Here is a 54,627-nt window from a genome sequence, read left to right as displayed (position 1 = left end):
GACTTGAACCCGCGACCTCCGCCGTGACAGGGCGGCACGCTAACCAGCTGCGCTACAGGGCCATATTGAATTGCTGTGGTGTTGTTCAGTACTACTTGCTCGCTCACTCAAGGAGTGACCCCAACGGGATTCGAACCCGTGCTGCCGCCGTGAAAGGGCGGTGTCCTAGGCCACTAAACGATAGGGCCGCAAGCAGTGCATCGCGCTACCGATGGACAAGCATACGGATGCCCCCCGGGTTTCACAAATCCGACCCCGCCAACCGTGCATCCCCGGCGTGTCGCGCCGTCAGCGCACGGGTCTCCGATGCTGTCGGTGCGAGCATCGTCGGCGGCCGCACCCCTCGTCCGAGGGGCTGTCGAGCCTGCGACCCCTGTTGTTACTGTTGCACCTGTTAACAGTGTTACGTGCGTGAGCCTTGCCGCGCTGTTACGAAATCGAGATACATGTCGACCTCCACTCCCTTGTCCCTCCGCTCCCGCAGCCGCCTGATCGCCGCCGCGGTCGCCGTCGCGCTCACAGCCGGCACGCTCGCGGTCCTCGCCCCGGCGTCGTCCGCCAGCGCCGCGAGCTACCCGAGCTGGGACGAGGTGCAGCGGGCGAAGTCGTCGACCAGTGCCCAGCAGGCCAAGGTCAGCGAGATCAAGTCGCTCATCTCATCGCTGAAGAGCGAGGCCGCTGCCAAGCAGAAGGCCGCACAGGCCGCGGGCGAGGCGTACCAGGCCGCGCAGAACAAGTACGACGAGGCGACGCTCAAGCAGAAGAAGTTCCAGTCGCAGGCCGATGAGGCCAAGCAGACCGCCGCACGGTCCGAGGAGCAGGCCGGTCAGCTCGCCGCCCAGCTCGGTCGCACCAGCGGTGACGACGTGACGACGGACATCCTCACGCACCCGTCCGACTCCGGCGACCTGCTCTACGAGCTCGGCGCCATGTCGAAGCTCAGCGAGCAGTCCGAGGGCATCTACGCGCAGGCCTCGCAGGACCGCGGTGTGGCCCAGGGCCTCGCCGACAAGGCGGACCGCGCCAAGCAGGCCCTCGGGGACCTGGCCGACGCCGCACAGTCGAAGATGCAGCAGGCCCAGGGTGCCGCCGACGCCGCACAGACCGCGGTGGACGCCCAGAACGACAACGAGGCCCGGCTCGAGGCGCAGCTGACCGCGCTCACCTCGAAGCAGCGCGGCGTCGAGGCCGACTACCGCAAGGGCGTCGCTGCCGAGAAGGCCCGCCAGGCCCGCCTCGCAGCAGCCGCCGCGAAGGCAGCAGCCAAGGCCGCGGCGACCAGCCAGGGCGGCACCGGTGGCGGCAGCGCCAACCCGGCCGGGTGGGTCCGACCCGCCGGCGGGTTCCAGACCAGCCCGTACGGCTACCGCGTCGACCCCTACACGCACGTCAGCGCCCTGCACGCGGGCGTCGACCTGGCCCCGGCTTGCTACGCCCCGATCTACGCGGCGCACGACGGCACCGTCACCTTCGCCGGCAACGGTGGCGGGTACGGCAACGAGGTCATCCTCGACAACGGCGGCGGCATCTCCACCGCGTACGGCCACGTCGTCGACGGCGGGATCATGGTCACCGCCGGACAGCACGTCACCGCCGGACAGCAGATCGCCAAGATCGGCTCGACCGGCTGGTCGACCGGGTGCCACCTCCACTTCGAGACCCGGATCAACGGCGCTGCCGTCGACCCGGTCCCCTTCATGGCAGCGCGGGGGATCTCGGTATGAGCATCAGCGCCACCAGAAGGCGTCGACCCACGTCATGACCACCTCCGCTCGCTCGTTCTCCTGCGGGATCGCGACCATCGCCGTGCTCGGCATCGGCCTGTCGGTCGTCATCGCCGGACCGGCCCAGGCCGCACCCTCGGCTCCGTCCTGGGACGACGTCAAGGCCGCCAAGTCGGATGCCGCCGACGCCCAGCAGACGGTCGACGAGCTGAGCGACCGGCTCGGCACGCTGCAGGACGCCGCCGACCAGGCCGGTGTCGCCGAGCAGCAGGCCGGGCAGGCGTACGCCCTCGCGGCGTCGCAGCAGCAGGAGGCGAAGGACACCCTCGCCGACCTGTCCGCGCAGTCGAAGCGTGCGAAGGCCCGGGCGGACGACTCGGCCGGTCAGGTCGCCGGGCTCGTGGTCGAGCTGTCCCGCACGGGCGGCGGTGACCTGTCGACGACCATGCTCATGGACTCGTCGGACTCGAAGGACCTGCTCTACCGCGTCGGCACGATGTCGCACCTGTCCGAGCGCTCCGCGACCGTCCTGGCCGAGGCACGCGCCGACCAGAAGACCGTCGAGTCCCTGGCCGCCCAGCAGTCCGCGGCCGAGAAGGCCCTGAGCAAGGCGACCGAGGCGACGAAGACCACCTTCGCGACGGCCAACGACGTGGCCGCGGGCGCCCAGGCCCGGGTGCAGAAGGAACAGGACCAGCAGGCCGAGGTCCTGCGCCAGCTCGCGTACCTGAAGGGCACGAGCGTCGCGACGGAGACCGCGTACTGGAGTGCGCAGCAGGCGAAGGCCGCCGCGGCCGCCATCGCGAAGCAGACAAACGACGCCGGCACCGGGAACGGCTCCGGCACCGGGAACGCCACCGGCGGCGGCACGAGCCGTGGCAACACCGGCAACACGGGCGGCACCGGCAGCACCGGCGGCGGGACCTCCACCCCGGCCGTGCCGAGCACGCCGTCCAAGCCCAGCACCCCGTCGAACCCCGGCACCCCCGCGAAGCCGAGCACCCCGAGCAAGCCGAGCACTCCGAGCAAGCCGGCACCCGCCCCTGCACCGGCACCGGCGCCCGCTCCGGCACCCGCCCCCGCTCCGGCCCCGAGCAGCCCCTCGAAGGCCGCCGGCGCCATCGCGTTCGCCCGTGCCCAGCTCGGCGAGCCGTACGTCCTGACCGGCGCCGGCCCGAACACCTGGGACTGCTCCGGCCTCGTGATGATGGCCTACAGCTCGCAGGGCATCGCGACCGGCGGACACAACGTGGTCTGGCAGTACAACTACTTCAAGTCGATCGGCCGCCTCGTCCCGCTGTCCCAGCGCCAGCCCGGCGACATCCTGTTCTACTCGTCGAACGGCACGGCCTCGGGGGCGTACCACGACTCGATCGTGACGAGCTACGGCACCATGGTCGAGGCCGCGCGTCCCGGCGTCGGCGTCGTCGAGCGCGCGATCTGGCTGCCGAACCAGCTCATGCCGTACGTCGCCCGCCCGAGCGGTTCCCTGTAGCCCGCTCCCGGAGTGCCCGTTCTTTCCCAGAGCGGCTGCGGTACCAAGCGAGATCGGGCGTACCTGCACGGATCAACGCACCAGGTACGCCCGTTTCCACCCGGTACGCCCGTTTCCACCAGGCGCGCCCCCGCACGCCCCGCCCCGCGCGACAGCAGCACCACAGAACGGCGCCCGCCCTCCGGAAGGAGAGCGGGCGCCGTTCGTCGTCAGGGGATCGTCAGTGCGAGCCGGGCACGTACGCGGCCTGACCGGCCTGCACGATGCGCTCGGCCTCGGCGGCGTCGCCCCAGCCCTCGGCCTTGACCCACTTGTTCGGCTCGAGGTCCTTGTAGCGCTCGAAGAAGTGCGCGATCTCGGCCTTCGTCTGCTCCGGCACGTCCGAGATGTCCTGGATGTGCGCCCAGCGCGGGTCCTTGGCGGGGACGACGAGGACCTTCTCGTCGTTGCCGGCCTCGTCGCTCATCTTGAAGACGCCGACGGGGCGGACCTTGACGCCGACGCCGGGGAACGTCGGGAACTCGAGCAGCAGCAGCGCGTCCACGGGGTCACCGTCGTCGGCCAGGGTCTTCTCGAAGAACCCGTAGTCGGTGGGGTAGACGAACGAGGTGAACAGCACGCGGTCGAGGTAGACGCGACCGGTCTCGTGGTCCACCTCGTACTTGTTGCGGCTGCCCTTGGGGATCTCGACGACGACGTCGTACGCGGCCATGTTGCGCTCCTGTGTCTGCTTCGGGGACTGTCGTGTGTTGCGAAAGCGCGGCTAACGTTACCGGGTGAACTCTCCGCGTCCCCGGCTCGACCCCGCCGTCGCCGAGACCCGCCTGGCGGTCCGCGACCTGCTCGCCGCAGCCGTCGACGACGGCGTGGTCGCCGCAGGCGACCTGGTCCTCGTCGCACTGAGCGGCGGACCGGACTCCCTCGCCCTGGCGGCGGCCACCGCGTTCGAAGCGGGCAAGCAGGGTCTGCGGGCCGGGGCAGTGGTCGTCGACCACGCGCTCCAGGCGGGCTCCGAGGCGGTCGCGAGCCGCGCCTCCCGGCAGGCATCCGAGCTGGGACTGGACCCGGTGACGGTCCGCAGGGTCACGGTCGGCTCCGACGGTGGTCCGGAAGGCGCCGCCCGGGAGGCCCGCCACGCGTCGATCGCCGAGGTCGCCGCCGCCACCGGGTCACCCCTGGTGCTGCTGGGCCACACCCTGGACGACCAGGCCGAGACGGTGCTGCTCGGCCTGCTGCGCGGCAGCGGGCCGGACAGCCTGTCCGGCATGCAACCGCTCGCCCGACGCGACGGCGGTCCGGCGTACGGCCGGCCGCTCCTGTCGGTCCGGCGCCACGTGACCCGGCAGGCGTGCGCCGCAGCGGGGCTGGCGCCGTGGCGCGACCCGCAGAACGACGACCCCGCGTACGCACGGGTGCGGGTGCGGAACACCCTGCTGCCGGTGCTCGAACGGGAGCTCGGTGCCGGGGTGCCCGAGGCCCTGGCCCGCACGGCCGACCAGCTGCGCGAGGACTCCGCGGCGCTGGACCACTTCGCCGAGGAGATCGCGGAGGACATCGCCGAGCACTCCGAGGCGGGCATCTCGCTGTCGGTGCGGGCGCTCGGGGCGAACCCGCCGGCGCTCCGGCAGCGACTCGTGCGCCTGGCGGTGGAGAGCGAGTTCGGGGTGACGTTGTCGCGCGTCCAGACGCTCGAGGTCTGCCGGCTGGTCACGGACTGGAGCGGACAGGGCCCGATCGACCTGCCGGGCGTCCGTGCCACGCGGACCGGCGACCGCATCGAGTTCAGCGCCGGTTAGGCTGGCGTGGTGGAACTCTCCGACGTCCAGGCAGACCTGTCCGAAGTGCTCTTCACCCCCGAGCAGATCGACGAGAAGCTCGCCGAGCTCGCGGCGGTCGTCGACGCCGACTACGCGGGCCGCGACCCGCTGCTCGTCGGGGTGCTCAAGGGTGCCGTCATGGTGATGGCGGACTTCTCGCGCCACCTCAAGATGCAGGCGCGGATGGACTGGATGGCGGTGTCGTCGTACGGCTCCGGCACGAAGTCGTCCGGCGTGGTGCGGATCCTCAAGGACCTCGACACCGACCTGCACGGGCGCGACGTCCTGATCGTCGAGGACATCATCGACTCCGGTCTGACCCTGTCGTGGCTCAAGCAGAACCTGCAGTCCCGTGGTGCCGCGAGCGTCGAGATCGTCGCCCTGCTGCGCAAGCCCGAGGCCGCCAAGGTCGAGGTCGACGTGAAGTACGTGGGCTTCGACATCCCCGACGCCTTCGTGGTCGGGTACGGCCTGGACTACGACGAGCGCTACCGCAACCTGCGCGGCGTCGGCGTCCTCGCTCCGCACGTCTACTCCTGACGGGCGGCCCGCCGCGCTCGGGTCGCACTCGGCCGACTCTGGCCCGGGGGTGAGTTCGCCCGCAGAGGACACCCATTCTCGCCACAGAATCGCGGCCGTATGCTGACCTGCACGCAACTTCGGCAGAGAAAGGTGTCGGGCACTCGCGCCCGGATCACATGAACTTCAAGCGCATCTTCCGCGGCCCGTACCTCTACGTGCTGATCGCGCTGGCGGGCATCTTCATCGGCTGGAGCGTCATCAGCCAGGGCAGCACGCAAGAGATCGACACCCAGAAGGGTCTCGAGCAGCTCTCCGATGACAAGGTCTCGTCCGCGACCATCAACTCCACCGAGCAGCGGGTCGACCTCGTCCTGAAGGACGGCGACAAGCAGGAGCAGTTCTACTACTCCACGCCCCGCGGCGAAGAGGTCGTCCAGGCAGTCAACGACGCCAACCTGCCGGACGGCTACAACGACCGCGTCGCCCAGGGCAACTGGTTCCTGTCGCTGCTCGGCATCCTGCTGCCGTTCCTGATCATCGGTGCCCTGTTCTGGTTCCTGCTCTCGAGCGCCCAGGGTGGCGGCTCGAAGGTCATGCAGTTCGGCAAGTCGAAGGCCAAGATCAACAACAAGGAGAACCCGCAGGTGTCGTTCGCCGACGTCGCGGGTGCCGACGAGGCGATCGAAGAACTCCACGAGATCAAGGAGTTCCTCAAGGAGCCCGCGAAGTTCCAGGCCGTCGGGGCGAAGATCCCGAAGGGCGTGCTGCTGTACGGCCCTCCCGGAACCGGCAAGACCCTGCTCGCCCGCGCCGTCGCAGGTGAAGCCGGCGTGCCGTTCTACTCGATCTCCGGTTCGGACTTCGTCGAGATGTTCGTCGGTGTCGGTGCGAGCCGTGTCCGCGACCTCTTCGAGCAGGCCAAGGCGAACTCGCCGGCCATCGTCTTCATCGACGAGATCGACGCCGTCGGTCGTCACCGTGGTGCCGGCATCGGCGGTGGCAACGACGAGCGCGAGCAGACGCTGAACCAGCTCCTGGTCGAGATGGACGGCTTCGACGGCAAGACGAACGTCATCCTCATCGCCGCGACGAACCGTCCCGACGTGCTCGATCCCGCGCTCCTGCGCCCCGGTCGCTTCGACCGCCAGATCGGTGTCGACGCCCCGGGTCTCGCCGGCCGCAAGCAGATCCTCGAGGTGCACGCGAAGGGCAAGCCGCTCGCCGCGAGCGTCGACCTCGAGCTGCTCGCCCGCAAGACGCCGGGCTTCACCGGTGCCGACCTGGCGAACGTCCTGAACGAGGCAGCTCTGCTGACCGCGCGCTCGAACGCGCAGCTCATCGACAACCGGGCCCTCGACGAGGCCGTGGACCGCGTGATGGCCGGCCCGCAGCGCCGGACCCGGATCATGTCCGACCAGGAACGCCTGATCACCGCGTACCACGAGGGCGGCCACGCCCTGGCGGCAGCGGCGATGCGGCACACCGACCCGGTCACGAAGATCACGATCCTGCCCCGCGGCCGTGCCCTCGGCTACACGATGGTGCTCCCGCTCGAGGACAAGTACTCGGTCACCCGCAACGAGCTCCTCGACCAGCTCACCTACGCCATGGGTGGTCGCGTCGCCGAGGAGATCGTCTTCCACGACCCGACCACTGGCGCCTCGAACGACATCGAGAAGGCCACCGGCACCGCCCGCAAGATGGTGACCGAGTACGGCATGAGCCAGGCCGTCGGGTCCGTCAAGCTCGGGTCCGGCTCGAGCGAGCCGTTCGTCGGCCGTGACATGAGCGGTGGCACCGGTCGCGACTACTCGGAGACCATCGCCCAGACGGTCGACGCCGAAACCCGCGCCCTGCTCGAGGCAGCGCACGACGAGGCGTACCAGGTGCTCAACGACAACCGCGACATCCTCGACCGCCTGGCCGGCGAGCTCCTCGAGAAGGAGACGCTCGACGCCCCGGAGCTCGTGGAGATCTTCAAGGACGTCCGCAAGCTGCCGGAGCGCCCGCAGTGGCTCTCCAGCGACAAGCGCCCGGTCAGCAACCTGCCCGCGATCGACGTGCCCGGCAAGGCCGCCTCGACCGCAGCGGACCCGTCGGACTCCGAGTCGACCTCGAAGACCCGTCGTCGCCCGTTCGGCAACCCGGGTATCGCCCCCGCGTAGGCCGGCATGACCGAGCTGCCGACGCGACGAGAGCGTCGACTCGCCGAGGTGAGTCGTGCCCGCGCCGCCGCCGCCGAACCGGCGACGGTCGCGATCGACCTCCGTGCACCCCAGCCGGTGCCCGAGGTCGTGACCGGCCGTCGCCGTGACCGCGGTGGTCCGGCCGAGGAGCGCACCCGGGTGCTCGGCATCCTCAACGTCACCCCCGACTCGTTCAGCGACGGCGGGCTGCACCAGGCCTACGACGCCGCCGTGCAGCACGCACGGGACCTCGTCGCCGCCGGTGCGGACGTCATCGACGTCGGTGGGGAGTCCACCCGCCCCGGTTCCGAGCGCGTGCCCGTGCCGGTCGAGCAGGAACGGGTGCTGCCGGTCGTGCAGCAGCTCGTGGCCGAAGGCATCCCGGTCAGCGTCGACACGATGAACGCCGCAACGGCCGAGCGTGCCGTCGACCTCGGTGCCGCCATCGTCAACGACGTCTCCGGTGGGCTCGCCGACCCGGACATGGCCCGGGTCGTGGCGTCGACGGGCGTCGGCTTCGTCGTCATGCACTGGCGCGGCCACAGCGACCGGATGTACCGCAACGCCGAGTACACCCACGCGGTCGAGGAGGTCCGGCGCGAGGTCGAGCTCCGAGTCGCCGAACTCATCGTGCTCGGCGTCCGGCAGGAGCAGGTCGTCATCGACCCGGGCCTCGGCTTCGCCAAGCACGGCGTGCAGAACTGGGAGATCCTGGCCGGCTACGAGCGCTTCGCCTCGATCGGCCTGCCGGTGCTCGTCGCCGCCTCACGCAAGCGGTTCCTCGACGGTGTCGGGAGCCCCGAGGGTGCCCCGCCCAGGGAGCGCGACCTCGCCACCGCCGCCATCAGCCTGCTCGCCGCCGAACGCGGCGCGTGGGGTGTGCGCGTGCACGACCCGGCACCGACCCGTGCCGTGCTCGACGTCTGGGACGCCTGGAGGGCAGCTCGATCGTGAACGACACCATCCGACTCACCGGGGTCCGCGCCCGCGGACACCACGGCGTCTTCGACCACGAGCGCGAGGACGGCCAGGACTTCGTCGTCGACGTCGCCGTGGAGCTCGACGCCCGCGCCGCCTCGGGCAGCGACGACCTCGACGCCACCGTGCACTACGGCGTCCTCGCCGAGCAGGTCGTCGCCGAGATCGAACGCGACCCGGTCGACCTGATCGAGACCCTGGCCGAGCGCATCGCCGCGGCCGTGCTGACCCACCGAGCCGCACTCGCGACCGAGGTCACGGTGCACAAGCCGCAGGCCCCGATCACCGTGCCGTTCACCGACGTCTCGATCACCATCCGGCGTGCCCGCGGCGCCACGGTGCCGGACGAGGAAGAAGAATGACCCACCGGGTCGTCGTCGCCCTCGGAGCGAACCTCGGCGACCGGGGGAGCACGCTCCGCGCCGCCGCCACCGCGATCGCCGCCCTGCCCGGGGTCGGGCCGGTGGCCTCGAGCCGCGAGGTCGAGTCGGTCGCCGTGACCCTGGACGGCCTCGACACGTCGAAGCCCCGCTACCGGAACGCCGTCGTGGTCGTCGACACCGACCTCGAGCCGCAGGCCTTCCTCGACGCCCTGCACGGCATCGAGGACGCCCACGGCCGCACGCGCGCGGTCCGGTGGGGCGACCGCACCCTGGACCTCGACATCGTCACGGTGGACGACCTGCGGATCGCCACGGACACCCTGGTCGTGCCCCACCCCCGGGCAGCGGAGCGCGCGTTCGTGCTCGCCCCATGGCTCGACGCGGACCCCGAGGCCGTCCTGCCCGGTGCCGGACCGGTGGCCGACCTGCTCGCCGCGGTGGGGGACGACACCGAGCGCGTCGACGAGCCGCGCCTGTTCGCGGAGCCGGCACGGGCCTCCCGGCCTGCGGGGAGCGCGACGAGCGCATGAAGCCCACCCGTGCCTCCACGCTGATCAGCATCGCCGTCGTGACGGTGGTCGCCGGCTTCGCACTCGACGCCGTCCTGGCGTCGCGCCAGCTGCCGACGTTCCTGTTCTCGATCCCGCTCGGCGTCACGCTCGCGTTCATCGGCGTCGCCGTCGTGCTCATGGCACGCCCGGTGCGCCGGCACGCGCGCGACGGCGCTGGACGCCAGCGGCCGGTCGACCCGCTCTACGCGACGCGGGTCGTCGTGCTCGCGAAGGCGTCCAGCATCTGCGGCACGCTGCTCGGCGGGTTCGCCCTCGGCCTCGTGCTGTACCTGCTGACCCGTTCCGCGACGCCTTCGCTAGGCTCGACCCTGCCGAACGTGATCGCCGTCGGGGGCGGGATCGTCCTGACGGTCTGCGCACTCGTGGCGGAGCGCATGTGCATCGCACCTCCGGGTGACGACGACGACCGTGACGATCCCCGCAACGGTTCGACGACGGTGAACTGACCGAGCAACCCCAGGAGGCCCGCGATGCCGCGTGAACGACTCGACGAGCCCGGCCTCGGCCTCGGTGGGATCGCCTGGCAGCGGGTGTCCGCGAAGCTCGTGTGGACCGAACTCATCACCACGCTCGTGATCGGTGTCGTGCTCACCGCGGGCTGCGTCCTCATCGGGATCGTCACCGACGGCTTCGGTTCCGGGGCCGGCACGGTCTGGCTCTCCATCGGCATCGTGGTGGCGGTCACCACGGCGATCACCGCCGCGCTCACGCCCCGACGGGTCCGGGCCATCGGCTACGCGCTCCGTGACGACGACCTGGTCGTGCGCCGCGGCCTCATGTGGCAGCGCTTCACGGCGGTCCCGTACGGCCGGATGCAGCTCGTCGACGTCGCCCGCGGGCCGCTCGACCGGGCGCTCGGCATGAGCGAGCTGAAGTTCGTCACCGCCGCGGCTGCGACGAACGTCCGGATCCCGGGTGTCCCGGCAGCGGACGCCGACGAGCTGCGCGACCGCCTCGTCGAGCTCGCCGAGTCCCGTCGCGCCGGACTGTAGGGGTCGTCCGTGACCTTCCGACCGGGCACCCCGCCCCCTGCTCCGCCCGCCCCGCCCACCCGGGGCAACGCGGCCGCTGCGGCGCCCCTGACCGACGGCGAGTGGCACCGCCTGCACCCGCTCACCCCGCTGCTCAAGGGCGGGATCTTCCTCATCGTCATCCTCGGCTACGTGCTGAACAGCCTGCGTGACCAGCTCGTCGAGTTCTTCATCCCGGGCGAGCAGCAGGAGGACGGTGACCCGGTCCGGTACGTGTACGAGCACGGCGTCGTCGGCTGGGTCCTGCTCGGCATCGTGGTGCTGCTCGTGGTGCTGATCGGGTTGTTCTACCTGTCCTGGCGCATGCACGAGTTCCGCGTCACCGGGGAGATCGTCGAGGTGCGCTCGGGCGTGCTGTTCCGGAACCACCGCAAGGCCCGGCTCGACCGGATCCAGGGCATCAACATCCAGCGACCGCTCGTGCCCCGGGTGTTCGGTACCGCCAAGCTCGAGATCGCGCAGGCCGGCAACGACGCCAACGTGCAGCTCGCCTACCTCGGGGCCCGCGCCGCCGACGACCTGCGGCAGCGGATCCTGGTGCTGGCGTCCGGCGCGAAGGACGACGACGGCCACGGCGGTCCGTCGCGGCAGTCGCACGGAGCGCTGCAGGACCGCGTCGACGAGATGTTCTCGCCCGAGCTCGACCCGGCAGCCGTGCACGCGACCCGCATCGTCAAGGTGCGCCCGGGGCGGCTCATCGCCTCGATGCTGTTGTCCGGCACGACGCTGTTCCTGGTGCTCGTCATCGCCGCGATGATCGTCAGCGTCGCCCTCACCGGTGAGTACGGCCTGCTGTTCGGGCTGTTCCCCGCCGTGCTCGGTGCCGGCGGCTACTACGTCCGCAAGTTCTCCCGTTCGCTGCAGTACACGATCGCCGAGACCCGCGACGGCATCCGGATCGGCTTCGGGCTGGTCTCGACGTCGAACGAGACGCTGCCGCCCGGCCGCATCCACGCCGTCAGCGTCGCGCAGCCGCTGCTGTGGCGTCCGTTCGGCTGGTGGGACATCCGCATCAACCGTGCGACGAGCGCCGGCAACGGGGCGTCGAGCAACCAGCAGGTGTCCTCGATCGTGCTGCCCGTCGGTACCACGGCGGACGTCCGCGAGGTCCTCGACATCATCCTGCCCGGGCTCGTCGGCACCGTCGTCGCCGGCCCCGAGGCGTCGCAGGAAGCCCTGCGCGAGGGGGCGGCCGAAGCCGTGGACGTCGTCGACGACAGCCTCACCACCTCGGGCGACCGCGGCGGCTTCGTGCACTCCCCACGCCGTGGCGCCTGGCTCCGTCCGTTCGCGTTCCGGCGCAACGGCTACCGGTTCGTGCAGGGTGCGGTGCTGCTGCGGCTCGGTGCCGTGTGGCGCTCGCTCGTCATCGTGCCGCTTCCCCGGGTGCAGAGCGTCAAGGTCGAGCAGGGTCCCCTCGAGCGTGCCCTGCGGCTCGCAGCCGTCCACGTCCACACCGTGGCCGGTCCGGTCTCGGCCCGCATCGGCGCGCTCGACGCGCGTGACGCGCAGCGCCTGTGGTCGGAGACGACGCAGCGTGCCGTCGAGGCGGCCGCGGTCGACACGACGCACCGCTGGCGCGAACGGGAGGCCCGTCCCGCGGCCGCCGCGCACGCTGCCGCCGACACCGTGCCCGGGTCCGGAGCCCCCGCCGGGCAGGCGGCGCACCGGTCCGGCGCCGTCCCTACCGGCTGGGACGACGTCCCACCGACCGGAGCCGCACGATGAGGGCCGGGCGCCTCGGGGTCGGCATCGTCGGCGCCGGACGGGTCGGACCCGTCCTCGGAGCAGCCCTGGCGAACGCGGAGCACGCCGTCGTCGGGGTGACCGCCGTGTCCGAGGAGGGCCGTGACCGCGCCGAGGCCATGCTGCCCGGCGCCCCGGTGCTCGCGACGCCCGACCTGGTCGAGCGGAGCGAACTCGTGCTGCTCGCGGTGCCGGACGACCAGCTCGCCTCGCTCGTGCAGGGGCTGGCGGACGCCGGGATCTGGCAGCCGGGGCAGCTCGTCGTGCACACCAGCCCGGACCACGGCGTCGGCATCCTCGCCCCGGCGATGGCGGCCGGTGCGATCCCGCTGGCGATCCACCCCGCCATGGCCTTCACGGGCACGAGCGTCGACCTGTCCCGGCTGCGCGACGCGTACTGCGCGGTGACCGCCCCGGCGCCCGTCCTGCCGATCGCGCAGGCGCTCGTGGTCGAGATGGGGGCCGAACCGTTCGTCGTGGCCGAGGGTGACCGGCCCGCCTACGCCGATGCGGTGCGGGCCGCCGTGAGCTTCTCGACCGCGATCGTCGACCAGTCGGCAGGCACCCTGTCCGGCATCGGCGTCGAACACCCGGGTCGCGTCCTCGGTGCGCTCGTCCGCTCCGCCGTCGACAACGCGCTCACCGCCGCCGACGGGCAGTCGACGCTCTAGCGGTTCGGGGGCGGGACCGCGGCGCGGGGAGGAGGTCGGGGCCGGGCGCTCGAGCGGTCACGACTCCCCGCTCAGTTCCGCCGAGTGGTCACGACCTGTCGGCTGCGCGTGCTCAAGCCGACGGATCGTGACCGGTGGGCGTGGTGCGGGCGGGGAGTTGTGACCGCGGTCTCGGGCGGGCACGGTTCGGGGGCGGGACCGCGGCGCGGGTAGCATTTCCCCCGACCCCCACGACCATCGGAGCCGCACCCGCATGACCGACGAGACCGTCACCCCCGACACCGCGATCGCCGACGCCGCCGCACTGGCCGAGCAGGAGACCAGCGAGCAGCGACAGGTCCGGCTCGACAAGCGGGCGAAGCTGCTGGAGTCGGGCATCGAGGCGTACCCCGCCGAGCTCCCCATCACCACGACGATCCCGGCCGTGCGTGAGCAGTACGCGCACCTGGAGACCGGCGAGGAGACCCAGGACGTCGTGGGCATCGCGGGTCGTGTGGTGTTCTCGCGCAACACCGGCAAGCTCTGCTTCGCGTCCCTGCAGTCCGGCGACGGCTCGCGCATCCAGGCGATGGTCTCCCTGGCCGAGGTGGGGGACGAGTCCCTCGCCCGCTGGAAGGAGTTCGTCGACCTGGGCGACCACGTGTTCGTGCACGGCCGGGTGATCTCCTCGCGCCGCGGCGAGCTGTCGATCATGGTCGACGACTGGGCGATCGCGGCGAAGGCGATCCTGCCGCTGCCGAACCTGCACAACGAGCTCAACGAGGAGACGCGGGTCCGCCAGCGCTACCTCGACCTCATCGTCCGCGACGAGGCCCGCGCCACCGTGCGTGCCCGCGCTGCTGTGATGGCCTCGCTCCGCCAGACCTTCACCGCGCACGAGTACCTCGAGGTCGAGACCCCGATGCTGCAGACCCAGCACGGCGGCGCCTCGGCACGACCGTTCGTGACGCACTCGAACGCGTTCGACACCGAGCTGTTCCTGCGCATCGCACCCGAGCTGTTCCTGAAGCGCGCCGTCGTCGGTGGCATCGACCGGGTGTTCGAGATCAACCGCAACTTCCGGAACGAGGGTGCCGACTCGTCGCACTCGCCCGAGTTCGCGATGGTCGAGGCGTACCAGGCGTACGGCAACTACGAGCAGATGGCCGACCTGACGCAGGAGCTCGTGCAGAACGCGACCCGCGCGGTCACCGGTGGTGCGCTCGAGGTGACCCTGCCCGACGGCAGCACCTACGACCTGGGTGGCGAGTGGCCCCGCATCGACATGTACGGCTCGCTGTCCGAGGCCGCGGGGCGCGAGATCAGCCCGGAGACCCCGCTGTCCGAGCTGCAGGCGCTCGCCGAGGCCGAGGGCGTCGAGGTCGCCCACGCCACGCACGGCAAGTACGTCGAGGAGCTCTGGGAGCACTTCGTCATCGACTCGCTCGACCGCCCGACCTTCGTGATGAACTTCCCGGTCGACACCTCGCCGCTCACCCGGCAGCACCGCACCCGTCCGGGCGTCGTCGAGAAGTGGGACCTGTACGTTCGCGGCTTCGAGCTCGGCACGGCGTACTCGGAGCTCGTCGACCCGGTCGTGCAGCGGGAGCGGTTCGTCGAGCAGGCGAAGCTCGCGGCCGGCGGTGACCTCGAGGCGATGCGCGTCGACGAGGACTTCCTGCGGGCACTGGAGCACGCGATGCCCCCGTCGGGCGGCATGGGCATGGGGATCGACCGCCTGCTCATGGCCATCACGGGCCTGGGCATCCGCGAGACGATCCTGTTCCCGCTGGTCAAGTAGCTCCCGGTCCACCGGGGTACGATGCTCGGGTGCCTGAAGGAGTCGTAAGCGGGATCGTCTTCGCCCTGACGCCGACCATCGTCGTCGGCCTGATCTTCTGGTTCGTGATGCGCGCGATCATGCGTGCCGACCGGACCGAGCGAGCCGCGTACGCCAAGGTCGAGGCCGAGGAGCGCGCCCGCTTCGAGCGGGAGCACGGTCGCCCCGCACCGGCTCCGACGTCGGCCGAGTAGCCGCCCGCGCACGATCCACTTCACCCCGTGTTCACCGCGCGGTGTGATCCTGTCGCGCATGCCCACCGTCCCGGAGTCCGCCGCCGGCGTCGATGACCTCGACGACCTCGACGTGGAGGACGCCTTCGGACACCCGGCGTCCGGGGCGTCCGTCTCGCCCGTCGGCAGTGACGACGGACCCCTCGACGACGAGGGTGACGTCGACGACCTCGACGTCTGAGCGCCGACGGACCGACACACACCGTTCACCTCGCCGACGCGTGCCGGGGTGAGCATCGTCCGCATGGCAACCACCGCACATCCCTTCACGGGCCGCAGCCTCGTCGGTGACATCGAGAGCGAGTACGACGAGTTCGACCGAGACGCAGACCTCGAGGTCTCCAAGCGCCGGGACGGGTGGCTCGAACCCTCCTGGTGACCCCCACCCATTCGGTATTCGGGGTACGACGACCAGATCGCACTGATCCGGTCGGACGTACCCCTTTTGCATGTCCGGAGTACGCAGTCGCCTGGGGTACACGATCGGAAACGCTGGTGAAACACGGCTGCAACGCCGGAAACACGGCGTTATCCGCTTGATCCAGGGCCGATTGGGGGACCAGACTGTCGGTGGGCTGTACCCCGCGGGGGACGCTTTCGATGATGAAGCACGGAGAACCCTGAGAATCGCTCCGAACGATTTGTGGGGTACACCTCCGGGCCGCTTTACTCATCAGCACCCCCCGGCAACGCCCCACGAAGCCATCACCGTCGAACGCAGGGAGAAACACCATGACGATCGCAACGGCTGCACCCAGCACCACCCGCCGCACCGCCACCAAGAAGGCATCGGCATCGAAGACCGCGACCGCCGAGTCCGCCACCACCTCCCTCGACACCGAGGTCGAGGCCGACGAGCAGCTCGCCGGTGTCCGCGGCGCCTCGGTCGACCAGGTCGGCGACTACCTCCGTCACATCGGCCGTCTCTCGCTCCTCACCGCCGAGGAAGAAGCGCAGATCGCACGCCGCATCGAGGTCGGGCTCTTCGCCGAAGAGAAGCTCGCCACCGAGAAGGGTCTCGCGAAGACCCTGCAGCGTGAACTCCGCTGGCTCGTCCGTGACGGTGAGCGCGCCAAGGAGCGCATGATCACCTCGAACCTCCGCCTCGTCGTGAGCATCGCCAAGCGGTACTCGCAGCGTGGCCTGCCCTTCATGGACGTCATCCAGGAAGGCAACCTCGGCCTGGTCCGTGCGGTCGAGAAGTTCGACTTCACGCAGGGCTACAAGTTCTCGACCTACGCCACCTGGTGGATCCGCCAGGCCATCTCGCGTGGTCTCGCCGACAAGGCACGCACGATCCGCATCCCGGTGCACACCGTCGAGCTCATCAACAAGATCTCGCGCACCGAGCGTGACCTGACCGTCGACCTCGGCCGTGCGCCGATGCCGGAGGAAGTGGCCGCCGAGCTGAGCATGAGCGTCGAGGAACTCGTCGACCTCAAGGGCCGCTCGCACGAGCCGGTCTCGATCCACACCGTGGTCGGCGACTCCGACGACAGCGAACTTGGTGACTTCATCGAGGACGAGGACGCCGCGAGCCCGAACGAGCTCACCGAGACGACGCTGCTGCACCGCGACATCCGCTCCATCGTCGCCGAGCTGCCCAGCGACGAGGCGAACGTCATCCGCATGCGCTACGGCCTGGACGACGACAAGCCGATGACCCTCGACGAGATCTCGAAGATCGTGCACACGACCCGCCAGGCCGTCAGCCGAGTGGAGTCGCGCGCCAAGCTGCGTCTGTTCGCCAAGGCGGTCTCGCAGGACATGCAGCTGTACCTGACCGACTAGGTCAGTGGACTTCGGCCGGCACGTTCACCCGTGCCGGCGCGGGGAAACCGGGTCGTTCTGTGGGAAGACGATTCGGTGGGGTGATGGGACGGCCCGCTCGAGCACTGCTCGAGCGGGCCATTCACGTTCCCGGAGCCGGAGCCGGAGCCGGAGCCGGAGCCGGGGCCGGAGCCATAGCCAGGGCCAGCCCCGGCGCGGCGTCAGTCGTCGATCTCGCGCCGGAGCTTCTGCCGCAGGTCACTCGGGATGAGCTCGACCAGCTGGTCGGGCCGCACCGGCAGGTCGAGCAGGCTGAGCTTCACGCGTCCGGTGCCCCCGTGCCGCTCGGCGTCGAGGCGCACCACGCTCCCGGCGTCCTTCCGGAGCCGCATGTCGATCTGTGCCCCGGTGGCCACCTCGCCGACCACGAGCCCGTCCACCTCGAGCGCAGCGCTCCTGGTGCCCTCGGCGATGTCGAACCGGTAGCGCTCCCGCGCGGCGAGCACCACCGAGCGGTCGATCCCGGCCATCGGCGCGACCGGCGTCACCACCGAGCCGGACAGCGCGGGGGAGAGCACCGGCCCACCGGCGGCGTAGTTGTACGCGGTGGAGCCGGCCGGGGTCGCTGCCACGATGGCGTCGGCCCGGTAGTACCCGTACCCGAGGCCCCCGACGCTGAGGTCGGCCGACACCTGCCCGGAGCCCGGCCGTCGCACGATGGTCAGGTCGTTGAACGCCAGGTAGTCGGTGCGGGCACCACCCCAGGACAACCGGGCCTCGAGCGCGTGGTGCGGCTCGAGCTGGTACTCGCCGGCGGACAACCGCTCCAGCGCGCTCTCGAGCTCGGGCGGCTCGATCTCGACCAGGAACCCGACGTTGCCGTAGTTCACGCCGAGGACGGGCACCGGGCGCTTGGCCACGAGCCGCATCGCGCCGAGCATGGTGCCGTCGCCGCCGAGGGCCACGACCAGGTCGACGCGGTCCGTGAAGTCGTCGTCGTCGACCACGTCGACCCCGCCGCCGATGCGCTGGGCGTCCGCACGCCGGGCGAGCAGCTCGCCCTGGCCGGACGCGTTCCAGCGCTGCAGGGTCGTCACGGACTCCTGCACGTTCTTGGTCGGGTGGACGACGAGGCCGACGACGGGCTGCTCCATGACCGGATCGTACCGAGCAGACCTCCGATGCGGGCTGTCTCTTCGCAGAGACATGCGATATTCTGAATACATGCAGACCGCTCAGCTCTCCGTCGCCCTCCCTTCCGTCCGGCACGGCCGCGAGATCGTGCTGCTCGCCGACCTCGAATCCCACGAGTCCGGCTTCGGCTTCGTCGACGCCGAACACCTGCTGCTGGCCGCCGTCACGCTCTGCGCCGGCATGCCCCGCTTCCGCCCCGTCCTCGACGCCCACCGGATCACCCCGGACACCGTCCGCTCCGGCATCCGCGCCTTCGTCGGTGCCCACACCACCTGCCCCGGCGAACACGACCGCGTCGCGTGCACGCCCGCCGCGATGCGCGTGCTCGCCCGCGCCGCGACGATCGCCGGCCGTTCGGAGCGCATCCGGCCACCGCACGTCGTCCTCGCCGTGCTCGACTCGGTCGACGATCCGCTCGCCGGTTCGGCGCACGACGTCCTCGACGCCCTGGGCGTCGACGCGCGCCGCTTCCGGCGCGACCTGCGTCGCGCGGTGCGGCGCGCCTGACCCGGCCCGACCGACAAGCGGACTGGAGGCCCGTGGCGATCCCGCCACGGGCCTCCAGTCCGTCTCGTCCGTCTCGTCGTTCGCTCACTGCGCACAAGACGCACCCTGGTCACGCCCACGGCGAACAGGGGCAGCCCCCGGGGGGAGCGCTGGCTACTCTCGAAGTACTTGGCCGGACTCACACGAGACCGGCACAGCGTCGGCTCCGCTCATCAGGGGCCAAGGGAGAGCACATGTTCGAGAGATTCACCGACCGGGCCCGTCGTGTTGTCGTCCTCGCTCAAGAAGAAGCGAAGATGCTCAACCACAACTACATCGGCACCGAGCACATCCTCCTCGGCCTCATCCACGAGGGCGAGGGCGTCGCCGCCAAGGCGCTGGAGTCGCTGGGCATCTCGCTCGACGCCGTGCGCGAGCAGGTCCAGGACATCATCGGGCAGGGCCAGCAGCAGCCGACCGGGCACATCCCGTTCACGCCGCGCGCCAAGAAGGTGCTCGAGCTGTCCCTGCGCGAGGCGCTGCAGCTCGGCCACAACTACATCGGCACGGAGCACATCCTGCTCGGCCTGATCCGCGAGGGCGAGGGTGTCGCAGCCCAGGTCCTCGTGAAGCTCGGCGCCGACCTGAACCGGGTGCGCCAGCAGGTCATCCAGCTCCTGTCCGGCTACCAGGGCAAGGAAGCGGTCGCCGTCGGCGGCGAGCAGCAGCAGAACGCGCAGCAGGGTTCGCAGGTCCTCGACCAGTTCGGTCGGAACCTCACCCAGGCCGCGCGTGACGGCAAGCTCGACCCCGTCATCGGGCGCGAGAAGGAGATGGAGCGGGTCATGCAGATCCTCTCCCGTCGCTCCAAGAACAACCCCGTCCTGATCGGTGAGCCCGGCGTCGGCAAGACCGCCGTCGTCGAGGGCCTCGCCCAGGCGATCGTCAAGGGCGACGTGCCCGAGACGCTGAAGGACAAGCAGCTCTACTCGCTCGACCTCGGGTCGCTCATCGCCGGGTCCCGCTACCGCGGTGACTTCGAGGAGCGCCTGAAGAAGGTCACGAAGGAGATCCGCACCCGCGGCGACATCATCGTCTTCATCGACGAGATCCACACGCTCGTCGGTGCCGGTGCAGCCGAGGGCGCGATCGACGCGGCCTCGATCCTCAAGCCGCTCCTCGCCCGCGGTGAGCTCCAGACCATCGGTGCCACCACGCTCGACGAGTACCGCAAGCACTTCGAGAAGGACGCCGCACTCGAGCGTCGCTTCCAGCCGGTGCAGGTCAACGAGCCGTCGCTGCCCCACGCGATCAACATCCTCAAGGGTCTGCGCGACAAGTACGAGGCGTTCCACAAGGTGTCCATCACCGACGGCGCGATCGTCGCCGCGGCGAACCTGGCGGACCGCTACGTGCAGGACCGCTTCCTGCCGGACAAGGCCATCGACCTGATCGACGAGGCCGGCGCTCGCCTGCGTCTGTCGATCCTGTCGGCGCCGCCGGAGCTCCGCGAGTTCGACGAGAAGATCTCGACGGTCCGCGGGTCGAAGGAAGCCGCCATCGAGGAGCAGGACTTCGAGAAGGCCGCGAGCCTGCGCGACGAGGAGAAGAAGCTCCTCGGCGAGCGTCTCCGCCTCGAGAAGCAGTGGCGTGCGGGTGACGTCGCCGCGTCCGGCACCGTCGACGAGGGCATCATCGCCGAGGTCCTGGCCCAGGCCACGGGCATCCCGGTGTTCAAGCTCACCGAAGAGGAGACCTCGCGTCTCGTCTTCATGGAGAAGGCACTGCACGAGCGCGTCATCGGTCAGGAAGAGGCCATCTCGGCCCTGTCCAAGACCATCCGCCGTACCCGTGCCGGCCTGAAGGACCCGAACCGTCCCTCCGGCTCGTTCATCTTCGCCGGCCCCACGGGCGTCGGGAAGACCGAGCTCGCCAAGGCCCTCGCCGAGTTCCTGTTCGACGACGAGGGTGCGCTGATCTCCCTCGACATGTCGGAGTTCGGTGAGAAGCACACCGTGTCCCGCCTGTTCGGTGCCCCTCCCGGGTTCGTCGGGTTCGAGGAGGGCGGCCAGCTCACCGAGAAGGTGCGCCGCAAGCCGTTCTCCGTGGTCCTGTTCGACGAGATCGAGAAGGCCCACCCGGACATCTTCAACTCGCTGCTGCAGGTGCTCGAGGAAGGCCGTCTCACCGACGGTCAGGGCCGCGTGGTCGACTTCAAGAACACCGTCATCATCATGACCACGAACCTCGGTTCGCAGGGCATCGCCGGTGGCCCGGTGGGCTTCCAGGTCGAGGGTGACTCGGCCGTCGGCTACGACCGCATGCGCGGCAAGGTCAACGAGGAGCTCAAGAAGCACTTCAAGCCCGAGTTCCTGAACCGTGTCGACGACACGATCGTGTTCCCGCAGCTGTCGCAGCCCGAGCTGCTGCAGATCGTGGACCTGTTCGTGAAGCGTCTGGCCGACCGCCTGCTCGACCGCGACATGACCGTCGAGCTCACGCTGCCGGCCAAGGAGCAGCTCATCAAGGTCGGGTTCGACCCGTCCCTCGGTGCTCGGCCACTGCGTCGCGCGATGCAGCACGAGGTCGAGGACCAGCTGTCCGAGCACATCCTGCAGGGTGAGCTCAACGCTGGCGACCACGTGAAGGTCGACTTCGTCGACGGTGCGTTCCACTTCGAGACCGGGCGTCAGCCGGGCCGCGAAGAGGTCCTCGCCGGTGCAGCCGCGGTCGAGGCCGCGACCGACACGCCCCAGGGTGAGATCGAGTCCTAGGACCTGACACCCCACGGACAGGAGGCTCGGTGCCAGCTGGCACCGGGCCTCCTGTCCGTTCTCGGGTCGCGTTCAGATCCCGCATCGCCGATCTGCGCGTCCTTCCGGCCACGGACCCCCGTCCGGGGGTACTGTGATGACAACGCGCGAGACGTTCCCCCCAACTCCTCGCGCGTCGCGCTCGATCGGTTCCCCCCAACGGATCGAGACGCAGCCGGCCCCGGTCTGTTCGCAGACCGGGGCCGTTGCACGTTCGGGGACGGTGTCGGTCGTCCGTGCGGGCGGGCGCCCGTGGCGTCAGGCGGCGTCGGGCAGCTGTGCGGCGAAGTCGCGGACGGCGCGCTCCCAGCGCTCCGGGGCCTCGTTCCACTCGAGCGTGTGCGGTGCCGTGCGGAACGTGACCGTGCTGGCGCCCTGCCGCGCGGCGACGGCGGCGACGTCGTCGGCGGCGACCAGGGCGTCGGCCTCGGAGCGGATCAGCAGCGTCGGCGTCGACGAGTCCTGCCACGTGGTCGTCGTCACGGGGGTCGGGGCCCCGGCGAGCCGTGACAGCACGTTCGTGGTCGCGATGCGGGCGGCGACCGTGCCGACGAACGCGGGCAGGTGCGCACCGCGGACGGCCCCGCGGAGTGCCGAGGCGACGTCGAGCAGGGGTGAGACGGCCACGAGGCCGTCGATGTCGACGCGTGCGGCGGCGACGGAGCAGGCGAGCGCGCCGGCGGACCAGCCCTGCAGCACGACGCGCTGAGCGCCACGGGCCCGGGCGGCGCGGACGGCGGCGACGATGCGGTCCGCTGCACCGGCGTCGAGGGAGCGGAGCGGCAGGTCAGTGGTGTCGACGACCTCGGACGAGGCGCCGAGCGAACGCCAGACGCCGACACCGCGCAGGACCTGGCGCGGGCCGAGGGACTGCCCGTGCACGTGGACCACGTGGGTCGTGGCGGCCTCGGGCTCGGTGCCGGGCACGTCGTCCGGTCCGTCGTACCGCAGGGCGTCCCAGCCCCACGCACCGGTCGCCACGGGGGCGGTGACGCTGCGGTGGACGGTGTCACCGTCGCTGCCGGCCCCGGTCGCCGTGCTCGCGGTGGTGATCGCGCCGACCTGCACCCGGGTGTCGTCGCGCTGCAGGTCGTAGGTGCCCGGCAGGCGGGTGTCGCGGGTGGCGGTCAGCTCGACCTCGGTGTCCGTGGCGCTGCGGACCGTGGCCGTGGCCGTGTACGGCGTCGGGAACAGCAGCCGTCGTGCGACGAAGGCGCCGAGTCCGAGCGTGCCGACCGCTCCTGCTGCGGTGCCGAGTGCCGTGATGCGTGCGCCGGTCATGTGATCTCCCTGAGTCGTGCCGTGGTGAGCGTCGCAGCGGCCGGAACGTCCTGCCCGGCCTCGCGCGCGCGGTCTTCGATCTCGACGGAGAGCCGGTGCTGCCGACTCCGCCACTGGCGACGCTGCCACACGATCGTGAAGTAGAGCCCGGTGTTGCCCGATGCTGTCTCGAGCCGCCGGAGTTCCGGTTCGAGCACGCGGAACCGGCGTCGGGCGGCCCGCCAGTCGCGGAACTCCCGTGCGGCGTCGGGCAGCACCCCGCCGGCCGCGCCGATGGCGAGCAGGACCATCGAGCCGAGGAACACCGGGGTGTAGAGCTTCGACAGGACCCCGACCGCACCGTCGGCGCCGGCGACGTGCACGGCGTCGAGAGCGATCGCGATGCCGGCGAGCAGCACGAGGCCGCCGGCACCGACGACGAAGAGCCAGTACAGGCGGCCGAGCCCGTCACCGCTCCGGTAGCCGCGCAGCACGGCGACGGCCGACCGGGCGATGACGATGGCGATGTAGGTCATTTCCACCGCCGAGTAGAGCGCGGTCGGCAGCTGGTCGCCGTAGGCCACCATGAACTGCGCCGTCGGGGTCGGTGCGTCGATGAGGCTGAACAGCACGACGAGGGCGACGAGCACGAGCACGCAGCCGATGATGCGGCTGGCGCGCAGGAGCTTGGCGGAGCGTGCCGCAGCCTCGACCGACTGCGCGAGGGCGAACATGCCGCACACCATCAGGCAGCGGCCGATCAAGTCGGCGATGTTCGGCACGTGCGTCACGCCGGCGAGGAACGTCGTGACGTCGGGCTGGTTGATCGTGAGCCCGACGGCGACGCAGCTGCAGCAGACCATCAGCCAGGTGACGCTGGCGGACTGGGTGCGCACCAGGAGCAGCCGGGCGACCAGCACCGCCAGGATCAGCCAGACCGGGATCGACCCCCAGACGTGCAGCGTCACCGCGTCACCGGAAGATCCCGGGCTGGCCCTCGGGGTCGAGCAGCCCGATCCGCAGCGCGAGCTGGTCGGCGACGAGCTCGACGGCCTGTTCGTGCGGGGTGTCCAGCGAGCGGGTGAACGCCGTCCGGCCGCTGAGCAGCCCCGTGTACGCCTGGTGGTCGCAGCCGGTGTCGTCCATGAACACGTGGGCGAGCTCGTGCAGCACGCAGGCCACCCGGGAGCGCTCGGACAGCCCGGGGCGGGTCTCGAGCAGGGCGTGGTCGGTGCGCTGGATGAGCCGCGCGGACAGGTCGCCCGGCAGCTCCGTGGTGCGCACGAGGATCGGCTTGCCGAGCGCCGCCTCGGCACGGGCGGTCAGCTCCGGCAGGGACAGCCGACGGGGGAGCCCGAGGCGCTGCACGCGGCGACGGGCCTCGGTCTGCCGACGCAGGGCGTCGAAGCGGTCACGGTAGCCGCTCACGGGGTGCCGCCCGATTCGTCCAGGCGACGCAGGTGGTCGGTGAAGTCGCGGATCTCGTCCGCCGAGGCGAACTCGCCCAGACGCCGGGTCGCGAACGCGACGACCTCGCGCTTGCGGAGTTCGAGCACGAGCTCCAGCTGCGCCTGCACCCGCTCCGGCACGTCCGTGTTGCCGGCCGCGTCGGTCAGGTACTCCGCCGGGACGCCGAAGTAGGTCGCCAGGGCAGCCAGGAGTCGCTGGTCTCGCACGGCCGGACCGTTGCCGCCGAGCATGTAGCCCCAGCGCGGTCGACTCATCGACGCACCCTGCGCCTCGATCTCGGCGGCGATCTCCTTGTACGGGGGTCGCTGGCCCGAGTTGGCCTCGACGACGTCCATCAGGAGCTGCAGTTTGCGCGACAGTTCCCGACGGTGTGCGTCGTCGTCGTTGTACTCGATCACGTGTCCCCACTCTCACATCTGTCTCAGACATGATAAAACTGATCCAGCGCATCGGCCGGTGTCACCACTCTGCCAGGCTCGCGCTCGCTCGTCAGGTCGGCATTTCGATGGGGGGATGCCGAACGGGGGACGAACGAACGGGAGGCGCGGTGCCAGCTGGCACCGCGCCTCCCGTCCGTCGTGTGGTGCGGACTACGCCTGCACGTCGCCGCGCCAGCCCGGCTGGGTCGGTGCGTTCTCGACGCGCTCCTTGTAGTTCTGCAGGTCCTTCTTGACGGCGTGGCCGCCGACGCCCACGGCGGAGCCGAGCTTCTCGAGGATGCCGGAGGGCTCCCAGTCGATCTGCACGGTGACGCGGGTCTCGGTGTCGGAGAGCTTGTGGAAGGTGACGACACCGGCGTGCTCGGTCTCGCCGTCCTTCACGGTCCAGGCGACACGCTCGTCGGGGTGCTGCTCCGTGATGAGGGCGCGGAACTGGCGCTCCTGGCCGGCGACCTTGACGGTCCAGTCGGTGGTCTTGTCGTCCACCTGGACGATCTTCTCGACCTCGTCGAGGAAGTGCGGGAACTCCTCGAAACGGGTCCACTGGTCGTAGGCCGGGCGGACGGGGACGTTGACGTCGACGGTTTCGATGATCTGAGGCATGTACCGGACGGTAGGCCGATCGACCTGGGCGGCACTCAGCAGCGCTGTCCCCCTGCGGTACCGTCCGGGCGTCGCCGCGGGCGGCGTGCGCGTCCGGCGTCGCGCAGTAGTGTGGGGCGGATGACAGAGCACGGGAAGCACGCGTTCCACGAGCGCGACGACCACGGGATCCTCGTGCGTCCGGCGCTCGCCTCGGACGTCCCGCACATCCAGCGGCTCATCGCCCCCTACGTCGACCGGCGCATCCTGCTCGGCAAGGAGAACGTCGCCCTGTACGGATCGATCCAGCAGTTCCGGATCGCCGAAGGGCCCGACGGCACCCCCATCGGGTGTGGTGCGCTCGCCGTCTTCTGGGACGACATCGCCGAGGTGCGCACCCTCGCCCTGGACGAGCAGTGGATCCACAAGCGCGTCGGGCACCGGATGCTCGAAGCGCTCGAGCACGACGCCCGTGAACTCGGCGTCGCCCGGATCTTCTGCCTGACCTTTGAGGTCGACTTCTTCGCGAAGCACGGGTACCTGGAGATCGGCGAGAGCGTCGTCCCACCGGACGTCTACGCCGAACTGGTCCGCTCGTCGGACGAAGGGGTCGCGGAGTTCCTCGACCTCGCCCGGGTCAAGCCGAACACCCTCGGCAACACCCGCATGCTGAAGAACCTCTGACGCTTTCTCGTGCCGACCGGCGGGGTGGCCCTGTGCGGACCGCGCCGTTGTCTACCCTGTGCGCATGTCGTCGTTGCGTCACCCCGTCGGGCCCGAGAAGCCGGTCGTCTACTGGCGTCGCCGGGCGCTCGTGCTCGGGGCGCTGCTGGTCGTCGTCCTGGTCGTCGTGCTCATCGTCGTCGGGCGGGGGAGCGGGGCCACGTCGGCGGCGCCGAGTGCGTCGGCCTCTGCTGCTGCTGGGTCTGCGGCCGGTGCATCGTCCGACGGGTCTGCGGCCGGTTCCGAGTCCTCGCGGTCCGCTGCGCCGAAGCCGTCGGCTTCCGCCTCGGCTTCTGCGTCGAAGCCCGCTGCTGCCGACGGCTCGACCTGCACGAAGGACCAGATCGTCCTGACCCCCGTGCTCGACAAGTCGGCCTACGGCCCCACCGAGGACCCGAAGATCGCGATGTCCATCAAGAACTCCGGTACGAACTCGTGCCACCTGGACCTCGGATCGGCGCAGCAGGTGCTGACGATCAGCTCGGGCCAGGAGCAGTACTGGTCGTCGAAGGACTGCCAGACCGGCGGCACGAACCAGGACGTCACGATCAAGTCCGGTCAGACGCTCACGACCCCCGCGATCGCGTGGGACCGCACCCGCTCGTCCACGTCGACGTGCGACTCGTCACGGCCGGCGGTCACCGCCGGGGGAGCGAGCTACCACCTGCAGGTCGCCGTCGGGAACCTCGAGTCGAAGACCTCGGCGCAGTTCATCCTGCAGTAACCGGGTTCTCGGTTCTGATCCGCTCCGGCTGCGCTGCGCCGAGCAGGGGCGCCGGGAACAGCAACAGGCCCCGTCGTCCGAAGACGACGGGGCCTGTTCAAGCTGATGTGATCAGCCGAGGACGGTGATGTTCTCCGCCTGCGGGCCCTTGCGGCCCTCGGTGATGTCGAACTCCACCTTCTGGTTCTCCTCGAGCGACTTGTAGCCGTTGCCAGCAATCGCAGAGAAGTGCGCGAAGACGTCAGCGCTGCCGTCGTCCGGGGCGATGAAGCCGAAGCCCTTTTCGTTGTTGAACCACTTGACGGTACCGGTAGATGCCATGATGGCGTTTCCTTAGCTTTCTTGCTTCCGCCAAGGTGCAGATGCACCGACGGAGACCCCGACGTACGTCGACGGGGGTGATGCGCCACGCGGGCAGGTGCCGGCGGGACGGGTTCGGGGTCAGGCCTGTCGGCCAGTGACCCTGGGGCCCGGGTTGAGGGGCAAACCACCTCGCCCGGACGTTGAGCGCCGCCGAAGCGGTTCCATCAGGCTAGCGTGCTCTGGGCCGACTGGCTACCCGTGCGTCACGGAACGACGAAAATCTGGTGGAATTGAGCTGATGGCAGACAAGGAACAGCGCTTCCGGAGCGAACAACTCGAGGAAGCCCTCGCGAAGCAGGACGTCGCTGCGGTGGCGTTCGCGCTCCGCCACGACATCGTGATCGTCCCCCGACTCGTCACCGGCAAGAAGGACATGCAGGTGCGGGTGTTCGGCCGTGAGGGGTCGGACAAGCGCATCCTGCTGCTGTTCTCGTCGGCGGACGCCTACACGGCGATGGTGCCGGACGAGAAGATCCGGCAGGTCATGGTCTACGACGGGCCGCGGCTCGAGGAGTTCCTGGCTGCCCACCTCGACATGCTCGAGGGCGTGTTCTTCGACATCGCCGGCCCGCACACGATGCAGGCCGCGCCGGCGGACCTGCTGGCCGCTTTGCGCGCGTAGCCGCTCAGAACGCGCGGTCGAGCTCGCGTTCGCGCGGCGACTGCGTCATCGAGAACGCCACACGCAGGGCTTCGCGCAGGTGCCCGGAGTCCGAGCCGAGCACGGTCGTGAACCCGAGGCGGGTGGCCTCGTTCACGCGCTGCTTCGTGCCCGTGGCCGGACGGATCTCGCCTGCGAGGCTGATCTCGCCGACGGCCGCGAGCGTGTGCGGGTACGGACGGTCTCGTGCGGCGCTCGCGAGGGCCAGTGCGATCGCCAGGTCGGCGCCGGGCTCCGTGAGCTTCATGCCGCCCACCGTGGACACGTAGACGTCGGCGTCGGACAGCTTGAGGCCGGCGCGGCGTTCGAGCACCGCGAGCAGCATCGCCACACGCGAGGCATCGACACCGTTCACGACCCGGCGTGGCTGTGGAGCCGAGCTCGGGACGATGAGGGCCTGCACCTCGACCGGCAGCGCACGGCGCCCCTCGAGTGCGACGGTGACGCAGGTGCCGGACACCGGGGTGGCGTTCTTCGACATGAAGAGGCCGCTCGGGTCGGGGACCTCGTGGATGCCGTCGCCGCCCATGTCGAAGCACCCGACCTCGTCGGTGGGGCCGAAGCGGTTCTTGAGCGCCCGGACGAAGCGCAGTGCCGTCTGCCGGTCGCCCTCGAAGTGGCAGACGACGTCGACCAGGTGCTCGAGCAGCCGCGGGCCGGCGATCGTGCCGTCCTTCGTGACGTGGCCGACGATGAGGACGGGCAGGGCGCGGTCCTTCGCGATGCGGATCAGGGTCGAGGCGACCTCGCGCACCTGGGACGTACCACCCGCGATGCCGTCGATCGAGCTCGACGAGATGGTCTGCACGGAGTCGGCGATGAGCAGGTCGGGCTGGACCTGGTCGATCTGGCCGATGATGACGCCGAGGTCGACCTCGCTCGCCAGGTACAGGTCGTCGTGCATCGCCCCGGTGCGTTCGGCACGGAGCCGGACCTGGTCGACGGACTCTTCGGCGCTGACGTAGAGGACGCGCTTGCCCGAGGCTGCGGCTCGGGAGGCGACCTCGAGCAGCAGGGTCGACTTGCCGACGCCGGGCTCGCCGCTCAGCAGGACCGCCGCGCCTGGCACCACGCCGCCGCCCAGGACACGGTCGAACTCGCCGATGCCGGTCTGCCAGCGCTGCACCGAGGTGCCCCGGGCTTCGGTGATCGGTCGCGCCGCGCGGGCACCGGTGACGGCGACCGCTGACGTGCCCCGGGTGCTTGCCGATACCGCAGAGCTGTCTTCGACGGTGCCCCAGGTCTGGCACTCACCGCACCGGCCGACCCACTTGATGCTGGTCCAGCCGCACTCGGTGCAACGGTAGAGGGACTGCGGGCGCGCCATGTCGTCGAGGCTAGGCCGTACGGCCGACATCACCGGCGTGGTCGCCCGACTCGTCCGGTCCGCTTGGTTCGTCCGACCGGTCTCGTTCGTCGGGCAGCGCGATCGACCCGGTCATCCGGTGACGCAGGCGCTCGACCGGCCCCGGACCCTGGCGCGAGGCGTGGTCGAGTGCTTCGGCCCCGTCGGTGTCCTGCTCGGCGCGGGCGTTCGCCACCGCCCCGGCTTCGCGACCGAGGTTCTCGGCCTCGCGCACGGACAGGTAGTGCCGGATCGCCGCCACCGTGTCGACCCGCGCGTCGACCGCGGGCTCGAACGCGCTCGCCCAGATCTCGTAGCCGCGGTCGTTCGGGTGGAACAGGTCGCCGTAGCTGTTGAAGAAGGTCCGACGGAGCCCGACCCGCTTCGTGATGGTGTGCAGCGGCGCCACCGTCAGCCCGAACTCGTCGGCCACGCGGTGCACGATCTCGTTCGCCACCGCCACCTTGCGCTCCCGGTCCGGCACGAACATGCACGGCAGCTCGGCCACCACGGCGTGCGACGGCACCGCACCGTAGATCGCCCGGATGTTCCGCTCGAACTTGTCCGGGTCGAAGTCGGCGATGTCGTTCGCCCCGATCGACACCGTGCAGATGTCGGGGGCGTAGTGCCGGAGCTTCGGCAGCTGATCACGCTTCGCGCCCCACGTGGTCGAACCGGAGACGCTGAGGTTCACCACCCGGACAGACATGTGGGAACGGTGCCGGATGCGCCGCGCGAGCAGCCCCACGTAGCCACGCCCGGGTGCGGTCGCACCGACGCCCTGCGCTGCCGAGTCACCGATCGCCACGTAGAGCAGCTGCCCCTCGTGCTGCTGTCGTTCTCGCCACCAGTCGGCGTGGATCGGGAGCATGTCGACGACCCGTTGCGCCGCTGCCCGTTGGCCCTTCACGCCGGCGCGGGCGCCGACGGCTGCGGCACCGACGACGCCGAGGCTGCCGATGACGGAGGTGAGGAGTGCGATGAGCGAGCGGGTTCTCATGCCGTGGACGGTACGCCCGCCGGTCTTGCCGGAGACGAGGAGGACCTGTGGGTGTGGGGAGAGCCCTGCAGGTGACGGCCTGTGGAGGGGGAGCCGACCCGGGGTGTCATCACGGGCCTCTCGGATCGTGTAAACTCTTTCCCGGTACCGTGTCCGAGCGGCCGAAGGATCATGTCTCGAAAACATGTGTGGGGGCAACTCCACCGTGGGTTCAAATCCCACCGGTACCGCCACAGAAAACCCCCGTTTACGCGGGGGTTTTCTTCGTTCGTGGGAGCGGCTCTGGTGCAGTTCTGGTGCAAGCTCTCCATCCACCGCTTCAGACCGCCCCTCTCGTGACCGCCATCTCCTCGGCAGGGCTGCTTGTCGGGGTTCCTCCCGGGCTGATGCTCAGATCCACTCGCTTGTTTCACGAGCGTGCGTGTCAAAGCGGAGGTGCTCGCTTGCGTCTCTCCCGCTTCGTGGCGAGTCGAGCGCCGCCGCCGGCTGGCGTTGCACAATATCTAGACCAGTGCCCAGATGTGCGGCAAGGTGCCGAGAGAGACCCTAGAACAGCATGTGCACGGCTGGCCGCTGCCGTCGCTCTGGGCTATACCCCACAGCAAGACGTCGGGAGGGGGGGCAGGCACTGGCCAGGAGTTGCACTGCCCTCGAAATGGTGGATGCGCCCGCATCAGCGTGGTCAGTATGCTCCGAGTATCTACAAATCCTCGACTTGAAGGACGACTGCTCGATGGCACGACGACGCGCGGCAAAGCGGCCAGCTCCTATATACCGCTCCGGACCCAATTTCGCACGATCGGACCTTCGCATCGGAGTCCAGGGCTTCAAAGCCGCGCATGATGCGGTCAGCGTTCGAGTAGCGCCACTCACCATCATTTCTGGCGCGAACAGTGGCGGTAAATCGAGCTTCATGCAGCCACTACTGCTCATGAAGCAGACCCTCGATGCTGGATTTGACCCAGGGCCCCTACTTCTTCACGGAGCCAATGCAAAGTTCACCGAGCGGGATCAAACACTCAGCCGAGGAAAGTCCAAAGGTTCGAAGGTTACCGAGTTCAGCGTCGATTTGCAGGCTGGTGATCACCACAGGCGTGTGGTGTACGAAGATTCGATCGATGGATTTGCGATCAAGTCTGACCTGTTTGAGGACGCGGAACGAACCATACAACTCACCCCGTCGCTAAACGCAGCACAAGCTCGCGAACTCGAGCGGCATGTGTCCGGCCTTGGGGAAACCGTTATGCGCCAGGCGAAGGATGGGTTGTTCCCCGGGAGCGCAGGTGAGGACGTCGGGCTGGCAGTACGGCGCGACCGTTGCTTCCTTGAGGGGGTTATCGCCATCGGCCGGAATACGATCGGCATTGATGCTTTTGACTCTCACACCGACGAGTGGGTGCAACTGATCAGTGGGATTGTGCATGTACCGGGACTCCGTGGTAATCCTGAACGTGAATACCCGCGCGCAGCCGTAGGTGGCAATTTCCCTGGCACATTCGATCAGTATGTTGCCTCAGTCATCTATGAGTGGGGAGAAAAAGGGGACCCGCGAGTTGCCGATCTTTCACAGCAGATGGAGGAGCTGGGGCTTACGTGGAAGATCGTCGCAAAGCGGAAGAACGACGCGGCTGTGGAAGTTCTGGTTGGTCGCGTGCCACACGCACAGCAAGGGGGTGCGCTGGACCTCGTCAGTATCGCTGACGTCGGTTTCGGGGTCAGCCAGACTCTGCCGGTCGTAGTGTCGCTGCTGGCGGCGGCACCCGGGCAAATCGTGTATATCGAACAGCCGGAAATTCACCTGCATCCGAGGGCGCAGGTGGTGATGGGCTCAATACTCGCTGCAGCCGCTGCTCGAGGTGTGAAGGTCGTTGCCGAGACTCACAGCTCATTGCTGATTCGCTCGATCCAGACCGAGATCGCCCTCGGGCGGGTCAAGGCCCGTGATGTGAGCTTGAACTGGTTCAGCCGGGACCCAATGGGGTATGCCCAGGTCAACGTGGCGAAAGTTGACGAGAAAGGGCGCTTTGGAGAATGGCCCCTCGACTTTGATGATGTTTCGGACGAAGCGGATGTCGCCTATATTCAGGCCATTCGCGCAGGAGCGCGCTCGTGATACAAATTATCTTAGATGCTAGCGTTGCTAAGTCCTGCAGTGACCCGGCTTACAGCGATGAAGCCGCTAAGTGTTTTCTTTACTTAGACGAATTGCGCTCGCGCGAACTTGGGCTCATAGTCAACGAGGTTCTTGAGGCTGAATGGGATAAGCATGGCAGCAGGACGTTCACCAAATGGCGTGCTCGTATGGAGCGGCGGAACCGAGTAAAGCGAGTTCCGGAGAAGCGATCTGCCGACTATCGAGCGGTTGTCGGGAATGTTCACGATGATGGCATCCGCGTAGCCCTCGAAAAGGACTTTCATCTGGTCGAACTAGCCCTGCTCGGGCGGCATCCGGTCGCATCTCGCGATGACAAGCAGCGTAGGTATGTTCGGGAACTGGTCCCGGAGTATGATGCATTAGGCACTATTCAATGGATGAACCCGGTCACAGATATCGAAGTGCACAGCTGGTTCGAGCGGGGTTGTGATTCTGCATCGTTTGCATTGAGCGACGCCGCATAAGTGATGGTATCCGGTAGCAAATTGCAAGTGGGCTGACATAATAGCGCCGTATCGGCGCGAACGAGAACAGCCGGCCGCCTTTCGGGGTGGTCGGCTGTTTCGTCTAGGGGAGTGGCGTCAGGGCGCGCCTTCGTACGCGTCGCGGAAGGCCTGGCTGCTGCGACAGCGTGAGGAGACCTCGTGACCGTTTGAGTTCGCCCACTCTCGGATCTTCGCGGGCTCGCCGGGACGACCAGCGCGGTCGTCCTCCCCACCCGGGGGCCGGCGATACCAATCGTGACGTCCTCCCTCGAGACGTAGCGCGGGCGTCGGTCGGGCTTGTCCAGCAAGGTTCGGTCAAGCTCGGCGTGACGACGACCACATCACATTTTGTCGTTGCGGAGCTGTCGTTCTACTCGACCGTGGACGATGTCTGTGTAGCCAGACCGCTCGATCTCTCACTGGGAACCAGTGAAGGTCCCCGATGACGCTGCGATGCCGATGCACTGCCTTCTCTGCGGTCAGGCCTTCACGGTCTGAACGGTTGGCATTAGCGTGCGGTGTCGGCCGCGGGCGAAAACGGCCGGCTGCCCCGAGGGGTGGCCGGCCGGCTGTTTGCGCCGACGGAGCGGTGTCAGTGTGCGGCGTCGTATGCGTCGCGGACAGCCCGACTGGTGCGGCCGCGGGTGGACACGTCATGACCGTTTGCTGCCGCCCACTCGCGGATCTTCGCGAGCTCGTCCGGGTTGCTGCGCTGCTTGCTCCATGCCGCCTTCACAATGCGGCGCAGCGCGGAAGCAGCATCTCTCAGGCCCGCAGTCGCCAACCGCGACGGCCGACACCATCCTCGGATGCGCTGCGTGCATCATCACGGACGTCATCAGCTTCTTCAGCAGTTGACTCGAGCGAACCGCATTGAAAGAGTGGTAGGCCTTCTCGAGGCCGTCGTCTGTGTCGAGGTCGACGACGGAGTTCGGACCCCAGTACACGTTCAGTGGCAGCTCGAGCACGCCGTGCTCGGGCCTGCGGAGGTCTTCCAGGCACTCGGGCACGGGGTAGGCCTTGACGTCGCTGCAGAGCAAGCGCTTGACCAATCGGACACCTCCCCCGTGCTTCCTGGGTACGAAGAATCCGTTTCGATGGCGACTATGCCGTGCCAGGTGAGGGTGCTTCTGAAGCTGCGGCAGCGTCTGCGGCCTTGTTGCGGTCTAGGTGCTTAGCGACCCACTGATCGATGCGTTCAGTCAAGTCCTTCACGGTCCCGTAGCTTGAGGCGTCGAGGATCTCGATCGCGCGTTGCCGGATGAGGCCGAGGAGTCGATGCGTTGCGAGCGGGCTGAGCACCATCTGAATCTCAGGGCCGACCCCAAACCCTCCCCGCAACCCCTCCTTCGGGTGGTAAGTGGTGTCCAGGTCGAAGAAGGTCGCATCGCCATGTAAGCCGAGGCCAGCTTCGTCAGGAGTGGGTCCCCGGTCCGCGCGGGTGACTTTGTGCAGGAGCGCCGCCAGATCTTCGGCATCTTCAACAAAGCGGTGAACGCCGTACGCGTGCACGTACAGGTTGCGCAGTCGGGCAATCGCCTTCATGCTTTCGCCGCTCCACGGTCGGAGCGGCCTCAGGAGCACACGCCAGTAGAGGTCGTCGGCCATATCGTGAGTCCACTGCTTACCGTTCGGGTAAACCAGTTCGTCGACCGGCCCGGAGAGGATGGCTTCCATCACCTCGACGGTGAGCGTTTCGAGGACCGTGACCGCGCGGCTGACCACCATCAGGCCTACGTGCAACGACACGTTGTACGGGTCGATGCCAATCTGAGAGATCGCGTCATCGTGGAGGTCACCGCCGTCGTAGCCGCTCTCCCAGTCCGCGGTCTTGCTGATCTTGGCGGCTGCGGTGTTGTACGCATCGCGGGTGAGGTTCCCGAGGACGTGGTGGAAGGAATCCAGTTCGTCGATCTCATCGACCGTGTCGAAGTAGAGCCGCTGGAGACGACGTGACCCGGGGCCGGTTACGGCCTCGCGCATCGTCTCGACCGAGGACTTGCTTCTCGGACTTGCACTCATCTACTCAGCCCCTCCGGCGGTGTTGCAAGGACCTTATCGGCTCGAAACCGACCGTTGCGCCGCGCGCCGTTTCAGGAGCTCGACGAAGCGGTCGCGTCGTGCTTGTAGAAACCAGGTGACGGGAACAGGTCGTCGACCAGGTCCTGTCCTAATCGTTGTTGTTGTTGAGCTTCTTGACGCCCCAGTCGTAGGTGGGGACGCCGATCCCTGCCGTGCCGAGCAAGGTGGTCGGCACAAGGGGGTTCCCTTCCCCGAGGTCAAATATCAGCCACCCCAGTCCCGAGGGGCGTTTCGTCGTGTGTGTACCAATCGACTCGGTATCGGCCTGTGAGAAAACCGTCGCTAGAGCAGGGGCGCTTCGCTGTCGGCAGGCCCCGCGTCGGCAAACCACTCGGCTCGCTCACGCTCTCGCTTGCGCAGGTGGAACGCGCCGACCGCTGAGCCAACAAACCCGAGGACGGTGATGGAAATGACTGCGGCCCAAGTGGCGCCAACTCGAGGTTGCCCTCCTTCATCCGTCAGGACGGTGCGGAAGAACACGCTCGAGAAGACGAAATACACCCACAGCAGCACGCCCCAGCCCGCCAGGCGCGTAGCCCACCCGTAGATCAGCACGCCCCGCTTCCGCGGCGCCCGGTATTGCCGGTTGACGCGCTCGGCCAGCGCAGTCTGCAGCCACAGCAGAGCTTGTCGCCCCTCGAAGTCCGAATCCGCGTCCTTCAAAATCGTCGTCACTCGCTCAAGCTGACGAATCGCCGACTGCTCACGCGCAATGGCGACGGCGCCAAGCACGGCAGTGACGATAACCGCAGCCAGCGGCGCCAAAACGCCCCAGTCCAAGTTCTCCCCTTCGTCTCAAGGGAAGCGTACCGACGGCCCGGAGAGCTTTCGACCCCTCAAACTGGGTGGACGGTCCAGCGCGCTTCTCGTTGTGGCTGACTATCGGACTCCTGCATCCCGGCTCCGTCAGCTGTGTTATCTGCGTCCGGGCGTTCGAACGGTAAGTGCTACCTGCGCTGGCGTGGGGGCCAGCACCGGACTTCAAAGTCGCCGAGGCATCAGCTGCTCAATCGTGACGAATTCGCGCCCGACGCCTTCACTTTGACCCAGACGCCTTTTCTTGCTTTGGACTGTGGGTTGAGTTCCCCTCGTGCCGTTTCTATTACTCGCTCGAGCGCTGTCTCCATTTCCGCCGTTGCTGCGCGGAAGCGTTCTGGGATGTCGCCTTTCGCTCTGTACCACACCCTCTTCTCCGGAACCTCGTCGAGGATGTCGCGAGCAGTTGCGACGCGCTTCTGCCAAGTGCGGTACTGAAACGCGAACGCTGGGCTTGCGTAGAGATCGAGCACCATCCAGGCGTCATAGGAGTTGGTGTCGACGTCGGGAGGCACTGCATCGCGCACGAAGATGACGTCAGCTCCAGCGACAAACTCACTGACCTCTATCGCTTGCAGGATGAGGCGTTCGTAGGTCGTCTTACGTAGCTCTCTTGCGCGGTCGTCGAGTTGCAGGCGACGGGTGCTGACTCGTTCGGTACGCTGGGCCCAGAGCGTCGCGCCGATACCCGCAAGCCCCACGACCGCCGTTCCAGCGTCCCCCAGCCAATCGGTGCTCATAGCGTCAGTTAAGCATGAGGTGTCAGGCCGACAGGGTCCGAACTCGACGTTCAGCGGGGAGTGCTTGCGAGCAGTGGTTGGACTCGTTGCGTTATCAGCTACGACACGTTGAACGATGGAACGCCTACTGAGCTACGGGTCATCCGTCCGTAGTTGCACGACGTCAGGCTTCCACGAACGTCCTGATGAAAGGCCAAAGGCTCAGTGCGCCGTGGACGCCGGGCCAGGCTGGGTTGAACACCGCGTTCGACGGCTTCCTCTCGTTCGGCATGCACATGCGGATGTGGCAGTTTCGTAAAGGCCCCCCAGCAACACGACGAAGTGCCCCGGTTTCGACCGTGGGATCTTCTCGTTCTTCATCGCCGTTCGTTCCCGAGTCGCTCAGCCGTAGATCGAGTCGGGGATCTCCGGGCAGGCGGTGACGAGCTCGTAGTACTGGGACTGCGGCAGATCGACCGACCGGTACGGCGACCACGCCCCGTCGCTGTCGAGGAACTCTTGTTCGCCCGGGCCACGCTCCACCGAAATGCCGCGGTCCTGCAGGCACTTCGTGAGCTTGCCCGTGGAGTAGCGGTAGAGCCACTCCAGCTGGGACTCGTTGAAGGCAGTCTGGTACTTCGCGGCCATGGGGTACTCGGCCCCGCACGTGTACTCAGCGACCGCGAACGGCTCGGACTGTTCCGCCGGGACTTGTCCGGAGGAAAGGCTCGCGTCGGGCATCGCCTTCGCCTGCGGGAACCCCGCGGCGGTCATGCACCGTTCCTGCGTCGGGGCCCAGTCGGCGTGCGAGACGGTCCGGACGCGGTCGACTGCCGGCCGCTCGAGCCCTGGATGGCGTGACTCGACCAGCTGCCATGCCTGGTCGGCGCTCGCGTCGAGGATGGTCTCTGCCCGCGCTGCGCTCAGCGCATCGGGCTCCGGCCCGGAGGCGCCCCCAGGCGCAGCACATGCGGACAACCCGGTGACGACTGCGATGCAGACCACGCCCGCCGCTGCAGTGAGGAGCTGATGGTTTCGTCGTCGCAAGGGTCCCCCAAAGAGTTGCGATCGTCAGAACTGCCGGTTCGCCACATCCGCCCGGTGCGACACCGCCAGTATGTCCCGCAGCCGCTCCGCGGGCAACGGTGCTCCCTGATCGGCCAGGTAGTCCGCCGCGAACCGCTCGGCACTCGCCGCGTAGATCCCCGTGTACGCCCCGGACTCCGGCTCGAAGCGCCACGAGTCGGCGAGGCTCCCGGCGTCCACGGTGTCGAACCCGAGCAGCTGCACGAGCTCGGCGACCACGGCCTTGGCCTGCTCGTCGTCGCCCGCGATCGGCAGCGCCGTGCGGGGTGTGGAGGCGACGAGGTTCGGGATGTGGTGCGCGACGATGTTGTTGAACGCCTTGACGACCCGCGTGCCGGGCAGGAGTGTCTGCTCGTACTCCGCCGTGGTCGTCGCGACGGTGTCGAGCTGCTCGATCCGGCCGTCGCGACCGGGGTAGTAGTTGCCCGTCGACAGCACGGTCCGCCCGGCGAAGGTGTCGAGGTCGGGGGCGAGTGCTGGGTAGGCGGTGAGCGGGATCGCGAGGACGGGCACGTCGCCGAACTCGATGGCCTGTCGCACGGTGGCGGCCTGGGCGCGCGGGCCGAGCTCGGCGACCAGGTCGTGCAGCGACTCGGGACCGCGCGAGTTCGCGATGAGGACGTCGAGGTCGGCGGCGACGGCCAGGCGTGCGATCGCGGTGCCGATGGCGCCGCTGCCGATGATGCCGATGCGGTTCATGTGGTGCCCTTTCAGGGAGGTGGATGTCAAGGAAGGAGCGGGGCTTCCCAGCCGCGCCGCGACAGGGCGGAGAGTGCGGCGGACGACGAGTCGTCGGCCATCGCGGCACCCCGGACCCAGCTCGTCGCCAACGCGGCGAGGAACAGGTCCCGCGCGCGGACGTCGGCACGCGCACGACCGGAACGCTGCGCGGCACGGAGTAACTCGTCCGTGGTGGTGATGAACCCCTGGCACGTCAGGGCGAGCGGCGACGAGTCGGACGAGGCGGCGGCGCGGAGCGGTTCGGGTAGTCCGTCGAACGTGCCGGCCCACTCGGTGACCGCGTCGAGCCAGCCGTGCAGAGCGTCGCCGGTGTCCACGGAGCCGTCGCGCAGCGCTTCGCGACGGGCCACCAGGTGTTCGTCGCGCGCGGCGAGGAGCTCGGCGAGCAGGGCCTCGCGCGTGGGGAAGTGGCGGTACAGGGTGCCGGCGCCGACGCCGGCCTGCTTGGCGATCGCGTCGAGCGAGCCGGTCACGCCGTGCTCGGCGAACGCGCGCTCGGCGACCCGCAGGATGTGGTCCCGGTTCCGCAGCGCGTCAGCGCGCGGGGCGCGCCGGGCGGGAGCGGTCTGCTCGGGCATGGCGGGCCTCCAGGCTGTGGCGTCGGGATCCGGAGAAGCTCTCCGGGACCACCACAGTACAGGAGACCCTCTCCGTTTCGCCGCACAGCGACGTCAGGACTCCTCGGCAGCCTCCGCCGCGTCCGCCAGGTCCGACCGCGTGTTCGCGTGGATCGGCTCGCTGTGCCCGAAGGTCTTCGCGGCGGCGCGCAGCCGACCGACGAACTCCCGGTCGTCCATCTCGAGTTCGTCCTCTTCCGCGTCCTCGATGACGATCTCGCTCGAGGGCCCGATGAGGATCTTCGTGGTGGTCATCGTCCCGTCGTCGGCGACGGCGGGCACGTCGACGGTGTCCGCTCGGTCCCCGCCTGCGAGGGCCGCGGCGTACTCGATCACGGCGTCCGCGACGTCGTCACCGACCAGGATCGTGGTGGCGTCGTAGTGGATGTGCTTCATCGCGTGCTCCTTCCCAGACCCATACAAACGCGCGGCGCGGGAACGGGCTTCAGGTTGACCGCTGCGCGCGGTGGTCCGGGTCCGTGGACTCCAGGGCGTTCCACACGTCCGCCCAGATCAGCGCGAAGTCGACGGGGCGGATGCGGTCGGCCCGGAGCGCCTGCTCCAGGATCGACAGCGCGTCCAGGGAGCCGGTCAGCAGACGTTCGTCGCCGTGGACCTCGCGGCGGCCGCCGCCCAGGAACGTCGTCACGGTGACGGACCGCACCCGTGGTCGCAGCGCGCGGGTGGCGCGGGCGAGGACCGCGAAGCCGCCGCCGTAGAGGAGCAGCGCGGTGGTCGTGCCGACGGCGGGGACCGAGACGGCGAGCACCAGGGCGGCGAGGGCGACGACCGCCCCGACGGCCGGCCAGACGTGCCAGGCACGCAGCAGCAGGCGCTCGCCGGTGGTCGTGCCGGGCGGGAACACGACGAGGGTCCGCGAGCTCCACAGCGTCCGCCCGACGGGGCGGATCGTGTACCGGCCCCACAGGTGGGTGCCGTCGAGCAGCCAGGTGCGGACCGGCAGCGCGACGGTCATCGATCCGCCGGCGCGAGTTCGGTGTGCACCGGCGCGAGTTCCGCCCGGACCGGCTCGACGACGTCGCGGTGCCGGACGGTCGCCAGGCACGGGAAGCAGACCAGGTCGCCTTCGCGGACGTCAGCCGGCAACGGAGCCGGGAGGCGGTGGAACGGACCGTCGGCCTGACCGACACAGCGGGTGACGACGTACATCGGGGAGAGGGGAGCAGTGCTCCGGCGTCCGATCAGGCGCACCTGGTCGAGCACGGCGCAGGTCGGCAGGACCGCGTCCAGTTCCAGGAGCACCACCCCGGTGCGTGGTCGCCGCACACGGGTGACCGACGCCACGGCGACGCTCACGTCGCGGGGTGCCCAGCCGCGCGGGCGGTACCGGGGCGGGGACTGCTCGGCGGTGTGCACCGTCGGGGTGCCGGTGAGGTCGGCGAGCCGGACCATCGAGATCGCCGAGACCAGCAGGTCGTCGGTGGTCGCTGTGGTGTGGGCTGGCCAGAGGAACGGGTCCATCGGATCGGGGAGCGACGCACGGAGCGTCGGCATGATCGCAGTCAGTGTCACGACCACACGCTCTCGCGCGCTCGAGCAGCGCGGAAGGCCTCCTGACGGAACCCCTACGGCCGGGGGCGGAGTCCTGACGGTGCGCTCACCGGCGGGTGGCCGAGCGCAGGGCTGCGGTCCACCCGAGGGAGATCACGCCGGCGCCGATCAGGGTCTTCACCACGCCACCGAGGACGAACGGGTAGAGCCCGTACTGCAGGGTCTGCTGCAGGTCGAGGCCGAGTGCCACCGCGAGCCAGGCCATCCCGGCGACGAAGGTGACGACGGTGCCGAGGGCGAAGGACAGCAGCGCGTTCCGCAGCGGGCGGTCGCCGAAGCGTTCGGCGACCCAACCGACCAGGGCCGCGGCGGCGACGAAGCCGACGATGTACCCGCCAGAGGGGCCGACGAGCACGCCGACCCCGGCCGAACCGTCCGCGAAGACCGGCAGCCCGACGACGCCGAGCAGTGCGTAGACGAGCATCGACAAGGCACCGCGACGGGCACCGAGGGCACTGCCGACGAGCAGCACGGCCAGGGTCTGCCCGGTGATCGGGACGGGCCAGATCGGCGCGGACACCTGCGCGGCACCGGCGGTCAGCAGTGCGCCGCCGAGGACCAGGGCGGTGCTGACGACGGCGGTGCGGGGGAGCAGTGCGTCGGCGAGCGGACGGTGTGCGGCGGGGGTGATCGTGGTCATGGTGACTCCTTGCAGAGGGGAGAGGGAGGGTCAGACCGCGACGGCGGCCAGCAGGGACTCGGCGTCGCGCCGGGCCCCCTCCACGGCGGCGGTGTCGAGGCCGCAGGCGCGCAGGCAGGTCGCGACGAGGGCGTCGCGGTCGGCGTCCTGCACGGGGCCGGACCGGCGGAGCTGGATGACGGTCTCGGTGATCTGGATGAGCACCGCACCGAGGCGCGACGGCGAGACACCGGCGGCGACGTCCGGGGCGGCAGCGCGCGAGCCGAGGCGCCCGTAGGCCTCCTGCAGTTCGACGCGCTCGGCCCGGAACCCGTCGTAGCGCTCGCCCTGCACCTCGGGCAGCAGGTAGAGCGTGCCGATGTTGTGCGGCGTGCGGGCGAGGGTGTCCACGTCGGCGACGACCAGCGCGGCGAGGGCCCCTGCTGCCGAGGCCGACTCCGGCACGAGCTGCTCGAGGCCGCGGACCAGCTCGAGGCTCGGGCGCACCGAGGTCGTGAGCAGCTCGACGAGCATGTCGTCCTTGCCGGCGAAGTGGTAGTACAGCGAGGCCTGCCGGATCCCGACCCGTTCGGCGATCGCCCGGGTCGAGGTCGCGCTGATGCCGTTCTCGACGAACAGCGCGGCGGCGGCGTCGAGGATCTGGTCGCGCGGGCTCAGCGCGGAGTCGGCGTTCGGCACGACCCGCGGTCGGCCGGGACGCACGGGCCGGTCGTCGGGGGACATGCCCCCATCCTGACAGCCGGTGTCCGTCACGACTGCTCCCGGTACGCGCGCCAGCCGCCGTGGTGGGTGATGTCCTCGGCCCCCTCGACCGCGAACGGCTCGACCAGGAACCCGGTGACCTCGGTGCCGTCGTCGAGCGCCACGGTGCCGATCGCCATCGGTGCCGGCAGGGCCGCGACGAAGGTGCCGAAGCCGGCGGCGGGCAGGCGCCAGACCTCCCCGATGATGCCCGAGCCCGAGCCCGAGCCCGAGCCCGAGCCCGACCCAGGCGCAGCAGCGCCGGACGCGACCGGACCCATGCGGACCAACCCGGGCTTGGGCGGCACCGTGTCGAGGGCGTACAGCCGGTAGTCGGACGCGGTGCGGGCCTCCCGGACGAACGATCCGCCGGACGCGACCAGCTGTCCGTTCAGCGGCTGTCCGCGCAGGTGCGCCCCGACGACCAGCAGGTCGACGGTCGGAGCGGCGAACGCGGCCGCCAACGCCGCCAGGCGCCGGTCGCTGAACGCCGGACCGGTGAGCATGACGCCGAACGGCAGGCCGTCGACGAAGCCGGCGGGCACGGCGAGCGAGGCCATGTCGAGCAGGTTCGCGAAGTTCGTGTACCGACCCATCCGGCTGTTCGCGCCGATCGGGTCGGCCGCGACCTGCTCGAGCGTCGGGTGCCACGTCGTCGTCGGGGTGAGCAGTGCAGTGGTGCCCTCGAGTGCGGCGCGACCCGCTGCCCCGAACGCGTCGAGCCGTTCCTGGTCGGCGAAGAGCTCCGCGGCGGTCGGCCGAGCACCACCGAGCACGATCGCGGCGACCGACGGGTCGAGGTCGGCACCGACCTCGTCGCGGTGGGCCTCGATGTGGGCGCCGACGGCTGCGTACCGCTCGGCGACGAACGCGCCGTCGTAGAGCAGCGACGCGGCGTCGAGCAGGGGTGCGATGTCGACCTCGACCACCTGGTGTCCGAGCGCACGGAACCGGTCGACGGCCGCGGCGAACGCCTCGGCCCAGCCGGGTGCGAGCCCCTCGAGCTGCGACGGCAGCGGCACCGCGATGCGCGGGACGGCGGGCAGGTCGGCGAGGGCGAGGTCGGGCCGCGCGAGCGGGTCGCCGCCGTCCGGACCGGCCATCAGCTCCGCCGCCGTGCGCGCCAGGTCGAGCGACCGGGCGAACACCGTGACGCAGTCCTGCGAGCGGCAGGCGGGGACGACCCCGGTGTTCGGCACGAGCCCCTTCGTCGGCTTCACCCCGACCAGGTTGCCGAGCGCGGCGGGCACCCGGCCGGACCCGGCGGTGTCGGTGCCGAGCGCGAAGTCCACGATGCCGAGGGCGACCGCCGTGGCGGAACCGCTCGACGAGCCGCCGGAGATCCGCGTCGGGTCCCAGGCGTTCCGGACCGCGCCGAAGGGCGAGCGGGTGCCGACCAGGCCGGTGGCGAACTGGTCGAGGTTCGTCTTGCCGACGACGACGGCTCCGGCGGCGCGGAGCCGGGCGACGGCGGTGGCGTCGGCGGTGGGGTCGTGGGCGTAGGAGCGGGCGGCTGCGGTGGTGGGCAGGCCGGCGACGTCGATGTTGTCCTTCACGGCGAACAGCAGGCCGGCCAGGGGCAGGGACGGGTCGACGGCATCGGCCTCGGCCAGCACGTCGGCGCGGTCGCGCAGGGTGATCCAGACCTCGGGGCGGTCGACGGCGTCGATGCGGGCGAAGGCGTCGCGGACGCGGGCCGCGGCGGACGTCGTGGCGGCCGCGGTGGCGGCGGCCCCGCTCACGCTGCCGCTCCGATCGCCGCGAGGACCTGGCCCGGCGCGACCTGGTCGCCCGGCTTGATGTACACCTCGAGCACGTGGCCCGGCACCGGTGCGTGCACCATCGACTCCATCTTCATCGCCTCCACGGCCAGCAGCTTCTGCCCCTCGTCCACACGGTCACCCGGGCGGACGTCCACCTGCCACACGGTCGAGGTGAAGGGGGCGTACACGGCGGTCGACCCCTCCGGCACGGTCACGGCGTCGGCCACCACGGCGGCCGGTTCGTCCCGGACGTCGAACTCGCCCGATGCCCGCCACCGCTCCTTCTCCTCGCCGAACGCCTGTGCCTGCTGCGCCCGGAAGTCCGCGATGGACCCGGCGTTGTCGGCCAGGAACCGGTTGTACGACGCGATCGAGAACTCGCCCTCGACGGTCTCGAACGAACCCCGTCCGGCGTCCGTCTCGGCGCGCAGCTCGAGCAGCTCGTCGGCGCCGACCGGGTACCACTCGATCCGGTCGAAGAACCGGAGCGCCCACGGGTTCTCCTGGAACAGCCCGCCGCGGCGGAACCGGTTCCAGATCTGCACGGTGCGGCCGACGAACTGGTAGCCGCCCGGACCCTCCATGCCGTAGATGCACAGGTACGCGCCGCCGATCCCGACGGAGTTCTCGGCGGTCCAGGTGCGGGCCGGGTTGTACTTCGTCGTGACCAGGCGGTGCCGGGGGTCGAGCGGGGTCGCGACCGGGGCACCGAGGTACACGTCGCCCAGGCCGAGCACCAGGTAGCTCGCGTCGAACACGGTGCGGAAGACGTCGTCGACGCTCTCCAGCCCGTTGATGCGACGGATGAACTCGATGTTCCACGGGGTCCACGGGGCGTCGTTCCGGACGCCGTTCATGTACCGCTCGATCGCCAGGCGGGTGGCCGGGTCGTCCCACGACAGCGGCAGCTTCACGGTGCGCGACGGCACGACGAGCTGGTCGGTCGGCGGGATCTCGTCCTCGAGCTCGCGGAGCAGCCCCGCCACGTCGCGCGCCTTGAGCACGGACGCGTCGGTGTGCACCTGCAGCGAGCGGATTCCCGGCGTGATGTCGAGGATCCCCTTCGGCGTGTGCTCCTGCAGCTTCGTCATGAGCGCGTGCACGCGCATCCGCAGCGCGATGTCGAGCGTCATGTCGCCGTACTCGACGAGCACGTTGTCGTCGCCGTCGCGTCGGTACGCGACGCTCGGCCGCACGTCGGTCGCGTCCAGGCGGGCGATCACGCCGTCGTCGCCGTCACCCCCGGTGCGCGGCACCGTCCTGGAGGCCCGGCGTGCGTCGAGCGAGGCGGCGTCGGCTTCGCGGACGGGGACGAACCGGACCGTGTCACCCGGTCGGAGCTGGCCCAGCTTCCACAGGTCGCCGCTGGCGACCACGGCGGGGCAGACGAAACCGCCGAGCGACGGCCCGTCCGGCCCCAGGATGATCGGGGTGTCCCCGGTGAAGTCGATCGCACCGACCGCGTACGGGGTGTCGTGGATGTTCGACGGGTGCAGACCGGCCTCGCCGCCGTCGGTCCGCGCCCACTCCGGCCGCGGCCCGATGAGCCGGATGCCCGTGCGCGCCGAGTTGTGGTGCACGGCGTAGTCGGTGGCGTAGAAGACGTCGAGGTCGGCGCGGGTGAAGAAGTCCGGTGCGGCGTGCGGCCCCTCGGTGACGGCGATCTCCCACGCGTCGGTCAGCGCGGTGCGGCGGTCGGCCGGGGTCGGACCGCCCACCAGGCCCAGACGGGTGCCGGACGGGAACGCCGGGTGCGGGGCGTCCGAGTCCGGGGAACCCGGGCGCAGGACGTCGCCGGCGAGCAGCGCCCGCCCGGCGTGGCCGCCGAAGCCACCGAGCGTGAAGGTCGCGGTCGAGCCGAGGTAGGTCGGCACGTCGAAGCCGCCCCGGACGGCCAGGTAGGTGCGGAGGCCCGGACCGGGTGCCGTGCCGATCGCCAGGGTCTGGCCGGCGCCGACCTCGACGGGCTCCCACAGCGCCACGGGTTCGCCGTCGAGGGTGACCGGCGCCGGCGCACCGGTGAGCGCGACCACCGCGGCGGCCGAGAACCGGAGCGTCGGGCCGGTGGCGGTGACCTCGAGCGCGGGGGCGCCGTCCGGGTTGCCCACGGCGCGGTTCGCCTCGGCGAAGGACGCCGCGTCGAACGGGCCGCTCGGCGGGACGCCCACCTGCCAGTACCCGACCCGGCCGGGCAGGTCCTGGATCATCGTCATAGTGCCCGGGGCGACGACGTCGATCCGCGGGTCCGGGTCCTCGGTCGCGTCGAGCGTCGAGGTGGAGTGCGTGGCGGTGCGGAGCTCGAGGTCGTCGGTCAGCGCGCGGAGCAGCCCGGTGTTCGTGACGATGCCGTCGATGCGGGTGGCCGCGAGCCCGTCGCGCAGCAGGTCGAGGGCGTCGTCGCGGGTCTCCCCGGTGGCGATCACCTTGGCGAGCATCGGGTCGTAGAACGCGGACACCTCGGAGCCGGTCTCGACCCAACCGTCGACGCGGATGCCGGTGCGCTCGCCGGATGCCGTGGTCGCGCTCGGGAACACGGCCTGGGTGACGAGGCCGCTGGAGGGCAGCGAGCCCTTCGCCGGGTCCTCGGCGTAGACGCGGGCCTCGACGGCGTGGCCGTTCGGGGTCCAGGTGCGGTCGAACACGTCGGGGTCGATGCCGGCGGCACCGTCGCGGGCCAGGCGGAGCATGAGCTCGACGAGGTCGACGCCGAACACTTCCTCGGTGACCGGGTGCTCGACCTGCAGGCGGGTGTTCACCTCGAGGAACGACGCCTCTTCGCGCACCGGGTCGTAGACGAACTCAACCGTGCCGGCGCTGCGGTACCCGACGCTCTCGGCCAGGCGGCGGGCGGACGCGTGCAGCTCGGCGCGGACGTGCTCGGGGAGCGCCGGTGCCGGGGCTTCCTCGATGACCTTCTGGTTGCGGCGCTGCAGCGAGCAGTCGCGGTCACCGATCACCGCGACGCGGCCCTCGCCGTCACCGAAGAGCTGGACCTCGACGTGCCGGGCCGGCCGCACGAGCCGCTCGAGGAAGATGCCGGCCGACCCGAAGTTCGCGGTCGCCAGGCGGACGACGCTCGTGTACGCCTCGCGGACCTCGTCGAGGGTCGAGCAGGCCTGCATGCCGATCCCGCCGCCACCCCCGGTGGCCTTGAGCATGACGGGCAGCCCGATGCGCTCGGCCTCGGCCACGGCGTCGTCGACACTGGCGAGCAGCCCGGTGCCGGCGAGCATCGGGACCCCGGCGGCGGCGGCCAGCTCGCGGGCGGTGTGCTTCGCGCCGAACCGGACGATCTGGTCGGCGGTCGGCCCGACGAACCGGATGCCGGCGTCCTCGCAGGCCCGGGCGAACTCGGTGTTCTCGGACAGGAACCCGTAGCCGGGGTGCACGAGTCCGGCGCCGGTGTCCTTCGCGGCCTGCACGACCGCGTCGATGCGCAGGTAGGAGTCGCGGGCGGGTGCGGGACCGAGCCGGACGGCGGTGTCGGCCTCGCGGACGTGGGGTGCTGCGCGGTCGGCGTCCGAGTAGACGGCGACGGTGCGCATGCCGAGCGCCTTCGCGGAGCGGATGATGCGACGGGCGATCTCACCGCGGTTCGCGACGAGGACGGTGTCGGGGCTGAGGGCAGGGGTCTGGTTCACGGTGGCGGTCCCGGTGGGGTCGGGCGCGGCGGTCACGGCTGGACCACGATCATGCGCAGCGGTGTGCAGGAGAAGTCGTTGCAGGGGTTGTTCATCTGCGGGCAGTTCGAGACGACGACGAGCACGTCCCGCTCGGCCCGGATCGCGACCCGCTTGCCGGGGGCGCTCATGCCGTCGACGATCCCGAGGGCTCCGTCGGCTTCGACCGGCACGTTCATGAACCAGTTGAGGTTCGACACGATGTCGCGGGCACCGAGTCCGTGGCGGCTTGCCTCGGCCAGGAAGTTCTCGCGGCAGCCGTGCTGGTACCGGGTGTGGTGCCCGTACCGCAGGGTGTTCGACTCCTTCGAGCACGCGCCGCCGATGGTGTCCTGCCGGTCGATCTCGTTCGCGACGACGGTCATCAGCGGGCGGCCCTCGTTCGACATCAGGACGGTGCCGGTCCGGACGTACGCGTTGCCCTGTGCGGCGAGGGTGTCCGGCACGCTGTACCGCTCGTCGGGGTCGTGGGCGTCGTAGAGCAGGCAGTCGGCGCTCTGGTTGCCGCCGACGTCGACGATGGTGAGCACCTCGCCGGCGCGGACCACGGCAGACCACGGCGCCAGCGGGGCGACCCGGTCGTCGCGGACCACGGTGCCCGGCACCAGGGACTCGCTCCAGTCGAGGGCGACGTCCGGGTCGTGGACGGCGCCGACCGGGACGGTGGAGGTGGGGGTGTGGATCGTCGTGTCGGTCATCACAGGCCTCGTGCTTCCGCGTGGTCGATCGAGTTCAGGTAGGCGCGGGTGAGCTCCGGCGTCGCGGTGAACCGCTCGTCGGCCGCGCTCGTCGGGGCCCCGTGCCAGGCGTGCACCCGCAGTGGTCCGACGACGTAGTCCGGGCGCGGGTCGATCGGGTGCGCGACGTTGGCGACCAGCACGAGCAGCGGCAGCTCGGCGACGAGCGTGACGTGGGTGCCCGCGCCGGCCGAACCGGTGAAGGTCATCGCCCCCTCGGCGTCGATCCGCACGCCCTGGAAGAACGAGATGCTCGGCGGCAGGTCCCGCTTGGTGAGCCCGTGCTTGGCGGCGGCCTTCGCGAAGAGCGACCGACCGCTCGGGGTGCGCCCCTCGGGTGCCGCGTCGCCGTACTTCCGCTCGTTCCAGGCGTCGGTCGAGGTGCCGCAGAACGCGTCGTGGTGCCCGGAGGTGTCCTCGAGCACGGTCGCGAGTGCCCGGCCGTCCCCGCTCAGCAGGGGTGAACCCTGGCCCAGGTACGCCTGCCACGGGATCTTCTGCGTGTCGGCGACGTTGAGCCGTTCCCACGGTTCGAGCGCGTTGAACACCAGGACGTTGGCGCAGGCCTGACCCGTCGGGTCGTCGAACCGCAGCCGTGACCCGCGGGCCAGCACCTTGTGCGTGTACCCGCCCGGCGCCACCGTCTCGGCCCAGACGAGCTGTGCGGGGTCGACGCCCGCGGGGGCGAACGGTGACGACGCCGCCGGCAGGTACGGCATGTACTCGGACTGCGAGCCGGCCTGGGCGCGTGCGTCGGACCGGGAGGCGAGCACGCTGTCGGTCTGGTGGAGGTCGCGCATGGGGTTCCTTCCGGATCAGGCTTCGACGGAGGCGGCGGTCGGGCTCGCCGCAGTCGCGGCTGCGGGGACGGGCACCGCCGCGGTGGTGGGCACCTCGGCCAGGGTGATCGGCCCGTGCGTGCGGTGCCGCCAGCTCGACCACGCCCAGCCGACGAGCAGCACGCCGCCGATGAACAGCAGGGCGCTGTACTGCAGCCACCACGACGTGCCGGTCAGGTCGTAGATCTCCGGCCGGGGCCAGATGAGGTTGATCGCCATGCCGATCTGGAACGCCACGGCCAGGGCGTTGAGCGGGATGCCCCAGCGACCGAGGGTGAACAGCGGCTTGCCGTCCTCGTCCACCCCGGTCGGCAGCCCCGTGCGACGGAGCTTGATCCGCTGGACCAGCAGCGGGCCGGTGACCCCGAGGTAGGCCAGGTAGAGCATCGCGATGCACAGGCTCGACAGGGCGGTGAAGATCGCGGACTGCCCGATGTTGACGGCGAGGGCCAGCCCGGCGCCGACCCCGACGACGATCGACGCGGCGATCGGGGTGCCGGTGCGGGGCGAGACCCGTGCGAGGGTGCGGTGGAAGGGCAGCGCCTTCTCGCGGGCCATCGAGTAGACCATCCGGGCGCCGGCGGTCTGCACGGCGAGGGTGCAGGCGAAGACCGCGACGGCGACGGTGCAGAGCAGGAGCCGACCGAAGACGTCGCCCAGGGTCGAGGTGATCACCCAGGCGAGACCCTGCGTGGCGAGCTTGCCGTCGGTCAGGCTCGGGGCCGCGACGAGGGCGCCGATGATGAGCAGCCCACCGCCGAGGCCCGAGACCGTGAGTGCGCGGACGATCGTCTTCGGGGTGGTCCGTCGCGGGTTGTGGGTCTCCTCGGCGAGCTCACCGGCCGAGTCGAAGCCGACCATCACGTACGCGGCCATCAGCGAGGACGCCAGGAACGCCCACACGTACGGCTCGGTGCTCGTCGACCCGGCGGTCGTGAACACCACCGAGGCGCTGCGGTGCGGCAGCAGGAACAGGGCGCCGATGAGCACGACCACGCCGATGATCTCGATGAGCACGCCGAAGCTCGTCACGCGGGCCATCAGCCGGACGCTCGTGATGTTCACGATCGTCGTCACGGCGAGCATCACCAGACCGAGGACCACCGCGTTCGCGGCACCGGTCGGCGACGCGACGGACGGGTCCGCGCCCGGACCGCCGACGACCTGGAACCCGTCCCAGATCGCGGGGAGCACGGCCTGCACGGCGATGGCCGCCACCGCGACGGTGAGGATCTGGCCGATGATCATCGTCCAGCCGGTGAACCACCCGAACCGGGCTCCGGCCAGGCGGCTCGACCACTGGAAGATCGCGCCGGAGATTGGCCAGCGGGCCGCGAGCTGCGCGAAGTTCAGCGCGACGAGCAGCTGGCCGCCGAAGACGAGCGGCCACGCCCAGAAGAACGCAGCACCGCCCAGCCCGAACCCGAGTCCGAACAGCTGGAAGACCGTGGTGAGGATCGAGACGAAGGAGAAGCCCGCCGCGAAGGAGGAGAACGAGCCGACTCCGCGGTGGAGTTCCTGCTCGTAGCCGAGGCGGGCGAGCCCCTGGGTGTCGACGTCGGACGTGGCGCGCGGTGCGTGGAGCGGTGCTTGCGGAGAACGCATGACTGCAGACCTTTCGCGGAGTACCTGTCGGGTGACAGGTAGTGCGACAAGTGTCTTGCGGCCCTGTGTCGTCGCCGTTGCCCGTCTGTTTCGAGTGCGTGACGGCAGGCCTCGGCGTGTAAACGTTCCGAGTCGGCGGGCGGATCAGCGGCGCGGGATCACTCGACGTCGACGTCCCGCTTGCCGCGGCGGACGATGAGCGGGTCGGGCTTGCCGATGACGTCGGCGGCCTTGTCCGGGTAGTCGAACTGCGTCAGGAAGTACCGCATCGCGTTGAGCCGCGCGCGCTTCTTGTCGTTCGACCGCACGATCGTCCACGGCGCGTAGCGCTTGCTCGTCCGGGTGAACATCGCTGTCTTCGCCTCGGTGTAGTCCTCCCACCGGTCGAGCGACAGCAGGTCGATGTCGGACAGCTTCCACCGCCGCACCGGGTCGAGCTGGCGCATCGCGAACCGGGTCCGCTGCTCGCGCCGGGTCACCGAGAACCAGAACTTCGTCAGGTGGATGCCGGAGTCGACGAGCATCCGCTCGAACTGCGGCACCTGGGTCATGAACGACTCGTACTCGTCGTCGCTGCAGAAGCCCATCACCCGTTCGACGCCGGCACGGTTGTACCAGGAGCGGTCGAACAGGACCATCTCACCGGCGGCCGGCAGGTGCTGCACGTACCGCTGGAAGTACCACTCACCGCGCTCGCGCTCGGTCGGCTTGCTCAGCGCGACGACCCGCGACGTCCGGGGGTTGAGGTGCTCCGTGAACCGCTTGATCGTGCCGCCCTTGCCGGCGGCGTCACGCCCCTCGAAGAGCACCACGACCTTCTGGCCGGTGTCCTCGAGCCAGTACTGGCACTTCAGCAGCTCGATCTGCAGCAGGTACTTCTGGTACTCGTACTCGTCCCGCGGCAGGCGCTCCGAGTAGGGGTAGTCGTCCTGCCAGGTGAGCACCGGGTTGCCGTGCGGGTCGATCAGCTCCGGGTCGGCCGTCTGACCGTCCGCGACGCTGTACCCCTCGGTCCGCAGCTGTTCGATGTACTCCCGCAACGGCTGCGAGTACGGCGCTGTGTCCACGGTGTCCTCCCTCTGCGAGCCGATCGGCTGTCGGCCCCAGGGCCATCCTGGCCCGGCCACCCGCACGACCGCCCCACGCCTCGCCCTGGACGCGACCCGATGACGGCCTGGAGGCGCGGTGCGGGCCCGCCCCGTGCCTCCCGACCGCATGTGGCCCTTCACAGGCATGATGGGGCCATGACGGACCAGGCCGAGATGATCCACCCCGAGATCGCACCGAGCGGAGACGGGTGCGTCGAGTGCGACGCGACCGGTTCGTGGTGGGTGCACCTGCGCCGCTGCGCGGCGTGCGGCCACGTCGGCTGCTGCGACGATTCGCTCAACACGCACGCGACGCGGCACTGGGAGGAGACCAGGCACGCGGTCATCCAGAGCTACGAGCCCGGCGAGACCTGGGCGTGGGACTACCGCGACGACACCCGCTCCGAGGGGCTCGAGCTCGCAGCACCCACCAGCCACCCCGTGACGCAGGCAGTCCCCGGGCCGGCGGATCGCCTTCCCGGGGACTGGTTGGAACTGCTCGGCGGATCACGCTGATCCGCGGCGGTCGTCAGGTCAGTTCAGCCCGACCTGCGTCGCCGCGTACTCGGCCTGCGGCTGCGTGAACTGGTTCCCTGCGGACGACGTGAGCTGCGCGATGAGGCTCGCACGCGAGAAGCCCATGCCCGAGGACATGTAGCCCTCCGCGGCGGTGACCGCCTGTGCGTTCCAGTCGGCCCCGGCCTTCGCGACGGCGTCCTGGGCCTGCTCCGGGGTGAACTGGTTGCCGGCGCTCGACGTCAGCTGACCGTTCAGGCTGGCCTCGGAGAAGCCCATGCCCGAGTCGAGGTACCCCTTGGCTGCGGCGAGTGCCTGCGCGTTCCAGTCGGCACCGGAGTGGTCGATGGCCCACTGCGCGTCCGCCTGGGCGAACCCGTTGCCCGCGCTCGAGGTCAGCTGCTGGAGCAGGCTGGCGGCGGAGAAGCCCATGCCGGAGTCGAGGTAGCTCTTCGCAGCCGCAGCTGCCTGGAGCTGTCCGACGGTGCCGGATGCCTCGGCGGGCTTCTCGGCGGTCGCCTTCTTGGGGGTCTTCGGCTTCTCCGCCTTCGTCGACTCCTCGGTCGCAGCGGCCGGGCTGGCAGCGGCGACCTCGGTGGCGGCGGGGCCGCCAGGGGCGGCAGAGTCGTCAGAGGAGCCGCTGTAGACGCCCGCGAGCATGCTGCCGAGGATCACTGCGACAGCGCCGACGACGGTCCCCGCGACGGCACGGCGCCCCTTGCGACGGATGCCGATGATGCCGAGCACCACCGCGACGACGCCGAGGAAGATGCCGAACGCGTTGGTCGGCGGAATCACCGCGAAGAGGATCCCGAGGATCCCGAGGACGACCGCTGCGGTGCCGAGGCGGCCTCGTGCCGGACGCGGCTCGGGGGCCGCGGGAACGTAGGCAGGAGGCTGCTCGGTGGGGGTTGTCTCGGGCATGTCGGGTTCTCCGGAAGTTCTGAGGATCAGCAAAGGCGAGCAAACGTTACAACCGGTCCGGACCCCGTTGCACCGTAGAGATCGAGTCAGCTCGGAACCTTGCGCGAACCCGCAGCGATGTGGTTCGGCGACCACCCAGAACTGGGGGACCACGCCGCTTTCGCGGCTCGCGTTCGGCGGACAGGGCAAGAGGAAGAGGCACGGAGCCAGCTGGCTCCGTGCCTCTCGATCGTTCGTCAGGTCAGACGGCGGCAGTCGCCTCGTCGCGGTGTGGGAGCTTCCAGCCCGGACGCACGAAGTGGCAGGTGTAGCCGTGCGGGTTCTTCTCGAGGTAGTCCTGGTGCTCGTCCTCGGCCTCCCAGAACGGGCCGGCCGCGGTGACCTCGGTGACGACCTTGCCGGGCCAGATGCCCGACGCGTCGACGTCCGCGATGGTGTCGAGCGCGACCTGCTTCTGCTCGTCCGAGGTGAAGAAGATCGCCGAACGGTAGCTGCGACCGATGTCGTTGCCCTGGCGGTCCTTCGTCGACGGGTCGTGGATCTGGAAGAAGAACTCCAGCAGGTCCCGGTACGAGATCTGGGACGGGTCGAAGACGATCTCGACCGACTCGGCGTGGTCGCCGTGGTTGCGGTACGTCGCGTTCGGCACCTCGCCGCCGGAGTAGCCGACGCGGGTGCTGACGATGCCGGGACGACGACGGAGGAGCTGCTGCGCTCCCCAGAAGCATCCGCCGGCGAGGATGGCGGTCTCGGTGGTGGTCATGGTGGCCTCCTGGGCTCTCGTGTCACTGGCTGCGACACCGTGTGGTGCAACCGGCAACAGGGACGATCTGTTCCCGTCGTCAGGTCCGCTGTGGGGCACGGACCCACCCGGGTGTGCGGTCGGTACGACTCGACCCTACGAGTCCGTGCTCCGTGTCACCCCTGCGGTACGGTCGTGCCACATGAAGCGGTCATCGGTGCACGACGAAGGCCAGCGCCGTCCCCGCGGTTGGTGGCTGCTCGGACTCGCGTTCTGTTTCCTCGTGTTCCTCGAGGTCTTCGTGGCGATCGGCTCCCTGCCGGGGATGCTCGCCGCGCAACTGGAGCAGTACACGCCCTGCGCTTTCGACGTGACGTTGAGATGTTCGTACGCCGTCGGGGAAACCGCGCAGTTCCTGGTGCCGCTCCTCGCACTCGTCGTCGCGATCACGACCTGGGTCATCGGGGCGTCTGGTGCTCCCACGGTGCGGCGACAGGTGCTGATACCCACGATCGGCCTCGTGGTCATCGTCCTGATCTTCGTACTCGGCGTCGTCGCGATCGATCTGTCGATCAGATGACCGTCGTCAAGCGAACTCGCCGCCACACGCTCCGGAGGACCTGATGCCGTTCACTGCAGAAGAAGCCGCCGAGCAGTCGGCGATCCTGGCGGACCTCCGAGCGCTGGGGTACGACTTCTCGAACCTGTCCGCCTTCGCTCAGTCGGGTATCCGGTACAAGGACGCGGTACCGACGCTGATCGAGTGGCTAGGGAAGGCGCGGACGCCGATGATGCAGCGGGTAATCGCTCATGCGCTGACGAACCCGTCGGCAAAGGGCACGGCCATGCCTGCGCTGATCGGGGCGTTCCACAACTTCACCGACGAAGCGGATACACGCTGGGCGGTGGGGGCCTCGATCGAATCGGCGTACGTGGACACGTACTTCGACGACGTGGCAGCTCTCGCGCTCGACCGGAAGTACGGCGATGCTCGCCAGATGGTGGCCCTCGCGCTGGGGAAGTCGAAGCGGCCCGAAGCGGTCGATGTCCTCCTGCAGCTCATGGACGACC

The 54,627-nt window shown here is 69.8% G+C and carries 59 protein-coding genes and 3 tRNA genes (2 of these 62 running past the window's edge); 28 read left to right on the top strand and 34 right to left on the bottom strand.

Annotated features, from left to right (window positions below):
* Window positions 1-62, bottom strand: a tRNA-Asp gene (locus tag DEJ03_RS03850); it reaches 15 nt to the left of the window's first position.
* Window positions 63-115: 53 nt separating this feature from the next.
* Window positions 116-188, bottom strand: a tRNA-Glu gene (locus DEJ03_RS03845).
* A 258-nt stretch (window positions 189-446) separates the two neighbouring features.
* Here DEJ03_RS03845 and DEJ03_RS03840 point away from each other — a divergent pair.
* Window positions 447-1,724, top strand: a complete 1,278-nt coding sequence (locus DEJ03_RS03840; protein ID WP_146237645.1) for a M23 family metallopeptidase — start codon at window positions 447-449, stop codon at window positions 1,722-1,724.
* A gap of 34 nt (window positions 1,725-1,758) precedes the next feature.
* Complete coding sequence (locus tag DEJ03_RS03835) at window positions 1,759-3,219, top strand: NlpC/P60 family protein (protein WP_146237644.1); 1,461 nt, start codon at window positions 1,759-1,761, stop codon at window positions 3,217-3,219.
* A 220-nt stretch (window positions 3,220-3,439) separates the two neighbouring features.
* Here the strand turns inward: DEJ03_RS03835 and DEJ03_RS03830 are convergent, their stop codons facing one another.
* Window positions 3,440-3,931 (bottom strand): inorganic diphosphatase, encoded by a 492-nt coding sequence (locus DEJ03_RS03830; protein WP_027467055.1) that lies wholly within the window; start codon window positions 3,929-3,931, stop codon window positions 3,440-3,442.
* 64 nt (window positions 3,932-3,995) lie between these two features.
* On the opposite strand from DEJ03_RS03830, the gene tilS reads away from it, so the two are divergent.
* The 15 genes from tilS (at window position 3,996) to DEJ03_RS03765 (ending at window position 16,968) form a co-directional block, all read left to right on the top strand.
* Window positions 3,996-5,015 (top strand): tRNA lysidine(34) synthetase TilS, encoded by a 1,020-nt coding sequence (tilS, locus tag DEJ03_RS03825; protein WP_110863571.1) that lies wholly within the window; start codon window positions 3,996-3,998, stop codon window positions 5,013-5,015.
* 9 nt (window positions 5,016-5,024) lie between these two features.
* Window positions 5,025-5,576 (top strand): hypoxanthine phosphoribosyltransferase, encoded by a 552-nt coding sequence (hpt, locus tag DEJ03_RS03820; protein ID WP_017887686.1) that lies wholly within the window; start codon window positions 5,025-5,027, stop codon window positions 5,574-5,576.
* Between the two features lie 158 nt (window positions 5,577-5,734).
* Complete coding sequence (ftsH, locus tag DEJ03_RS03815) at window positions 5,735-7,723, top strand: ATP-dependent zinc metalloprotease FtsH (protein WP_027467057.1); 1,989 nt, start codon at window positions 5,735-5,737, stop codon at window positions 7,721-7,723.
* A gap of 6 nt (window positions 7,724-7,729) precedes the next feature.
* Entirely contained in the window at window positions 7,730-8,698 is a 969-nt protein-coding gene (gene folP / locus DEJ03_RS03810) for a dihydropteroate synthase (RefSeq protein WP_173032459.1), read from the top strand.
* Entirely contained in the window at window positions 8,695-9,084 is a 390-nt protein-coding gene (gene folB / locus DEJ03_RS03805) for a dihydroneopterin aldolase (protein WP_071404507.1), read from the top strand. Before folP ends, folB begins: the two co-directional genes overlap by 4 nt.
* Window positions 9,081-9,635 carry a 2-amino-4-hydroxy-6-hydroxymethyldihydropteridine diphosphokinase gene (folK, locus tag DEJ03_RS03800; RefSeq protein WP_110863570.1) on the top strand — a complete coding sequence of 185 codons (555 nt, stop codon included), beginning with the start codon at window positions 9,081-9,083 and terminating at the stop codon, window positions 9,633-9,635. Before folB ends, folK begins: the two co-directional genes overlap by 4 nt.
* The gene (locus tag DEJ03_RS03795; RefSeq protein WP_071404509.1) at window positions 9,632-10,123 is read left to right on the top strand and encodes a DUF3180 domain-containing protein; all 492 of its coding nucleotides are present in this window, start codon (window positions 9,632-9,634) and stop codon (window positions 10,121-10,123) included. Before folK ends, DEJ03_RS03795 begins: the two co-directional genes overlap by 4 nt.
* 24 nt (window positions 10,124-10,147) lie before the next feature.
* The gene (locus DEJ03_RS03790; RefSeq protein ID WP_110863569.1) at window positions 10,148-10,669 is read left to right on the top strand and encodes a PH domain-containing protein; all 522 of its coding nucleotides are present in this window, start codon (window positions 10,148-10,150) and stop codon (window positions 10,667-10,669) included.
* Between the two features lie 9 nt (window positions 10,670-10,678).
* Window positions 10,679-12,436, top strand: a complete 1,758-nt coding sequence (locus tag DEJ03_RS03785; protein WP_110863568.1) for a PH domain-containing protein — start codon at window positions 10,679-10,681, stop codon at window positions 12,434-12,436.
* Complete coding sequence (locus tag DEJ03_RS03780) at window positions 12,433-13,125, top strand: Rossmann-like and DUF2520 domain-containing protein (RefSeq protein ID WP_031260037.1); 693 nt, start codon at window positions 12,433-12,435, stop codon at window positions 13,123-13,125. The genes DEJ03_RS03785 and DEJ03_RS03780 overlap by 4 nt, the downstream gene beginning before the upstream one ends.
* Window positions 13,126-13,378: 253 nt before the next feature.
* Window positions 13,379-14,905 carry a lysine--tRNA ligase gene (gene lysS / locus DEJ03_RS03775; protein WP_110863567.1) on the top strand — a complete coding sequence of 509 codons (1,527 nt, stop codon included), beginning with the start codon at window positions 13,379-13,381 and terminating at the stop codon, window positions 14,903-14,905.
* Between the two features lie 29 nt (window positions 14,906-14,934).
* On the top strand, window positions 14,935-15,138 hold the full coding sequence (locus tag DEJ03_RS03770) for a hypothetical protein (RefSeq protein WP_071245264.1): 204 nt from the start codon (window positions 14,935-14,937) through the stop codon (window positions 15,136-15,138).
* A 58-nt stretch (window positions 15,139-15,196) separates the two neighbouring features.
* Window positions 15,197-15,358 carry a hypothetical protein gene (locus DEJ03_RS17830; protein WP_181422597.1) on the top strand — a complete coding sequence of 54 codons (162 nt, stop codon included), beginning with the start codon at window positions 15,197-15,199 and terminating at the stop codon, window positions 15,356-15,358.
* A 63-nt stretch (window positions 15,359-15,421) separates the two neighbouring features.
* Window positions 15,422-15,556, top strand: coding sequence for a hypothetical protein (locus tag DEJ03_RS18195; RefSeq protein WP_258320880.1), 135 nt, complete (start codon window positions 15,422-15,424; stop codon window positions 15,554-15,556).
* A 353-nt stretch (window positions 15,557-15,909) separates the two neighbouring features.
* A complete protein-coding gene (locus DEJ03_RS03765; RefSeq protein WP_035809350.1) occupies window positions 15,910-16,968 on the top strand; it encodes a sigma-70 family RNA polymerase sigma factor in 1,059 nt (352 codons plus the stop codon).
* A gap of 200 nt (window positions 16,969-17,168) precedes the next feature.
* Here DEJ03_RS03765 and DEJ03_RS03760 read toward each other — a convergent pair whose 3' ends face one another.
* Entirely contained in the window at window positions 17,169-18,101 is a 933-nt protein-coding gene (locus DEJ03_RS03760; protein WP_110863566.1) for an NAD(+)/NADH kinase, read from the bottom strand.
* A gap of 70 nt (window positions 18,102-18,171) precedes the next feature.
* On the opposite strand from DEJ03_RS03760, the gene DEJ03_RS03755 reads away from it, so the two are divergent.
* Window positions 18,172-18,648: a Clp protease N-terminal domain-containing protein gene (locus DEJ03_RS03755; protein ID WP_181422596.1), complete on the top strand. Its 477-nt coding sequence runs from the start codon at window positions 18,172-18,174 to the stop codon at window positions 18,646-18,648.
* Window positions 18,649-18,881: 233 nt separating this feature from the next.
* Window positions 18,882-21,401: an ATP-dependent Clp protease ATP-binding subunit gene (locus DEJ03_RS03750; RefSeq protein ID WP_027467068.1), complete on the top strand. Its 2,520-nt coding sequence runs from the start codon at window positions 18,882-18,884 to the stop codon at window positions 21,399-21,401.
* Window positions 21,402-21,698: 297 nt separating this feature from the next.
* On the opposite strand, the gene DEJ03_RS03745 is transcribed toward DEJ03_RS03750, so the two are convergent.
* From DEJ03_RS03745 to DEJ03_RS03725, 5 genes are all read right to left on the bottom strand, one after another.
* Window positions 21,699-22,721, bottom strand: coding sequence for a hypothetical protein (locus DEJ03_RS03745; RefSeq protein WP_110863564.1), 1,023 nt, complete (start codon window positions 22,719-22,721; stop codon window positions 21,699-21,701).
* Complete coding sequence (locus DEJ03_RS03740; RefSeq protein ID WP_110863563.1) at window positions 22,718-23,668, bottom strand: hypothetical protein; 951 nt, start codon at window positions 23,666-23,668, stop codon at window positions 22,718-22,720. The genes DEJ03_RS03745 and DEJ03_RS03740 overlap by 4 nt, the downstream gene beginning before the upstream one ends.
* Window positions 23,669-23,672: 4 nt before the next feature.
* Window positions 23,673-24,128 carry a hypothetical protein gene (locus tag DEJ03_RS03735; protein WP_071404519.1) on the bottom strand — a complete coding sequence of 152 codons (456 nt, stop codon included), beginning with the start codon at window positions 24,126-24,128 and terminating at the stop codon, window positions 23,673-23,675.
* On the bottom strand, window positions 24,125-24,568 hold the full coding sequence (locus DEJ03_RS03730) for a hypothetical protein (RefSeq protein WP_035809351.1): 444 nt from the start codon (window positions 24,566-24,568) through the stop codon (window positions 24,125-24,127). The genes DEJ03_RS03735 and DEJ03_RS03730 overlap by 4 nt, the downstream gene beginning before the upstream one ends.
* 192 nt (window positions 24,569-24,760) lie before the next feature.
* Window positions 24,761-25,213, bottom strand: coding sequence for an SRPBCC family protein (locus DEJ03_RS03725; protein ID WP_110858523.1), 453 nt, complete (start codon window positions 25,211-25,213; stop codon window positions 24,761-24,763).
* Between the two features lie 120 nt (window positions 25,214-25,333).
* Between DEJ03_RS03725 and DEJ03_RS03720 the strand changes: the two genes are divergently transcribed.
* Window positions 25,334-25,876, top strand: coding sequence for an amino-acid N-acetyltransferase (locus tag DEJ03_RS03720; RefSeq protein WP_181419931.1), 543 nt, complete (start codon window positions 25,334-25,336; stop codon window positions 25,874-25,876).
* 64 nt (window positions 25,877-25,940) lie between these two features.
* Window positions 25,941-26,639, top strand: a complete 699-nt coding sequence (locus tag DEJ03_RS03715; RefSeq protein WP_110863562.1) for a hypothetical protein — start codon at window positions 25,941-25,943, stop codon at window positions 26,637-26,639.
* Window positions 26,640-26,750: 111 nt separating this feature from the next.
* Here DEJ03_RS03715 and DEJ03_RS03710 read toward each other — a convergent pair whose 3' ends face one another.
* Window positions 26,751-26,960, bottom strand: coding sequence for a cold-shock protein (locus DEJ03_RS03710; RefSeq protein ID WP_017887662.1), 210 nt, complete (start codon window positions 26,958-26,960; stop codon window positions 26,751-26,753).
* A 280-nt stretch (window positions 26,961-27,240) separates the two neighbouring features.
* Here DEJ03_RS03710 and DEJ03_RS03705 point away from each other — a divergent pair, with 280 nt between their 5' ends.
* Window positions 27,241-27,624 (top strand): SseB family protein, encoded by a 384-nt coding sequence (locus DEJ03_RS03705; RefSeq protein WP_017887661.1) that lies wholly within the window; start codon window positions 27,241-27,243, stop codon window positions 27,622-27,624.
* Window positions 27,625-27,628: 4 nt separating this feature from the next.
* On the opposite strand, the gene radA is transcribed toward DEJ03_RS03705, so the two are convergent.
* Together radA and DEJ03_RS03695 are read right to left on the bottom strand one after the other, a co-directional pair.
* Window positions 27,629-28,990 (bottom strand): DNA repair protein RadA, encoded by a 1,362-nt coding sequence (radA, locus tag DEJ03_RS03700; protein ID WP_181422595.1) that lies wholly within the window; start codon window positions 28,988-28,990, stop codon window positions 27,629-27,631.
* Between the two features lie 10 nt (window positions 28,991-29,000).
* Entirely contained in the window at window positions 29,001-30,008 is a 1,008-nt protein-coding gene (locus tag DEJ03_RS03695) for an SGNH/GDSL hydrolase family protein (protein WP_110863560.1), read from the bottom strand.
* Between the two features lie 143 nt (window positions 30,009-30,151).
* Between DEJ03_RS03695 and DEJ03_RS03690 the strand changes: the two genes are divergently transcribed.
* The 3 genes from DEJ03_RS03690 (at window position 30,152) to DEJ03_RS17825 (ending at window position 32,627) form a co-directional block, all read left to right on the top strand.
* A tRNA-Ser gene (locus tag DEJ03_RS03690) sits at window positions 30,152-30,241 on the top strand.
* Between the two features lie 698 nt (window positions 30,242-30,939).
* On the top strand, window positions 30,940-32,121 hold the full coding sequence (locus tag DEJ03_RS03685; RefSeq protein WP_181422594.1) for an AAA family ATPase: 1,182 nt from the start codon (window positions 30,940-30,942) through the stop codon (window positions 32,119-32,121).
* Entirely contained in the window at window positions 32,118-32,627 is a 510-nt protein-coding gene (locus DEJ03_RS17825; RefSeq protein ID WP_181422593.1) for a hypothetical protein, read from the top strand. The genes DEJ03_RS03685 and DEJ03_RS17825 overlap by 4 nt, the downstream gene beginning before the upstream one ends.
* 117 nt (window positions 32,628-32,744) lie before the next feature.
* Here the strand turns inward: DEJ03_RS17825 and DEJ03_RS03680 are convergent, their stop codons facing one another.
* The 20 genes from DEJ03_RS03680 to ppk2 form a co-directional block, all read right to left on the bottom strand.
* Entirely contained in the window at window positions 32,745-32,837 is a 93-nt protein-coding gene (locus tag DEJ03_RS03680) for an Lsr2 family protein (protein WP_258370530.1), read from the bottom strand.
* 403 nt (window positions 32,838-33,240) lie between these two features.
* On the bottom strand, window positions 33,241-33,333 hold the full coding sequence (locus DEJ03_RS18190) for a histone-like nucleoid-structuring protein Lsr2 (protein ID WP_375342290.1): 93 nt from the start codon (window positions 33,331-33,333) through the stop codon (window positions 33,241-33,243).
* On the bottom strand, window positions 33,302-33,700 hold the full coding sequence (locus tag DEJ03_RS18185) for a hypothetical protein (RefSeq protein WP_258370533.1): 399 nt from the start codon (window positions 33,698-33,700) through the stop codon (window positions 33,302-33,304). The genes DEJ03_RS18190 and DEJ03_RS18185 overlap by 32 nt, the downstream gene beginning before the upstream one ends.
* A 52-nt stretch (window positions 33,701-33,752) precedes the next feature.
* A complete protein-coding gene (locus DEJ03_RS03670; RefSeq protein WP_146237643.1) occupies window positions 33,753-34,670 on the bottom strand; it encodes a hypothetical protein in 918 nt (305 codons plus the stop codon).
* A gap of 342 nt (window positions 34,671-35,012) precedes the next feature.
* Window positions 35,013-35,510 carry a hypothetical protein gene (locus DEJ03_RS03665; protein WP_110863556.1) on the bottom strand — a complete coding sequence of 166 codons (498 nt, stop codon included), beginning with the start codon at window positions 35,508-35,510 and terminating at the stop codon, window positions 35,013-35,015.
* Window positions 35,511-35,728: 218 nt separating this feature from the next.
* On the bottom strand, window positions 35,729-36,286 hold the full coding sequence (locus DEJ03_RS17675) for a hypothetical protein (protein ID WP_146237642.1): 558 nt from the start codon (window positions 36,284-36,286) through the stop codon (window positions 35,729-35,731).
* Window positions 36,287-36,667: 381 nt separating this feature from the next.
* On the bottom strand, window positions 36,668-37,039 hold the full coding sequence (locus DEJ03_RS17670; RefSeq protein ID WP_146237641.1) for a hypothetical protein: 372 nt from the start codon (window positions 37,037-37,039) through the stop codon (window positions 36,668-36,670).
* 297 nt (window positions 37,040-37,336) lie between these two features.
* Window positions 37,337-38,050: an NADPH-dependent F420 reductase gene (locus tag DEJ03_RS03655; RefSeq protein ID WP_110863554.1), complete on the bottom strand. Its 714-nt coding sequence runs from the start codon at window positions 38,048-38,050 to the stop codon at window positions 37,337-37,339.
* A gap of 26 nt (window positions 38,051-38,076) precedes the next feature.
* A complete protein-coding gene (locus tag DEJ03_RS03650; RefSeq protein WP_110863553.1) occupies window positions 38,077-38,670 on the bottom strand; it encodes a TetR/AcrR family transcriptional regulator in 594 nt (197 codons plus the stop codon).
* Window positions 38,671-38,763: 93 nt separating this feature from the next.
* Window positions 38,764-39,105 carry a hypothetical protein gene (locus DEJ03_RS03645; RefSeq protein ID WP_110863552.1) on the bottom strand — a complete coding sequence of 114 codons (342 nt, stop codon included), beginning with the start codon at window positions 39,103-39,105 and terminating at the stop codon, window positions 38,764-38,766.
* Window positions 39,106-39,154: 49 nt separating this feature from the next.
* The gene (locus DEJ03_RS03640) at window positions 39,155-39,685 is read right to left on the bottom strand and encodes a DUF6611 family protein (RefSeq protein ID WP_110863551.1); all 531 of its coding nucleotides are present in this window, start codon (window positions 39,683-39,685) and stop codon (window positions 39,155-39,157) included.
* On the bottom strand, window positions 39,682-40,242 hold the full coding sequence (locus tag DEJ03_RS03635) for a hypothetical protein (RefSeq protein WP_146237640.1): 561 nt from the start codon (window positions 40,240-40,242) through the stop codon (window positions 39,682-39,684). Before DEJ03_RS03635 ends, DEJ03_RS03640 begins: the two co-directional genes overlap by 4 nt.
* A gap of 85 nt (window positions 40,243-40,327) precedes the next feature.
* Window positions 40,328-40,921 carry a biotin transporter BioY gene (locus tag DEJ03_RS03630; protein WP_110863549.1) on the bottom strand — a complete coding sequence of 198 codons (594 nt, stop codon included), beginning with the start codon at window positions 40,919-40,921 and terminating at the stop codon, window positions 40,328-40,330.
* A 30-nt stretch (window positions 40,922-40,951) separates the two neighbouring features.
* The gene (locus DEJ03_RS03625; protein WP_110863548.1) at window positions 40,952-41,644 is read right to left on the bottom strand and encodes a TetR/AcrR family transcriptional regulator; all 693 of its coding nucleotides are present in this window, start codon (window positions 41,642-41,644) and stop codon (window positions 40,952-40,954) included.
* Between the two features lie 26 nt (window positions 41,645-41,670).
* Window positions 41,671-43,404, bottom strand: a complete 1,734-nt coding sequence (atzF, locus tag DEJ03_RS03620) for an allophanate hydrolase (RefSeq protein WP_110863547.1) — start codon at window positions 43,402-43,404, stop codon at window positions 41,671-41,673.
* Entirely contained in the window at window positions 43,401-47,102 is a 3,702-nt protein-coding gene (uca, locus tag DEJ03_RS03615) for an urea carboxylase (RefSeq protein WP_375342289.1), read from the bottom strand. The genes atzF and uca overlap by 4 nt, the downstream gene beginning before the upstream one ends.
* Window positions 47,099-47,803: an urea amidolyase associated protein UAAP2 gene (locus DEJ03_RS03610; RefSeq protein WP_110863546.1), complete on the bottom strand. Its 705-nt coding sequence runs from the start codon at window positions 47,801-47,803 to the stop codon at window positions 47,099-47,101. The genes uca and DEJ03_RS03610 overlap by 4 nt, the downstream gene beginning before the upstream one ends.
* The gene (locus DEJ03_RS03605) at window positions 47,803-48,642 is read right to left on the bottom strand and encodes an urea amidolyase associated protein UAAP1 (protein WP_110863545.1); all 840 of its coding nucleotides are present in this window, start codon (window positions 48,640-48,642) and stop codon (window positions 47,803-47,805) included. Before DEJ03_RS03605 ends, DEJ03_RS03610 begins: the two co-directional genes overlap by 1 nt.
* A gap of 15 nt (window positions 48,643-48,657) precedes the next feature.
* Window positions 48,658-50,286, bottom strand: coding sequence for an APC family permease (locus DEJ03_RS03600; protein ID WP_110863544.1), 1,629 nt, complete (start codon window positions 50,284-50,286; stop codon window positions 48,658-48,660).
* A 158-nt stretch (window positions 50,287-50,444) separates the two neighbouring features.
* The gene (gene ppk2 / locus DEJ03_RS03595) at window positions 50,445-51,353 is read right to left on the bottom strand and encodes a polyphosphate kinase 2 (protein WP_027467245.1); all 909 of its coding nucleotides are present in this window, start codon (window positions 51,351-51,353) and stop codon (window positions 50,445-50,447) included.
* Between the two features lie 177 nt (window positions 51,354-51,530).
* On the opposite strand from ppk2, the gene DEJ03_RS03590 reads away from it, so the two are divergent.
* Window positions 51,531-51,890 (top strand): UBP-type zinc finger domain-containing protein, encoded by a 360-nt coding sequence (locus tag DEJ03_RS03590; RefSeq protein ID WP_110863543.1) that lies wholly within the window; start codon window positions 51,531-51,533, stop codon window positions 51,888-51,890.
* A gap of 18 nt (window positions 51,891-51,908) precedes the next feature.
* Here DEJ03_RS03590 and DEJ03_RS17820 read toward each other — a convergent pair whose 3' ends face one another.
* Both DEJ03_RS17820 and msrA read right to left on the bottom strand, forming a co-directional pair.
* Window positions 51,909-52,814 (bottom strand): Ltp family lipoprotein, encoded by a 906-nt coding sequence (locus DEJ03_RS17820; protein ID WP_181422592.1) that lies wholly within the window; start codon window positions 52,812-52,814, stop codon window positions 51,909-51,911.
* 241 nt (window positions 52,815-53,055) lie between these two features.
* Entirely contained in the window at window positions 53,056-53,577 is a 522-nt protein-coding gene (gene msrA / locus DEJ03_RS03580) for a peptide-methionine (S)-S-oxide reductase MsrA (protein ID WP_110863542.1), read from the bottom strand.
* Between the two features lie 181 nt (window positions 53,578-53,758).
* Here msrA and DEJ03_RS03575 point away from each other — a divergent pair, with 181 nt between their 5' ends.
* A complete protein-coding gene (locus DEJ03_RS03575) occupies window positions 53,759-54,136 on the top strand; it encodes a hypothetical protein (protein ID WP_110863541.1) in 378 nt (125 codons plus the stop codon).
* Between the two features lie 43 nt (window positions 54,137-54,179).
* Window positions 54,180-54,627: the 5' portion of a HEAT repeat domain-containing protein gene (locus tag DEJ03_RS03570; RefSeq protein WP_110863540.1), read on the top strand. It continues 140 nt past the right edge of the window; 448 of the gene's 588 nt are visible here — the first part of the coding sequence; the start codon lies at window positions 54,180-54,182; the stop codon falls past the right edge of the window.

This window comes from Curtobacterium sp. MCLR17_043 (assembly GCF_003224215.1).
Taxonomy (GTDB): domain Bacteria; phylum Actinomycetota; class Actinomycetes; order Actinomycetales; family Microbacteriaceae; genus Curtobacterium; species Curtobacterium flaccumfaciens.
Note: the sequence above shows the minus strand (reverse complement) of the source record. Positions and strands in the feature narration are given on the sequence as shown.

Coding starts and splice junctions, on each gene's coding strand:
- DEJ03_RS03840 (WP_146237645.1), top strand. CDS start 447: ATGTCGACCTCCACTCCCTTGTCCCTCCGCTCCCGCAGCCGCCTGATC.
- DEJ03_RS03835 (WP_146237644.1), top strand. CDS start 1,759: ATGACCACCTCCGCTCGCTCGTTCTCCTGCGGGATCGCGACCATCGCC.
- DEJ03_RS03830 (WP_027467055.1), bottom strand. CDS start 3,931: ATGGCCGCGTACGACGTCGTCGTCGAGATCCCCAAGGGCAGCCGCAAC.
- ftsH (WP_027467057.1), top strand. CDS start 5,735: ATGAACTTCAAGCGCATCTTCCGCGGCCCGTACCTCTACGTGCTGATC.
- folP (WP_173032459.1), top strand. CDS start 7,730: ATGACCGAGCTGCCGACGCGACGAGAGCGTCGACTCGCCGAGGTGAGT.
- folK (WP_110863570.1), top strand. CDS start 9,081: ATGACCCACCGGGTCGTCGTCGCCCTCGGAGCGAACCTCGGCGACCGG.
- DEJ03_RS03795 (WP_071404509.1), top strand. CDS start 9,632: ATGAAGCCCACCCGTGCCTCCACGCTGATCAGCATCGCCGTCGTGACG.
- DEJ03_RS03790 (WP_110863569.1), top strand. CDS start 10,148: ATGCCGCGTGAACGACTCGACGAGCCCGGCCTCGGCCTCGGTGGGATC.
- DEJ03_RS03780 (WP_031260037.1), top strand. CDS start 12,433: ATGAGGGCCGGGCGCCTCGGGGTCGGCATCGTCGGCGCCGGACGGGTC.
- lysS (WP_110863567.1), top strand. CDS start 13,379: ATGACCGACGAGACCGTCACCCCCGACACCGCGATCGCCGACGCCGCC.
- DEJ03_RS17830 (WP_181422597.1), top strand. CDS start 15,197: ATGCCCACCGTCCCGGAGTCCGCCGCCGGCGTCGATGACCTCGACGAC.
- DEJ03_RS18195 (WP_258320880.1), top strand. CDS start 15,422: ATGGCAACCACCGCACATCCCTTCACGGGCCGCAGCCTCGTCGGTGAC.
- DEJ03_RS03765 (WP_035809350.1), top strand. CDS start 15,910: ATGACGATCGCAACGGCTGCACCCAGCACCACCCGCCGCACCGCCACC.
- DEJ03_RS03760 (WP_110863566.1), bottom strand. CDS start 18,101: ATGGAGCAGCCCGTCGTCGGCCTCGTCGTCCACCCGACCAAGAACGTG.
- DEJ03_RS03755 (WP_181422596.1), top strand. CDS start 18,172: ATGCAGACCGCTCAGCTCTCCGTCGCCCTCCCTTCCGTCCGGCACGGC.
- DEJ03_RS03750 (WP_027467068.1), top strand. CDS start 18,882: ATGTTCGAGAGATTCACCGACCGGGCCCGTCGTGTTGTCGTCCTCGCT.
- DEJ03_RS03745 (WP_110863564.1), bottom strand. CDS start 22,721: ATGACCGGCGCACGCATCACGGCACTCGGCACCGCAGCAGGAGCGGTC.
- DEJ03_RS03725 (WP_110858523.1), bottom strand. CDS start 25,213: ATGCCTCAGATCATCGAAACCGTCGACGTCAACGTCCCCGTCCGCCCG.
- DEJ03_RS03720 (WP_181419931.1), top strand. CDS start 25,334: ATGACAGAGCACGGGAAGCACGCGTTCCACGAGCGCGACGACCACGGG.
- DEJ03_RS03715 (WP_110863562.1), top strand. CDS start 25,941: ATGTCGTCGTTGCGTCACCCCGTCGGGCCCGAGAAGCCGGTCGTCTAC.
- DEJ03_RS03710 (WP_017887662.1), bottom strand. CDS start 26,960: ATGGCATCTACCGGTACCGTCAAGTGGTTCAACAACGAAAAGGGCTTC.
- DEJ03_RS03705 (WP_017887661.1), top strand. CDS start 27,241: ATGGCAGACAAGGAACAGCGCTTCCGGAGCGAACAACTCGAGGAAGCC.
- radA (WP_181422595.1), bottom strand. CDS start 28,990: ATGGCGCGCCCGCAGTCCCTCTACCGTTGCACCGAGTGCGGCTGGACC.
- DEJ03_RS03695 (WP_110863560.1), bottom strand. CDS start 30,008: ATGAGAACCCGCTCGCTCATCGCACTCCTCACCTCCGTCATCGGCAGC.
- DEJ03_RS03685 (WP_181422594.1), top strand. CDS start 30,940: ATGAAGCAGACCCTCGATGCTGGATTTGACCCAGGGCCCCTACTTCTT.
- DEJ03_RS03670 (WP_146237643.1), bottom strand. CDS start 34,670: ATGAGTGCAAGTCCGAGAAGCAAGTCCTCGGTCGAGACGATGCGCGAG.
- DEJ03_RS17675 (WP_146237642.1), bottom strand. CDS start 36,286: ATGAGCACCGATTGGCTGGGGGACGCTGGAACGGCGGTCGTGGGGCTT.
- DEJ03_RS17670 (WP_146237641.1), bottom strand. CDS start 37,039: ATGACCGCCGCGGGGTTCCCGCAGGCGAAGGCGATGCCCGACGCGAGC.
- DEJ03_RS03655 (WP_110863554.1), bottom strand. CDS start 38,050: ATGAACCGCATCGGCATCATCGGCAGCGGCGCCATCGGCACCGCGATC.
- DEJ03_RS03650 (WP_110863553.1), bottom strand. CDS start 38,670: ATGCCCGAGCAGACCGCTCCCGCCCGGCGCGCCCCGCGCGCTGACGCG.
- DEJ03_RS03645 (WP_110863552.1), bottom strand. CDS start 39,105: ATGAAGCACATCCACTACGACGCCACCACGATCCTGGTCGGTGACGAC.
- DEJ03_RS03640 (WP_110863551.1), bottom strand. CDS start 39,685: ATGACCGTCGCGCTGCCGGTCCGCACCTGGCTGCTCGACGGCACCCAC.
- DEJ03_RS03630 (WP_110863549.1), bottom strand. CDS start 40,921: ATGACCACGATCACCCCCGCCGCACACCGTCCGCTCGCCGACGCACTG.
- DEJ03_RS03625 (WP_110863548.1), bottom strand. CDS start 41,644: ATGTCCCCCGACGACCGGCCCGTGCGTCCCGGCCGACCGCGGGTCGTG.
- DEJ03_RS03610 (WP_110863546.1), bottom strand. CDS start 47,803: ATGACCGACACGACGATCCACACCCCCACCTCCACCGTCCCGGTCGGC.
- DEJ03_RS03605 (WP_110863545.1), bottom strand. CDS start 48,642: ATGCGCGACCTCCACCAGACCGACAGCGTGCTCGCCTCCCGGTCCGAC.
- DEJ03_RS03600 (WP_110863544.1), bottom strand. CDS start 50,286: ATGCGTTCTCCGCAAGCACCGCTCCACGCACCGCGCGCCACGTCCGAC.
- DEJ03_RS03590 (WP_110863543.1), top strand. CDS start 51,531: ATGACGGACCAGGCCGAGATGATCCACCCCGAGATCGCACCGAGCGGA.
- DEJ03_RS17820 (WP_181422592.1), bottom strand. CDS start 52,814: ATGCCCGAGACAACCCCCACCGAGCAGCCTCCTGCCTACGTTCCCGCG.
- msrA (WP_110863542.1), bottom strand. CDS start 53,577: ATGACCACCACCGAGACCGCCATCCTCGCCGGCGGATGCTTCTGGGGA.
- DEJ03_RS03575 (WP_110863541.1), top strand. CDS start 53,759: ATGAAGCGGTCATCGGTGCACGACGAAGGCCAGCGCCGTCCCCGCGGT.